The following is a 40,736-nucleotide window of genomic DNA, read 5'->3' as shown; positions in this document are numbered from 1 at the left end:
GATCAACAGCGATTCGTTTCATCACGACTCTCCCGCTCAAAAATCCTCGACACCTTGGTATAGAACTGTGGTGTGGGGAGAGTCCATTACAGCCTCCAGGTCCGTTTATCGAATAACTCCAACGAAGTCATGCCAAACATGTTTGACTCAGCCGACATAAAAGAAGCCCACAAGTATTCCATTCGGCACCGCGGCGAGCTCAAAGATAGCGAGACCTGCGGCTGCTTTTATTGCCTTGATATTTTTGACTACAAAAACATCGAAGACTGGATCGATGATGGAGATACTGCTTTATGCCCCAGTTGCGGAATTGATTCGGTAATTGGTCTGTTTCTGGGTTTCAGATTAACCGCGAATTTCTTTCTGCCATGAAGAAACATTGGTTCTAGCTATGGCGCAAAGCATAACAATTGTATATGGACTCTCCCCACAAGTAGTGAGCAAAGCTTTGCTTTTTGCACCTGTCGTCAGCGCGGTTGCATTCGTATATCCGGCCTGTTTTGGGCTATTGCGCCTTGGCCATTCTGTAGTTCGCGCAGCGGGGGCCAAGCGTTCAATCGATCCCTGGGATCATCATTGTTATCGGCCTTGCTCCGCTGCAGGACTCGCCTGTTCCGACAGTGCTGCTGCTCACCACAACCACTGGAAAAGGGCACAGATTTATGGCGCAGCGCCACTGGTCTAAAAATAAATCTGTCCTTATTTCAATCTTTCCCCTTATTTCGAGATGATCGCTAAATGAAAAACCGCGGCCTACCCGCGGTTTTTCCGTTTCAGATGATGCAAATTTTTTTCAATACGCCCGCATTGGCGCTGCGTAATGTGCCTCACTCGATCAGCAGTGAGGTAGGTGTGATGAAAAGTCTGTATCTGTCCATGGCGGCGTTCGCGCTGGCTGCTTCCATTTCACCCGGGCCGGTCAATCTGGTGTCGCTGAGCACGGGGGCTCGCCATGGCCTGCCGGTGGCCATGCGGCATGTCGCCGGGGCGACGCTGGGCTTTACGTTGCTGCTGGTTCTGATTGGCCTTGGGCTGCATCAGTTGCTGGTGCTGTTGCCCTGGCTGACGACGGCGATCCAGTGGGCTGGCGTGGCCTTTCTGCTGTATCTGGCCTGGCGGTTGGCGGTCGATAACGGCGCGTTGCACAGCGCTGAAGGCGGGCCAGTTGCGTCCTTTGCTGGCGGTGCGCTGATGCAGTGGCTTAACCCCAAGGCGTGGCTGGCAGCGATTGCCGGCACGGGTGCTTTTGCCGCCGATGGCGATGCGGGGCGGGTATGGCTGTTCGCGGCGATCTATTGCGTGGTCTGTTATTTGTCGCTGGCTTGCTGGGCTATTGCCGGGACTTGTTTGCAGCCGTACCTGCAGGCGCCGCAGCGGGTGCGGGTTTTCAATCGGGTGTTGGCGGGGTTGTTGGTGGCCAGTGCGGGGTATCTGGTATTGGCGTAAGCCGTTAGAACCTGGTCACGATCTTTATGCTCATGCAGAGGCAACTACAAGACAGAAGCTGACTTTCAGCGACCTCGTGGGAGCGGCTTTAGCCGCGAGTTCTTGCGATGCGAGAGCTGGGCATGCCAGCGTTTTCGCGTTGTTCATACGTTCGGTTCCGCTCTGTCGAGCGGGTTTCTTTTGGCATCGCCCCAAAAGAAACCAAAAGGTCTAGCCCCGACATACGGCCCCAGTTCGCTGGGGTTCCCTCGCTCCATCATTGTTCCGAGGGTCCGCCGCGAAGGGCCATCCTTGGCCCATCGCGGCTCTCGCGACATCCATGTCGCTCAACCCTCTCCACAACGACTCCGCTCGGCCTCCTGAAGGGGCGATTTGGTGTCACCTGCTAATTGTGTGGCATGAGGAGTACCAAAAAGGCAAAGCGGCCGACCTGCCACTTCCACCACTTATAGCTGTAAAAATCGGCGAGCCTGGGTTGAAAGATTATGAGCAGCTTCTTGGAGCGCCACAGAACCGTAGCCCGTGGTTGAGCGTAGCGATACCCGTGGGCATCTTCGCGGGTGATTCTTGGGTATCGCTGCGCTCAACGCCAGGCTACGGTTGCTTGTCACTAGCCGCGATACTGGCCGGGCGTGGCGGCGAGGAGTTGTTTGAAGGTGCGCTGGAAGTGCGCCTGGTCGGCGAAGCCGGCTTCCTGGGCGACTTCGGCCAGGGCCGCGCCGCTTTTCAGGCGGGCGTGGGCGAACTGGATGCGGCGGTTGAGCAGGTAGGCGTGGGGCGTCAGGCCGTAGCGCTGCTTGAAGCCGCGAATCAATTGAGATGACGACAGCTGCGCCGCTTCGCACAGGGTATCGAGGCGCAACGGCTCGCCGCAGTGCTGCTCGATCAGCTCGGCGGCCAGTTCCAGGCGCGGGTTCAGGCTGTCGTCACGCTCGCCTTCAAGTACCAGCCGCTGCAGCGCCAGGCCGAAGAATGCCTCGGCCTCGGCGCGCTTGTCGGCGATGCTGGCCGATGGATCGAGCAGGCTGCGCCGCAATGCCAGCAGGCCCTGATACAGCTCGGCATCGTCGCTGGCGATGGAGGCGAAGCGCTGGAACGCGGGTACGTCGGTAAAGCCCTGGGCATGCTGCAACTCGCCCAGCCAGTGCGGGTCGACGTAGCACATCAGGTACGACCAGGGCTCGCCGTCAATGGGGTTGCAGGCGTGCACGTCGCTGGGGTTCATCAGCACCACCGTGCCCTGGCTCACCTGGCGATCCACCTCGCGGTTGCTGAAGGTGCTTTGGCCGCTGGTGATCGCGCCGATGGAAAAGAACGCGTGGCTGTGCCGTCCGTAGCAGACCTGGCGGCCATCCTCGATGGAGCGCAGCTCGATAAAGGGCAGGGCGGCGTCGCGCCAGAAGTGGGGGCAAGCGGGGCGAGCGTCCATGCAGTCTCCGTTCAGCGCGGGTAGAGCGGCGGCAGCTGACCACCGTCCTGGCCGTTGTCCTGGTTTTTTTCCGCCGCCGGCAGTTCGCCGATGGCCTGCCACAGCTGCTTGCCTTGCCAATGCTGGCCGGCTTCGCTGTACAGCGCGCCGTTAAGGCCGTCCAGCGCTTCGGACAGCGGCGCGAAGCGAGCGGCCATGTCGGCCAGGGTTTCCGGTTGCTGGCGTGCCCAGGCGTCGAGGGCCTGGCGGGTGGCCTGGCTGTCGTTGGCCAGGCAGGCGCGCTTGAGGTCGTCAAGCAGGGTGCGCGGGCTGGGGCCGACTTGGGCGCTGCGTTGCACGGCCGGCTGGCTGCGCGCGTGCCACCAGAGGCCGAAGCCGAGCAGGGTGGTCAGCGCCAACAGCATGGTGCTCAGCTGCCAGGGCCACAGCAATACGTCGCTGGCGGCGCCCTCGCGCGGGCGGGTTTCCACCGGCTGCTCGACGCTCAGTGCCGGGTCGGCGGCCACTTTCAGGGTGCGCGCCGGCAAACTGCTGTGCTCCAGGCGATCCTCGTGGGTGTTCCACCACACCACGTCCACCGCCGGCAGCTCCAGAGTGCCGGCATTGCTGGCGACCAGCGCCTCGCGCTCTTCACGGCTGCCGATAACGCCGCGCTCGCTGCTCTCGTTGGTCAGCTGCGGCTGATCAGGGTAACGGCGCAGGCCTTCCATCTCGGTTGCCGGCAATGGCGGCAGCTGGGCGCTGGACAGCCCGTCGGCCTTGAGCATCAGGCTGCGCGTCAGCGAATCACCGACCTTGATTTCGCCCGGCTCTGGGCTCCAGGCCTCGGCCAGGCTCAGGGCACGGGCCGGCAGCCAGGGCGCATCGGCCGGGTAGTCGGCCGGCTTGGCCTTCACGGTAAGCGGAATCTCCGGTGAGCGCACCCGGGTGACCTTACCCGGGCGCGGGCCGAACGGCGTGTAGCCGTTGCGGCTGCTGCGGTCGGCAAGGGTAGCGCTGAACACCTGGCTGGGGATGGCCAGCTGGCCGCTTTTCTGCGGGAAGATGGCGTAGCGCAGCTCGATCACGCCGTGGCGCACGCCGCCGATGTCCTGCTCGTAGGTGCGCGGCTCGCCGAGGGATTCGACCCGCGCATCGGGGATTTCCAGCTGTGTGAGGCTGCTGTCGTCGTACAGCGACACCGAGTGGTAGATGCGCAGGGTCAGTACGCTCTGCGCCTGCACGTAGACGCTCTCGTGATCCAGGCTGGCGTCGATGAATATCGGCGCCATCTGCTCGTCGCTGTTCTGGCTGGTGGCCTCTACCACATGCAGGCTGACCGGCTGGCTCTGGGCGTCGCCCAGGCGCAGCGGCGGAATCACCACGAAGCCGCTGTGGCGCGGTTTGAGGGTGACGATCCAGCGGGTGCTGGCGCGCGCCTTGCCTTCCAGGCTGGTCAGGCGGTTGACCTGGCGGGTGCCGAGCACGTCGAACAGCTCGTTGAGCGGGGTCAGGTCGGGTTTGCCGAATTCGGTGGCGTCCGTCGATTCGAGGGTCAGGTCGAGGCTTTCGCCCAGGTTCAGCCGGCTGCGGTCGACGCTGGCGGTAAACTCCTGCGCGCTGGCCTGCCATGCCAGCAAACAGAAGAGCAGGGTGCAGAGCAGGCGGGTCATCGGGCTTGTTCCTGACGCTGTTGCTGTTCGTACCAGAATTTGCGGCGCAGCAATTCGCCCGGGTCATCGGGAATTTGCCGCAGCCATTGTTCCAGAGCCTGGCGCCGCTCGCCATCGAGCGGCGTATCGGCTTCGGGGGCTGCTTTTTCAGACGGCGCGTTCTGCGTCGGCTCGGCCTTGTCTGCAGGTGCACCTTCGCCGGTCGGGTTCGGCTGCGGCTGTTCCTGGGCAGGCGGCCGCTGCTCCTGGGCGGTCGCTGGCTGACCCTGGCCTCTCTGCTCGTCTTCGCTGGCGGCCGAGGATTGGCCGGGCGGTTGCTGCTCATCCGGCTTGTCGTCGGGCTGCGGGTCTTCGCCTTCGTCCGGTTGCTCGGCCTGCTTTTGGCGCTGACGCAGCAGTTCCTCGACCAGGGCCTTGTTCTTCGCGGCCTGCTGCAACTGCGGATCGATTTCCAGGGCGCGGTCGTAGGCGTCGATGGCCGCTTCCAGCTCGTTGCTGCGCGCCAGGGCGTTACCGCGGTTGTAGAGCGACGGTGCGCTGTCGTCCTTGGCGAACTGTTCGGCGGCCGCTGCGTAATCGCCGGCCTGGTAGAGTGCCATGCCGCGCCAGTGCGGGTCCTCGAAGCGCTCGGCAGCTTCCTTGGGGCGGCCGGCGTCGAGCAGACGCTGGCCCTGCTGGTCGGCGCGCAGCCAGAGGTCGTCGAAGCTCATCGCCATGCCGGTTTGCGGAGTGCCGAGCAACAGCAGCGGCAGGCACAGCAGCCAACCGCGGCGGCCGGCGCAGGCGGCCAGCAGCAACAGCGGCAATAGCAGCCAGTAACCCTGGTCGGCCCAGCTGCGCAGTTGGGTCTTGTGGCCGTTGTCGCGCAGCGCCTTGGGACCGTCGAGCAGTCCCAGGCTGCGCAGGTCGCGGTCATCGAGGCTGATGCTGCGGTACTGGGCGCCGGTATCCCTGGCGAACTGCCGCAAACCACTAACATCCAGGCGCGGTATGAGGATGGCGCCTCGCTCGTCCTTCATGAAGGTGCCGTCTTCCTGCATGATCGGCGCGCCCTCGCTGCTGCCCACGCCGAGAATGCGTAGATTTTTGCCGCGGTTGCCGAGCAGTTTGGCGATGGCGCTGAACTCGCCTTCGTCCAGGCCGCTGGTGATCAGCAGCAGGCGGCCCTGGCCCTGTGCGCCGTTCTTGAGCAGCTCTAGCGCCCTTGCCACCGCCAGGTCGGCGCGCTTGCCGGGCTCGGGCATGATCGACGGTTTGAGGGCTTCGAGCAGGTTGCGGCTGGTGCCTAGGTCATCGGACAGCGGCACCAGGGTGTGGGCGCTGCCGGCGTATACCACGATGGCGGTCTGCGCGTCACCGCGCGCCTTCAGCAGGTCGAGCAACTTGCGACGGGCCTGGGCCAGGCGGTTGGGCGAGGCGTCGCCGGCGAGCATCTGCGGGGTCAGCTCGAGCATCACCACCAGCGGGTCGGCCGGCTTGGCATCGTTCTGTTCGATGCGCTGCCAACTCGGGCCGACCAGCGCCAGGGTGGTCAGCAGCCAGGCCAGTACCAGAATGATCAGCGGCAGGCGGCTGCGCCGGCCGCGGCCGCCGCGCAGCAGGGCAGCGTGAAAGGCCGCCGGCAGCAGGGCCTGCCAGCGGCCGCTGCGGGTTTCCCGGTGCGCCAGCAACCACAGCAGCCAGGCCAGCACGGGCAACGCCAGCAGCCACCAGGGGCGCAGCAGGTGGGGCAGATAGTCGCTCATGGTGTCTTGCGCCCCACACGTTGTGCGGCGCTCAAGGCCTGCTGGCGCAGTTGAGGCCACAGGCAGCGGAACACCAGCAGCAGGCTCAGCAGCAACGCGGCGGCCAGCGGCCAGGCGTACAGCGCCTGGGCCGGGCGCGCCAGTGTCGGTTGCTGGGCCACCGGCTCCAGGCGGTCGAGGGTCGCTTCGATGTGCTGCAGCTCGCGCTGATCACGGGCGCGGAAGTATTCACCGCCGGTCAGTTCAGCGATGGCGCGCAGGCTCGGCTCGTCCAGGTCCAGGCTCGGGTTCATGCCGAAGGCAGCGAAGTTGCCACCCTGCTGCGGGTCGGAGCCGATGCCGATTGGGTAGATGGTCACGCCTTCCTCGGCGGCCAGGCGGGCGGCGGTCATCGGTTCGATCTGCCCGCCATTGTTGGCGCCGTCGGTGATCAGCACCAGTACGCGGCTGTCGGCGGGGCGCTGACGCAGGCGTTTGACCGCCAGGCCGATGGCGTCGCCGAGGGCGGTGTTCTGCCCGGCGATGCCGATCACCGCTTCGTCGAGCCAGGTGCGCACGGTCTGCCGGTCGAAGGTCAGCGGCGCCTGCAGGTACGCCTGGCTGCCGAACAGGATCAGCCCGACGCGGTCGCCGGTGCGGCCGTCGATGAACTCGCCGATCAGCTGCTTGACCAGCGTCAGACGGCTGACGTCCTCTTCGCCCAGGCGCATGTCGGCGTAATCCATGGAGCCGGAAACGTCCACGGCGATCAGCAGGTCGCGGCCACTGGCCGGCAGTGGCAGGGGCTCGCCGACCCATTCCGGACGGGCCGCAGCGATCAGCAGGAGCAACCAGAGCAGGGCGAAGTGCACCTGTTTCTTCCAGGGCGGCAGCTGCAGGCGGGCGCGGCGCCCGGAGAGATTTTCCAGTTCGCCGAGAAAACTCACCTTCAGCGCCGCTTCGCCGCTGTCGGCGGCCGGCAGCCACAGGCGCAGCAGCCAGGGCAGCGGCGCGAGCAGAAAGATCCACGGCCAGGCGAACTCAAACATGCTTGCGGATCCAGGTGGCGACCGCCTGGTGCAGGCCCTCGATGGCCTTGTCATCCAGGGTGCAATGCGGCTTGTAGGTGCCCTCGACGAGGATCATCCAGCGCGTCAGGCCGGCGGCCGGGCAGCGGTTATCGAGAAACGCCAGCCAGGCGCGGCTGCTCAGGGTATGGCTGTGGCTGTCCGGGTAACGCTCTCGGCACAGGCGCTTGAGCAGCCCGTTTAGCTGCTGCAGCCAGGGGCCGGCCGGGGCGCCGTCATAGGGTTTGCTCAGGCGTTGCAGCTCCTGCAGGGCTGCCTCACGCATCGGATCCAAAGGCTGTTCGACAGCTTGCTTGCGGCGTGGCCGTGGCAACCGCGGCACCAGGCGCCAGGCGCCCCACAGCAGCACCGGGAGCAGGGCGGCGAGCAGCCACCAGCCGGGCGCCGGTGGCCACCAGTTGATGGCGGCCGGGGCGATTAGCGGTTCGAGCTGGTCCAGCGGGTTCATGCGGACCTGCCGGGGCGCAGGTTGTTGAGGTGCTCGTGCAACTGCTCGACCAACTCCTGGCCGGTGGACAGCGACAGCAGCGGCACGCCGAGCTTGTTGGCCAGGCGCTGCCAGCGGGCGCGGCGCGCCTGGGCCTGGTCGCGGTAGCTTTGTTGCAGGTTGGCGTCTTCGGTATCCACATCCAGCTGGGCGTCGCCTTCGCCGAAGCGCAGCAGGCCGGAGGCGGGCAGGGCGTGGTCGAGCGGGTCGGAAACTGGTAGCAGCAATAGGTCGGTGTGGCGGGCCAAGAGCATCAGCTGCTGTTCGCTGCTGTCGCCCAGGGTGCGTTCGTCGCAGAGGATCACCACCAGGCTCCCGGGGCGCAGCACTTCCCGGGCTCGGCGCAGGGCCTGGCCGAAGCTGTCGCGCACCAGCGGCGTGTCGGCGGACAGCGCCTGGTTGGCGCGTGCCAGGCGGCTGAGCAGTTGCAGCAGGCTTTGCTTGCTGCGCCGCGGTTTGATTTCGTGGTGGTCCTGGCCGCCGAAGACCAGCCCGCCGATGCGGTCGTTGTGGCCCAGAGCGGCCCAGCCGATCAGCCCGGCCGCGCGGGCGGCGAGCACCGACTTGAACATCAGGCCCGAGCCGAAGAACAGCTGGCGGCTCTGCTCGACTAGCAGGTAGATGGGGCGCTCGCGTTCCTCGTGAAACAGCTTGGTGTGCGGCTCCTGGGTGCGTGCCGTGACGCGCCAGTCGATGGTGCGCACGTCGTCGCCCGGCTGGTAGACGCGCACCTGGTCGAAGTCGACACCGCGGCCACGCAGCTTGGAGTGGTGCAGGCCGATCAGCGGGCTGCGACGGCCCGGTGTGGAGAACAGCTGCACCTCGCGCACCCGGTGGCGCATGTCGATCAGTTGCTTGAGATCGGTACGGATGCCCGCCTGCAGCTCAGGGTTATCCGCATGCGAAAGCATCAGGCTACCGCGACCACGTCGAGAATGCGCTGGACCACGCGGTCCTGGTCGATGCCCGAGGCCTCGGCTTCGAACGACAGGATGATGCGGTGGCGCAATACGTCGAACAGCACGGCCTGGATGTCCTCGGGGCTGACGAAGTCGCGGCCGGCCAGCCAGGCGTGGGCCCGCGCACAGCGGTCCAAGGCGATGGAGCCGCGCGGGCTGGAGCCGTGGGCGATCCATTCGGCCAGCTCGGCGTCGAACTTTCCGGGGGTGCGCGAGGCCATCACCAGTTGCACCAGGTATTCCTCCACCGCATCGGCCATATAGAGGCCGAGGATTTCCTTGCGGGCGGAGAAGATCGCCTGCTGGCTGAGGCGGTGATCGGGTTTGGTCTCGCCGTGCAGCGCTTCGCCGCGGGCCTGGGCGAGGATCTTGCGTTCCACGCTGGCGTCGGGGAAGCCGATCTTCACGTGCATCAGGAAGCGGTCGAGCTGGGCTTCGGGCAGCGGGTAGGTGCCTTCCTGTTCGATGGGGTTCTGGGTGGCCATTACCAGGAACAGCGGCGACAGGTCGTAGGTGCTGCGGCCCACCGATACCTGGCGCTCGGCCATGGCTTCGAGCAGTGCCGACTGCACCTTGGCTGGCGCGCGGTTGATCTCGTCGGCGAGTACCAGGTTATGGAAGATCGGCCCTTGCTGGAACACGAAACTGCCGGTTTCCGGGCGATAGATCTCGGTGCCGGTGATGTCGGCGGGCAGCAGGTCGGGGGTGAACTGGATGCGGTGGAATTCGGCTTCGATGCCTTCGGCCAGTTCCTTGATCGCCTTGGTCTTGGCCAGGCCGGGAGCGCCTTCGACCAGCATGTGGCCGTCGGCGAGCAGGGCGATCAGCAGGCGATCGATGAGCTTTTCCTGACCGAGGATCTGGCTGGCGAGAAAGTGGCGAAGAGCGAGCAGCGCGTCTCTGTGTTCCATGGGGCTGTCCAGATGCGAATCGCGAGCGACGAACCCCGCTCGTCAGGGCCGCCCATGATAATCGAAGGCAGGGGCGTAAGCCATGCGGGGCTGCCCGGCCTGTGACCGGGTTGCCAGCCGGCCAGCGCCGCGCGCGGCCGGCACTGCCTCAGACGATACGGAACTGGCCGGCACTGTGGTTGAGCGCCTCGACCTGGCGCGACAGGCCCTGGGTGTGTTCGTCCAGGCTCAGGCGCAGGGTCTTGGTCTTGCCGGTGTGCAGGTTGATGTCCTCGACCTTGGCGGCGATTTCCTCGGTGGTGCAGGAAATCTGCTCGATGGCCACCACCACCTGGCTCATCTCGGCGCTCAGGTGCTCCATGGAGCCGGTGATGCCGTCGATGGCCTGGGCCACTTCGCCGGAGCTGCGCTCGCCCTGGGTGGCGAGGTTCAGGCCGCTGGTCATCAGTTGGTCCATCTGCTGGGTCTGCTCGCGCAACTCGTTGACGATCACCGCGATATCGGTGGTGGCCGCCACCGTCTTCTGGGCCAGGGAACGCACTTCATCGGCGACCACCGAGAAGCCGCGGCCGGCCTCGCCAGCACGGGCTGCTTCGATGGCGGCGTTGAGCGCCAGCAGGTTGGTCTGGTCGGCCAGGCCGTTGATCACGTCGATGATGCTGGTGACCTTGGTGCTCGACTGGGTAAGGGCGCTGACCTGGGCGTGGGTGTCCTGGATCAGCTGCGAGAGGCGGCGCATGTTGTCGGCGCTGGCATTGATCACCGAAGCGCCGTCGCGCGCCGACTGGTAGGCGGCCTGGGTGGCGTTGCCGACATCGGTGGTGCGCTGGGCCATTTCATTGACCGTGGCGGAGATCTGCTGAGAGGCCGAGGCGGCCTGTTCGGTCTGCATCTCCACCTGGGTGCTGTTTTCCTCGAGGCGACGCATGGCGTCGTTGAGGTAGTGGTGTAACTGGTTGAGTTCCTTGTTGCCGTCCAGCACCTGGCGAATCACCCCGGCGATGCCCTGGGTCATCTGGTTCGAGGCGCTGCCGAGCTGGTTGAATTCGTCGCGGTGGTTTGCGCCGACGTCGATCCGCGCAGTCAGGTTGCCCGCCGCGACCTGGGCGAGCAGGCGGTTGACCCGGTCCAGCTGCGCCATCAGCAGGCGCGAGGCGCGGCCCAGGGTCAGTAGCATGAAGGCCGAGACCAGCACGAAGGTCAGGCCCATCATCCAGCGTGCGGTGCTGCGCGCCTGCTCGGCCTGTCGGGTGGCGCCCGTCAGCACGGTGTCCTGCAGGTGCTTGTTCTGCGCCTCAATGCTGGCCTCGATCTGCTGGCCCTGCTGCTGCAGCTGTTTCTCGCTGGCCACGATCTGCTGGATCAGCGTATCGGCTGCGGTGAAGTTGTCGGTGAAGGCGCTGGATGCTTTGCCCACCCGGCTTTCTTGCCATTCCAGATCGACGATCTGCGCCTGCAATTTGCCCAGTGCCGCACGCACGCCGTCGGCGTATTTGGCATCGAAGGTGGACAGGTAATCACGCTGGTTGCTCAGCGCCTCGGCAATCGATGCCTGGATCAGGCTGATGCTGACCCGCTCCAGCTCCTTGCCGCTTTCCGCCAGCTTGGCGCGCAGGCCGATAAAGGGCGTCAGGCCCAGTGCGTGGGACTGCTTGAGCCAGTTCTGCTGCACGGCGATGTCCTGTTGCAAAAGCTCATCCAGGCGCCGGGAGCTGTCGAGCAGGGTGGCATCGTCGAGCAATTCTGCGCGCTGTACGTATTGGCGGGATAGATCGCCGAGCGCGGTCAGTGCGGTCTGGAACTCGGCTTCGCCATCGGGGGTGAGCTGGCGGCGTTCGGCGTTCAGCTTCAGCCACTGATTCATCAGCGTGGCTGAATCGCCTGCGTAGGCGGTGGCGCGTTCGCGGGCCTGCAGGGCGTTGTCGAGGGTCTGGCTGGCCCAGAACGAAGCCGCCGTCATCAGCGCCAGGCTGGACAGGGTGATAAGGATAAGAAGGCGAAACTTCTGTTTCCAGGAAAGGAACAGTGACATGGCGGGTGTCCAGGTTGGCTTTATTTTTATTGACGCCAGACTTTAGGCGTTGTGCCAGCACAGCGCAAGAGGGTTGTACGATGTCTGCTATGGGGCGGGCAGCGTGAACGAAAATGTCGCTGCACCGCAAGCGTGCACTGCCACCGCCTCGTTAAGCTCGTGCGGCGCCTGTGACCGGCGCGTCATTTGTACAACGGGTAGCGTTTGCAGGTAGCCGGTCTAAGGTTGAACTACGTACGGAAACAACAATCGCACCTACCAAGCCTACAGACGGAGTACAAGCATGGCGTTCTTCACCGCGGCCAGCAAAGCCGACTTCCAGCATCAACTGCAAGCGGCCCTGGCGCAGCACGTCAGCGAGCAGGACCTGCCACAAGTGGCCCTGTTCGCTGAACAGTTCTTTGGCATCATCGCACTCGAAGAACTGACGCAGCGGCGACTGTCCGACCTCGTTGGTTGCACCCTCTCGGCCTGGCGCCTGCTGGCCCAGTTCGACCCGAGCCAGCCGCAGGTCCGCGTCTTCAACCCCGATTATGAAAAGCACGGCTGGCAGAGCACTCACACCGGCATCGAGGTGCTGCATCCGGACATTCCGTTCCTGGTCGATTCCGTACGTATCGAACTCAAGCGCCGCGGCTACAGCATTCATACCCTGCAGAACAGCGTGCTCAGCGTGCGCCGCGATGCCCAGGGCGCGCTGCTCGAACTGCTGCCCAAAGGCAGCACGGGCGAGGGCGTCAGCCTCGAATCGCTGATGTTCCTGGAGATCAACCGCTGCGCCAGCAACGCCGAGATCAAGTCGCTGCAGAAGACCCTGCTCGAAGTGCTCGAGGAAGTGCGCCTGAGCGTCGCCGACTTCCAGCCGATGAAGGCTAAGGCCCAGGAACTGCTGGGCAAGCTCGGTGACGGCAGCTTCGGCCACGGCGCCATCGACCCGGCCGAAGTGGAAGAGATCAAAGTGTTTCTTTCCTGGTTGCAGGACAACCACTTCACCTTCCTTGGCTACGAAGAATTCACCGTTCACGACGCGGCCGACGGCGGCCACCTGCAGTACGACGAAAGCTCCCTATTGGGGCTGTCCAAACGCCTGCGCAGCGGCCTGAGCCAGGACGAGCTGCACATCGAACCCTACGCGCTGGCCTACCTGCGCGAGCCGACCCTGCTGTCGTTCGCCAAGGCCGCGCAGCCGAGCCGCGTGCATCGCCCGGCTTACCCTGATTTCGTCTCCATCCGCGAAATCGATGCCTCCGGCAAGGTGGTCAAGGAGTGCCGCTTCCTCGGCATCTACACTTCGACCGCCTACAGCGAGAGCGTGCGCGAGATTCCCTACATCCGCCGCAAGGTCGCCGAGGTCGAGAAACGCTCCGGCTTCATCTCCCAGGGCCACCTGAGCAAGGAGCTGGTCAAGGTTCTCGAAGTGCTGCCGCGCGACGACCTGTTCCAGACGCCGGTCGACGAGCTGGCCAGCACGGCGCTGTCGATCGTGCAGATTCAGGAGCGCAACAAGGTCCGCCTGTTCCTGCGCTTCGACCCCTACGGGCGTTTCGTCTATGCGCTGGCGTATGTGCCGCGCGACATCTATTCCACCGAAACCCGCCTGCGCATCCAGCAGGTGCTGGTCGATCGCCTGCAGGCCAGCGATTGCGAGTTCTGGACCTACTTCTCCGAATCCGTGCTGGCCCGCGTGCAGTTCATCCTGCGCGTGGATCCTAAGAACAAGCTGGACATCGACCCGCAGCAGCTCGAGCGCGAAGTCGTTCAGGCCTGCCGTTCCTGGACCGATGACTACGCCGCCCTGGCCGTGGAGAACTTCGGCGAAGCCAAGGGCACCCGCGTGCTCACCGACTTCCCGAAAAGCTTCCCGGCCGGCTACCGCGAGCGCTTCGCGCCGCACTCGGCGGTGGTCGACATGCAGCACCTGCGCAGCCTCTCCGAGGATCGCCCGCTGGTCATGAGCTTCTACCAGCCGCTGGTGCCCGGTGAGCGTCAGCTGCACTGCAAGCTGTACCACGCCGACACGCCGCTGGCGCTGTCCGACGTGCTGCCGGTGCTGGAGAACCTCGGCCTGCGCGTGCTGGGCGAGTTCCCGTATCGCCTGCAGCACCAGAGCGGCCGCGAGTTCTGGATTCACGATTTCGCCTTCACCTACGCCGAAGGTGTCAATCTCGATATCCAGCAGCTCAACGACACCCTGCAGGACGCCTTCGTGCATATCGTGCGCGGCGACGCCGAGAACGACTCCTTCAACCGTCTTGTGCTGACCGCCGGTCTGGCTTGGCGTGACGTGGCGCTGCTACGTGCCTATGCCCGCTACCTCAAGCAGATTCGTCTGGGCTTCGACCTGGGTTACATCGCCAACACGCTGCTCAACCATGCCGACATCGCCCGCGAGCTGGTGCGCCTGTTCCGCACACGCTTCTATCTGGCCCGCAAGCTCAGCGCCAATGACCTTAACGATAAGCAGCAGAAGCTCGAGCAGGCCATTCTCGGCGCTCTGGACAACGTCGCGGTGCTCAACGAAGACCGCATCCTGCGTCGCTATCTGGACCTGATCAAAGCCACCCTGCGCACCAACTTCTACCAGCCGGACGCCCTGGGCGAGGTGAAGAGTTACTTCAGCTTCAAGTTCAACCCCAGCGCGATTCCCGAGCTGCCACGGCCAGTGCCGAAGTTCGAGATATTCGTCTACTCGCCGCGCGTCGAGGGCGTGCACCTGCGCTTCGGCAACGTGGCCCGTGGTGGCCTGCGCTGGTCGGACCGTGAAGAGGACTTCCGTACCGAAGTGCTCGGCCTGGTCAAGGCCCAGCAGGTCAAGAACGCGGTGATCGTGCCGGTCGGCGCCAAGGGCGGTTTCGTGCCGCGTCGCCTGCCGCTGGGTGGCAGCCGTGACGAGATTCAGGCCGAGGCCATCGCCTGCTATCGCATCTTCATCAGCGGCCTGCTGGACATCACCGACAACCTGAAAGAAGGCGAAGTCGCGCCTCCTGCCAACGTGGTACGCCATGACGGCGATGATCCTTATCTGGTCGTCGCCGCCGACAAGGGCACCGCGACCTTCTCCGACATCGCCAACGGCATCGCCAACGAATACGGTTTCTGGCTGGGCGACGCCTTCGCTTCTGGCGGTTCGGCCGGCTATGACCACAAGGGCATGGGCATCACCGCCAAGGGCGGCTGGGTCTCGGTGCAGCGTCACTTCCGTGAACGCGGCATCGATGTACAGAAGGACCTGACCACCGTGATCGGCATCGGCGATATGGCCGGTGACGTGTTCGGCAACGGCCTGCTGCTGTCCGAATCGCTGCAACTGGTGGCGGCTTTCAACCACCTGCACATCTTCATCGACCCCAACCCGGATGCGGCGCGCAGCTTCGCCGAGCGCAAGCGTCTGTTCGACCTGCCGCGTTCGAGCTGGTCCGACTACGATGCCTCTCTGATTTCTCAGGGCGGCGGCATCTTCCTGCGCAGCGCCAAGAGCATCGCCATCAGCCCGGAGATGAAGGCACGCTTCGATATCCAGGCTGACAAGCTGGCGCCGACCGAGCTGCTCAACGCACTGCTCAAGGCACCGGTGGATCTGATCTGGAACGGCGGTATCGGCACCTACGTCAAGTCCAGCCGCGAAACCCATGCCGACGTCGGCGACAAGGCCAACGACCTGTTGCGCGTCGACGGCCGCGAACTGCGCGCCAAGGTGGTGGGCGAGGGCGGCAACCTGGGCATGACCCAGCTCGGTCGCGTCGAGTACGGCCTGGGTGGCGGTGCCAGCAACACCGACTTCATCGACAACGCCGGTGGTGTGGACTGTTCCGACCACGAGGTGAACATCAAGATCCTGCTCAACGAGATCGTCACCGCCGGCGACATGACCGGTAAGCAGCGCAACACGCTGCTGGCCGAAATGACCGAGGACGTGGGCAATCTGGTGCTCGGCAACAACTACAAGCAGACCCAGGCACTGTCGCTGGCCGAGCGCCGCGCCCGCGAACGTCAGGGTGAATACAAGCGCCTGATGGCCGCGCTGGAAGCCTCCGGCAAGCTGGATCGCGCTCTGGAATTCCTGCCTAGCGAGGAGGAACTCAACGAACGCGCGACCAAGGGCCAGGGTCTGACCCGTCCCGAGCTGTCGGTGCTGATTTCCTACAGCAAGATCGAGCTGCAGGAAGCGCTGATCAAATCCGATATCGTCGATGACGAGTACCTGTCGCGGGAGATGGAAACCGCCTTTCCGGCGCGCCTGGCGCAGGAATACGGCGAGGCCATGCGCCGTCACCGCCTCAAGCGCGAGATCGTCAGCACGCAGATCGCCAACGATCTGGTCAACCACATGGGCATCACCTTCGTGCAGCGCCTGAAGGAGTCCACCGGGGTCGGTTCGGCGCAGGTTGCCGCGGCGTATGTGGTGGTGCGTGACGTCTTCCACCTGCCGTTCTGGTGGCGCCAGATCGAGGCTCTGGACAACCAGGTGCCGGCCGATCTGCAGTTGACCATGATGGACGAGTTGATGCGCCTGGGCCGCCGCGCCACGCGCTGGTACCTGCGCAGCCGCCGCAACGACCTGGATGCCGCCCGTGACGTGGCGCACCTCGGTCCGCGGGTCAAGGCACTGGCCATGCGTCTGGATGAGCTGCTGGAAGGCCCGGCCCGCGACGAGTGGATGGCGCGCTACCAGACCTACGTCGAGGCTGGCGTACCGGAGCTGCTGTCCCGCGTTGTGGCAGGCACCGGCCATCTGTACACGCTGCTGCCGATCATCGAGTCGGCGGACCTCACCGGCCACGAGCCGACCGAGGTGGCCTCGGCCTACTTTGCCGTGTCCGATGCCCTGGACCTGTCGTGGTACCTGCAGCAGATCAGCAGTCTGAGCGTGGAAAGCAATTGGCAGGCCCTGGCCCGCGAAGCCTTCCGCGACGACCTGGACGCACAGCAACGCGCCATTACCGTCTCGGTGTTGCAACTGGCCAACGGGCCGGAGTCGATCGAGGCGCGGGTCGAGCTGTGGATCGAGCAGAACCGCCGATTGGTCGACCGCTGGAAGGCCATGCTCGCCGAGCTTCACGCGGCAACTGGCAGCGATTACGCCATGTACGCGGTGGCCAACCGCGAGCTGGGTGACCTGGCGCAAAGCCAGCCGCCGGTGCTGCCAAGCTGAGCTGAGTTAGCGCTGAAATGAAAACGCCCCGACTGGTTTGGGGCGTTTTTCATTGTGCGGCGTTTATCGCTGTTCGGTACGAATCGCCATGGGCGCAGAGCGCTGCTGCTGCGCCCAGATGGCAAAGCAGACAAGCACAGCCAGGGTTGCGAATAGCACAGCCGAGGAGCCTACGGTGCCGAGGTCCAGCCCACCCTTTTCGGTGCTCTTGGTCAGTACGTCACCCAAAGTGGCGCCAAACGGCCGCGTCAGCACAAAGGCGATCCAGAACAGGGCCACTCGCGACAGTTGCGTGCGGTAGTAGGCCACTGCTACCACAGCCAGCAGGCTGCCGATCAGCAGGGCGCCGCCGGCGAAACCCAGGCCCGAATCATCGGCCAGGTAGTCGCCCAGCGCCGTGCCCAGGGTGTTGGAAACCAGAATCGCCGCCCAGTAGAACAGCTCGGCACGCCGCGAAACGATATGTTCGACTGACAGGGATTTCTCGCTAAGGCGCCAGACCAGCAAGACGCTGACCAGCATGGCGACGAGAATCAGCGAGCCGCTGGCGTAGCCGAGGCCGAGGGTGCGGTCCATGAAGTCCGACATGGTGGTGCCGGCCGTGCTGGTCATCAGGATGACGGTCCAGTAGAGCGCTGGTGTGTAACGGCGGCTGCTCAGCTGGCCGAGCAGGGAGAGGATGAACAGGCTGATGAGCAGCAGGGAGCTCAGCGCATAGCCAATGTTGAGCGTTATGGACAGCAGGTCGCCTGCCGTCTCGCCAAGGGTCGTGGCGCAAATCTTCATGACCCAGAATGCCAGGGTGATCTGTGGGAGCTTGTTCATAGCGGCCTCGCTCGGTCCGAGGGATTCGGACATGGGGCCACTGTGCTGGGGGCTAAGTCATGCGCGTGTCAAAAAACAATAAAAATTGCGTGAAGTGCTAGGTCGCCGGATATTCCCGGCGACCATCCTGATCTGTAGTGGCCGTACTGACAGCGTGGGGCTGATCTCAATTGCCTTTTGAGGAGCTCGGCTTGCTGGAGATGGACAAGCCTTTGATCAGCGCCTGGTGAAAACGCTCTGGCTCTTGAATTTGCGGTGAGTGGCCAAGATCCGGGAAGGTCACCAGGGTCGCATCTGGAATGCGCTTGGCGGTGGCCGGACCCAGAGCCTTGTAATCTCCCAGTTTGCTGCGCATCGCTTCGGGTGCGGCGTCCTTGCCGATGGCAGTATTGTCCTGCTCACCGATCAGCAGCAGTGTGGGCATTTTTAGCTCGGAAAATTCGTAGACCACGGGCTGGGTGTAGACCATGTTGTAGGTCAGCGCCGAGTTCCAGGCGACGATTTCCTTGCCGTCGCCATTGAACATGCCTGCCTGCATGTCGACCCAGCGATCGAACTCGGGCCGCCACTGGCCGGCGTAGTAGGTGCTCTTCTGGTAGTTGCGGCTGGCCTCGGCAGTGGTTTTCAGCTCGCGCTGGTACCACTGATCGACGCTCAGGTAGGGCACGCCGAGGGTTTTCCAATCTTCCAGGCCGATCGGATTGACCATCACCAGTTGCTCGACCTGATCGGGGTAGAGCAGGGCGTAGCGGGTGGCCAGCATGCCGCCCATGGAGTGGCCCATGACGGTCACCTTGTCGACGCCAATCTGTTCGAGCAGCGCGTGGGTATTACTGGCCAGTTGCTGGAAGCTGTACTGGTAATGCGCTGGCTTGCTGGATTTACAGAAACCGACCTGATCCGCCGCTACCACGCGGTAACCGGCATCGCTCAGCGCCTTGATGCTGCCTTCCCAGGTTGCGGCGCAGAAGTTCTTGCCGTGCATCAGCAGCACCGTGCGGCCATTGGCCTTCTCGGGCTGCACGTCCATGTAGGCCATCTGCAACGAGACGCCTTGCGACCCGAACTTGAAGCGTTTGACTTCATGGGGGTAGTCGAAACCCTGCAGCTCGGCGCCATAGCGCAGTGTTTCAGCAGCAAGGGCAGGCAGGCTTCCGGCGATGAGCAAAGACGCGAGGGCAATGCGCATGGTGATGCTCCAAACAGAGAGGGAGCAAAGACTGACCTGCCATTGCCGTACACATCCCGCGCGAGAAGTTACAAAACCTGTCGATCAGCTCAGCTCGCGCACGTACTGCAGCATGTCCGGTGCGCCGGCCTGCAGCAGGCCTTCGCCCAGTGCGCAGGCTTGCGGTGAGTGCTTGGGCAGCAGCAGGAACTCGGGCGCGCCCGGCGTGCGCAACAGGCTCAGGCGTGCGTAGGGCACTTCGTGCTCCATCAGCAACTGCATGAAGCTGGCGTCGCTCCAGGCCGCGCAGGGCATTGCCAGAGCGTGATAACACTGCTCCAGATCGCGCAGGCCGTCGGGGCTTATGCGGTAGTAGGTGATGTGCGCCGGCAGGGTGATTTCCAGGCCGCGCAAGCGCGCATAGGCCACGGCACTGGCAAAGGCCTCCGGGTGCGATTCGCCGGCCCAGAACAACCGCTCACCGCGCCACTGGGCGTGAAACAGCTCGAGGCTCTGGTGAGGGTACTCGGGCAGCGCCTTGCTCAGGTGCTTGAGAAAGTCGCGGTAGCTGATGATGCGGATCTGTCGGCAGGCTTCGCTGGCCGCGTAATCTTCGAGGCTGCCGTAACTGCCGTCGCAGTGCACCAGACTGTCGACCAGGCGCAGGTCGAACTGCTCCAGATGGCGGTGTTCGACCTCGATCAGCTGGACCAGCGCGGCGTGGGCTTCGGCCTTGTCTTCCTGCACCGGACCGGACAGTGCGCTGCGCGGTAGATCCTTGAGGCGCTGCAGGGGCGGGCCACCCAGCCAGCAGATGTTGTCGCCAAAGGTGGGGATTTCGGAGAAGGGCAGTTGCAGCTGACTGGCGCGCTCGAAGATGGGCTTGCAGCCGCGGCCAAGCAGGCCGACGCGCTGAGCCAGGGCGGCCAGGCGTGAGGCTAGAGGGCTGGGCTGTTCAGGCAGGCTCATGGCAGCTCGCGTACGTCATTGTGCCAGGCGCAGTGTGGCAGAGCCTGCCAGGAGTTGCACGACCCTCGCAGCACAATGTCCAGGTCATGGCCGAAATGCCCGGACCTGATCGATGCGACAGGTTCGAATATGGCACAATCCGTTCATTCATTTGCAAGGAGCCTCCATGGCAAGCCTAGTTCTGGATATCGCATTACCCGCAGACCGCGTGCAGGCGATTTATCAGGGGCGGGCCAACCGCATTCAGGCGCTGAGCCGCGACGGGCGGCGAGTCAGTATTCCCGCCTATCATTTCCGGACGTTTCTGACCCATGCCGGTATCCATGGTTCCTTCGAGCTAGAGTTCAATGATGTTGGTGAGCTGCTCAGCCTGCGGCGCCTAGCCTAAGAGCCTGTTCACGATCTGCTGCGCGTCGGCGCTACAGCGTTAAAAACAAGCTGGATTGCCAGCCCAGTAGAAAGCCGCTTGCGGCTAACGCGCTTTAGCGCGGCCCGAAGGGCGAGCGAAGCGAGTAATGCTCATTTCAGCTCGTAGACTCGCGTGCGAGCCCAGTCCGCTTAATTCGCTGCGCTCACCCTGCGGGCCAGCCGTTGGCTGTTACTCCGCTGCGCTGCGTTTCTCGCCTGTTTTTGCGGGGGCGCCTAGCTCTTGTATCGCTCTAGCTCGCTAGATCATGAGCAGGCTCTAATCCTCGCTACCGGGTGGCTTGGCCGGCTATAATTCGCGCCTTTCGATTTCGCCACTGCCGAGCTAAGTCTGCCCATGTACAACCTGGCCCGCGAGCTGCTGTTCAAACTATCCCCGGAAACTTCTCACGAGCTGTCCATCGATCTAATCGGTGCCGCTGGCCGCCTTGGCCTGGCCGGTCGCCTGACCAAGGCGCCAAGCCGTCTGCCAGTGACGGTCATGGGCCTGCAGTTCGCCAATCCGGTGGGGCTGGCAGCCGGCCTGGACAAGAACGGTGACGCCATCGATGGCTTCGCGCAGCTGGGGTTCGGCTTCGTCGAGATCGGCACTGTCACGCCTCGGCCGCAGCCGGGTAACCCCAAGCCGCGTTTGTTCCGCTTGCCAGAAGCCGAGGCGATCATCAATCGCATGGGTTTCAACAATCATGGCGTCGACCACCTGCTGGCCCGCGTGCAGGCGGCCAAGTACCGTGGCGTGCTGGGCATCAATATCGGCAAGAATTTCGACACGCCGGTCGAGCGCGCGGTGGACGACTACCTGATCTGCCTGGACAAGGTCTATGCCCACGCCAGCTACGTGACGGTCAACGTCAGCTCGCCGAATACCCCGGGCCTGCGCAGCCTGCAGTTCGGCGACTCGCTCAAGCAGTTGCTCGATGCCCTGCACAAGCGCCAGAACGAACTGGCCCTCAGCCATGGTCGCCGCGTGCCGCTGGCGATCAAGATCGCCCCGGACATGAGCGATGAAGAAACCGTGCAGGTCGCTGCGGCGCTGCTGGAAAGCGGTATGGATGCGGTGATCGCCACCAACACCACGCTGAGCCGTGAGGGCGTCGAGAACCTGGCATTCGCCAACGAAGCCGGTGGTCTGTCTGGTGCACCGGTGCGCGACAAAAGCACCCACACGGTTAGCGTGCTGGCAGGAGAGCTGGGCGGTCGGTTGCCGATCATCGCCGCTGGTGGCATCACGGAGGGCCGGCATGCGGCGGAGAAGATCGCCGCAGGCGCGAGCCTGGTGCAGATCTATTCGGGCTTCATCTATAAAGGACCTGCGCTGATTCGCGAGGCGGTGGACGCCATCGCCGCGGCGCGGCGTTGAATCGCAGATAATAAAAAGGGCTCCCTTGGGGAGCCCCTGGGCTTGCGCCCGCCGCTCGGATGGAGCGTGCTTGGTGAAGTCGGTAGGTCCCTGGCGTTAGCCGACTGCGCGAAGTTCGTTGAGTCGATGAATACCGGCAGCGCCGGTCAAACCGTCCCAGTTGTCACCGCGGCCTTCACGCCAGCCATTGAGCCAGGCTTGACGCACGGACGGAAGAGTGAAAGGACACAGCTCGCGGGATTTACCACTGATACCGTACTGATAGCCGCGCAAAAATGCTTTTTCTAACGGATCACGCTTAAGTCTTCTCATAGGGTGTTGCCCTCACTTGTTGACTGTTTTATGTCCCGTTGACCTCCAGGAGGTCAGGCAGAAGGTCTGCCGTTGGAGTCCGCTGCCGGCGTCGCGAGCCTCCATGTGCCATCGTCGTTGCGACGACGGCCTGGGTAGATTTCTATCGAATGCACGGGGCGCTGTGAATGATCGATTTGTCATAAGGACGTAACGCTTTTGAGGGTGAGGCCATAAGGTGATTTGGCGACAGCCAAAGTGACCGTGCAAACCCGCGCAGTTACTGGGCCTCGCGAAATCTGCTGGTGATTTGCCATCGTGAATGGCTATCGATTGCAGCTGCAATTTATTCGGACGAAGGGTCGCATTGCGACTTCTTGTCACTTATTTTTGGTTGCGCCCACCGTTGGGCCAACCCATTACCGCCTTCGGGCACTGGATCTATGATGTCGGACCAACACGAACTCTTCCTCACGTGCCCCAAGGGGCTCGAAGGCCTGCTGCTCGAGGAAGCCAAGGCGCTGGGCCTGGATGAGGCTCGCGAGCACACTTCGGCCATTCGTGGCACGGCCAGTATGGAAACCGCTTATCGGCTGTGTCTGTGGTCGCGTCTGGCCAACCGCGTGCTGCTGGTGCTGGCACGTTTCCCGGTGCGCGATGCCGAGACCCTTTATGAAGGTGTGCTCAATGTCGACTGGTTCGAGCACCTGGAACCCAGTGGCAGCCTCGCGGTGGAGTTCAGTGGCCACGGCTCAGGCATCGACAACACCCATTTCGGCGCCCTTAAGGTCAAGGATGCCATCGTCGACAAGCTGCGCCAGGCCGATGGCACGCGTCCGTCGGTGGACAAGCTCAACCCGGACTTACGCGTGCACCTGCGCCTGGATCGCGGCGAAGCGATCCTGTCACTGGATCTCTCCGGTCACAGCCTGCATCAGCGTGGTTATCGCCTGCAGCAAGGTGCGGCGCCATTGAAAGAAAACCTGGCCGCGGCCGTGCTGATCCGCGCCGGCTGGCCGCGTATCGCCGCCGAGGGCGGTGCCCTGGCGGACCCGATGTGCGGTGTGGGCACCTTTCTGGTCGAGGCGGCGATGATCGCCGCCGATATCGCCCCGAACCTGACGCGCGAGCAGTGGGGCTTCAGCAACTGGCTGGGTCACGTACCGGCCACCTGGAACCGCCTGCGTGCCGAAGCCGAGGAGCGCGCGGCAGCCGGTATGGCCAAGCCGCCATTGTGGATCCGCGGCTACGAAGCTGACCCGCGGCTGATCCAGCCGGCGCGCAACAATATCGACCGCGCTGGGCTAAGCGATTGGATCAAGGTCTATCAGGGCGAAGTGGCAACCTTCGAGCCGCGCCCGGACCAGAATCAGAAAGGCCTGGTGATCAGCAACCCGCCCTATGGCGAGCGCCTGGGCGACGAAGCGAGCCTGTTGTATCTCTATCAGAACCTCGGCGAGCGCCTGCGCCAGGCGTGCATGGGCTGGGAAGCGGCGGTATTCACCGGCGCGCCGGATCTCGGCAAGCGCATGGGTATCCGCAGCCACAAGCAGTATTCGTTCTGGAACGGCGCGTTGCCGTGCAAATTGCTATTGATCAAGGTTCAGCCCGAGCAGTTCGTCACCGGCGAGCGCCGCACGCCCGAGCAGCGTGAGCGCGAACGCGAGCAGAACGAGCTGCAGGCCGAGGCGCTGAAGCTCAACCGCAACGGCAATCCGATCAAGCCCGCGCCGGCACCGGTCGAGCAGGCACGCCTGAGCGAGGGCGGGCAGATGTTCGCCAATCGCCTGCAGAAGAACCTCAAGCAGCTCGGCAAGTGGGCGCGTCGCGAAGGCGTCGACTGCTACCGCCTGTACGATGCCGACATGCCCGAATACGCGCTGGCCGTCGACCTGTACCACGATTGGGTGCATGTGCAGGAATATGCCGCACCGCGCTCGATCGACCCGGAGAAAGCCCAGGCGCGCCTGTTCGATGCCCTGGCGGCGATTCCCCAGGCGCTCGGTATCGACAAGAGCAAGGTGGTGATCAAACGTCGCGAGCGCCAGAGCGGCACCAAGCAGTACGAGCGCCAGGCGGCCCAGGGCCAGTTCATGGAGGTGAAGGAGGGCGGCATCAAGCTGCTGGTCAACCTCACCGACTACCTGGACACCGGCCTGTTCCTCGACCACCGCCCGCTGCGCCTGCGCATCCAGAAAGAGGCGGCCGGCAAGCGCTTCCTCAATCTGTTCTGCTACACCGCCACGGCCAGTGTGCATGCGGCCAAGGGTGGCGCGCGCAGCACCACCAGCGTCGACCTGTCGAAGACTTACCTGGACTGGGCACGGCGCAACCTGTCGCTCAACGGATTCTCGGACAAGAACCGTCTGGAGCAGGGCGATGTGATGAGCTGGCTGGGCGATGATAGTGGCGAGTACGACCTGATCTTCATCGATCCGCCGACCTTCTCCAACTCCAAGCGCATGGAAGGGGTGTTCGACGTGCAGCGCGACCAAGTCCAGTTGCTGGACATGGCTATGGCGCGCCTGGCGCCGGGTGGCGTGCTGTACTTCTCCAACAACTTCCGCAAGTTCCTGCTCGACGAGCAGTTGCCGGCCCGTTATCGGGTCGAGGAAATCAGCGCCGAGACCATCGACCCGGACTTCGCTCGCAACGCCAAGATCCACCGTGCCTGGAAGATCATGGCGAAGTAAGTCTGTTACAGCCTTAGCCTGGGTTGAGCGTAGCGATACCCAGGAGGCTTTCCCAGGCTTCGCCTAGCTCGACCCGGGCTGCCTCAGGCGCTTATCGGGCAGCGCTTTTCGGCTGCTTGTAGAGGTCGAGCAGCACCTGGTCGAGAATCACCGACGCGCCCCAGGGTTTGGGGTCGTTGAGGATCGCTACCACGGCCCAGGCATTGCCGTTGTTGTCGCGGCTGAAGCCGGCGATGGCGCGCACGTTGTTCAGGGTGCCGGTCTTGATGTGCGCCTGGCCGGCCAGCGGCGTGTTGCGCAGGCGTTTGCGCATGGTGCCGTCCAGCGCGACGATCGGCATCGAGCTGATGAACTCGGGCGCGTAAGGGCTCTTCCAGGCCGCTTCCAGAATCCGTCCCATTTCCCGGGCGCTGATGCGCTCGGCTCGGGACAGCCCGGAACCATTTTCCATGACCAGCTGCGGCGCGGTGATGCCCTTGCGTGCCAGCCAGGCGCGAATCACCCGCTGCGCGGCGTGGGCATCGTCGATGTCCGCCTCGTTGCGGTTTTGGGCGCCGATGCTGAGGAACAGCTGGCGGGCCATGGTGTTGTTGCTGTACTTGTTGATGTCGCGAATGATTTCCACTAGGTCCGGCGAGAAGGCTCGGGCTAGCAGGGTGGCGCTCTTCGGCACTTCGGCCTGACGGTCCTTGCCGAGGATGCTGCCGCCCAGCTCGCTGAAGATCGCCCGTACCGCGCCGGCGGCGTAGGACGGATGGTCGAGCAACGACAGGTAAGTCTGGGCGCTGCAGCCATCGGTCAGCTGGCCGGTAACGATCACCCGGGTGCCGTCGAATTCTTTCACCGGGTTGTAGCGCACGTCCGGCCAGGCCGGGCATTTGCCGGCCTTGAGTACCTTGACCTGGTTGTCCAGCTTCAGGCCGGCCAGGGGCGGCTCGGCGGCCACGCTGACCTTGCCGTCCTCGGCGCGGGCGATGAAGCGCAGGGCCTTGAGGTTGACCAGCAGCGAATCCGGGGTGACCAGGTAGGGCTTGTTGGCATCGCCGCCGTCATCGTTGAAAGCCGGCAGGTCCGGTTGTACGAAGTAGCCACGGTCCAGCACCAGATCGCCGGTCACCTGGCGCACGCCATTGGCGCGCAGGTCACGCAGCATCAGCCAGAGCTTTTCCATGTTCAGCTTGGGATCGCCGCCGCCCTTGAGATACAGGTTGCCGTTGAGCACGCCGTTCTTGAGCTGACCATCGGTGTAGAACTCGGTCTTCCACTGGTAGGTCGGGCCGAGCAGTTCCAGAGCGGCGAAGGTGGTGACCAGTTTCATGGTCGAGGCCGGGTTCACCGACACATCGGCATTGAAAATGGTGCCGTTGCCCGGGCCGTTGAGTGGCAGCGTCACCACCGATAACGACTGCTGGCTGATCTTGTTGGCCTTCAGGCTTTTGGCCACGCCCTCGGGGAGTGTGGCGTTGGTCGCCGCGTAGGCGGGCAGGGCGGTGGGCAGAACGAGACAGGCGAGGGCCAGAGGGCGGAGGATGCGCAGCCTCCGAACGGCAGGTACAACGGAAAATCGCATTACGAGCTCCCACAGCGGTTTGGGACAATGCCGCGCATTATGCCCCATCACCAGGCCGCCAAGGGCCGTGATTGCGGGATTTTATGGTCAATGATCAGCTGCAGCTGGCCGTGGGCTACTTCGGCGACGGCAGCGGCCGATTTTTCGCCAGTTGGCGGGCATCGCCGTCACGAAACTGGTAGAGTGCCGCGCGTTATCACTCTGCAAGGATTTATACCCATGGCTACCAATCGTTCCCGTCGTCTGCGCAAGAAACTCTGTGTGGACGAGTTTCAGGAGCTGGGTTTCGAACTGAACCTGAATTTCAAGGAAGACCTGAGCGATGAAGCGGTCGACGCCTTCCTCGATGCCTTCCTGAGCGACGCGATGAACGCCAATGGCCTGGGCTATGTTGGCGGCGACGACTACGGCCTGGTGTGCCTGGCCAAGCGTGGTTCGGTCAGCGAAGAGCAACGCGCCGCTGTGGAAGCCTGGCTGAAAGGCCGCTCCGAGCTGGTCGATTTCAGCGTCAGCCCGCTGCTGGACGTGTGGTACCCGGAAAAAGAGATCAACTCGGCTTCCTGATCCACGACAAAGGGCCTCGTTCGAGGCCCTTTTCTTTTGTGCCCGCCCTGGGTCACTCGTCGTTCATTGCCTTTGTTTCCGATTGCTGCGCCGGTGCTCGCTCGCCTGCTGCCGCGGTGCGTAATCTGGCGGCGTTGCGGTTATCCAGCCATTGGCGCAGGCCGTGCATCAGCAGGGCGATGAACAGGGTCAGCACGATACCCAGGGTGACGTTGAGCAGGCGCACCTGCGGCAGGTGCCAGTCCTTGGCCAGGCTTTCGGCGAGCAGCACGAAGCAGACCGTCGTCTGCAGCACGAACAGACCATAGTGGTTGGCCTGCAGGGCGCGGCTGAGCATGATCAGCGGCAGCATGATGGCGACCATCAGCGGTGGGCTCTGCAGGCTATGGCCGAACAGGATCAGCAGGCCGGCGGCCGTCAGGCTGGCCATGCTCGCCTGCAACGCGCGCACCAGGCTGCCCCTGAATTCCAGTTGCAGGGTGGTGACCACCGCCAGGGTCAGCCAGTAACCGCGCTGCAGATGGGCCAGATTGACGATCAAGCCGGCCATGGAAACCGCCACCGTACAGCCCAGGGCGTACAGGCCCCATTGTTGGCGAGACTGCCGCTGCGCATGCCGGCGCAGCACCTTGAGCAGGCTGATCAGGCGCGGCATGTGCGGCCACATGCGCAGGCCATGCAGGCCGCGCAGGCCGAAGGCCAAGAGCATCACCCACAGCCCGCCGAGCATGAATAGCATGGCGATGGCATTAGGGTTGTTGAGCATGCTGCTGCCGTACTGGCCTTGCCCCAGGCACAGGCAGACGGTCAGGCCGATGCCCAGCTTGCCGGCCTCGGTGCCGTAACGCTGCAGCCAGGCCAGCAACAGGCCGAAGGCGGCGAACAGTGACAGGCTGATCAGCGGGTGGGTCGCCGACCAGAAGCCCAGGCCGGCGCTGCAGGCGCCCAGGCCGGTGAGCAGCAGCATGCGTAGCATGCCGAAGCGGTGCAGCGGGTTGGCCTGGGCCGCCTGGAAAGCACCCACCGACGCCCACAGAAAGCCCGGATGGGCGCTGAACAGACCGAGCAGCAGCGGCAGTGCACAGCCCAGGCCGGCGACCATCGCCGGCCCCCAGGCGGGTGGCCCGGCGTGCCAACTGAACAACTGCCTGAACACCTGGCGCATGCTCAGACCGGACTCGAGCGACCGGTCATTTCCCGCGCCATCTCGGTGGCGTAGCTGTCGGTCATGCCGGCGATGAAATCGATCATGCGCAGGAACGAGCGGTACAGCGGCCAGTGCGGATCGGGTGCGTTATGGCCCAGCAGGTCGAGAATGCGCCGGTTCTTGAACGACGGCGTGCGCCCGCCGTGCTGTTCCAGCGCCGCGCCGCAGAAGGCATTGAGGAGAATTTCCAGCGTGGTGTAGGCGCCGATCTCGTGCAGCGTCTTGCGTTTGTCCTGAAAGATCTTTTCGCGGGCCATGGCCTTCGCAGCTTGCACGCAGTGCTTGGCAGGGCCGTGCATGTGCTCGACCAGATCGCCCTCCAAGCGGCCGGCCAGCAGGCTAGGCTGCTGCTCGACGAAGGCCTGGGCGGCCGAGTTGGTCAGGTGCTCGATGGCCTTGCCGCGCAGGATCGCCAGCTTGCGCCGCCGCGAATCCTGGGGGCCGAGCTGACGGTAGGTTTCCGGCAGATCGTCGCCGACTAGGTCGAGCAGCAGCGATTCCACCTCGGCGTAGTCGAGCAGCTCCATTTCCAGGCCGTCTTCCAGGTCGATCAGGCCGTAGCAGATGTCGTCCGCGGCCTCCATCAGGTAGACCAGTGGGTGCCGCGCCCAGCGCTGCTCTTCGAGCTGCGGCAGGCCGAGTTTGCCGGCGATCTGCTCGAGCAGCGGCAACTCGCTCTGGTAGCAGCCGAACTTGTGCTTCTTGTAACCCAGCGCCTCGGCGTGCCGTGACGTCCAGGGGTATTTGAGGTAGGCGCCGAGGGTGGCGTAGGTCAGTCGTGTGCCACCATCGAACTGGTGATACTCCAGCTGGGTGAGAACGCGAAAGCCCTGGGCATTGCCTTCGAAGCTGAGAAAGTCGCCGCGCTCGGCATCGCTCATGGCATCCAGCCAGCCGCGCCCCGCGGCCTGCTGGAACCAGTGGCGGATGGCGTCCTCGCCGGAGTGGCCGAACGGCGGATTGCCGATGTCGTGGGCCAGGCAGGAGGACTGCACCACCATGCCGAGATCGCTGGGCTCGCACCAGGCCGGTAGTTCACCGCGCAGCATCTCGCCGACACGCATGCCCAGGGAGCGGCCCACGCAGCTGACTTCCAGCGAATGGGTCAGGCGGGTATGGATGTGGTCGTTGCTGGACACCGGATGCACCTGGGTCTTGCGGCCCAGCCGGCGAAAGGCGCCGGAGAAGATGATCCGGTCGTGATCCTTGTGGAAGGGGCTGCGGCCCAGTTCATCGGCGCTGGGCGCCGGTTTGCCAAGACGTTCACGGGTGAGCAGGGTTTGCCAGTCCAAGCGTGCTTCCTTTACCGGATACGACGAGTCGGGCGCGTGTGGCCTTGCAAAGGCGGCGCATGCGCGAATGTCCGTTAGCTTCCCTGTTCGGTCCCGCAACTGCAAGGCCGCATCCACTAAAGTCCACTGGCGTCGATGTCGACCAGCAGCAGGCGGCTGCCGTTGTCGATGAACTGCCCGGCAGTCAGGCAGTACTGGTTGGTGGTGGCGTCGCGGTAGGTGTTGGAGAGGATCAAGCGGCGCTCTTCCCAGCCTTCGGCAAGCAATTGATAGAAGTAGGGGCGCCATGACCAGTTGTGGCCCAGGTAGCGATCGTCGGCCTGCCAGGCGCCGTCGCGCCATTCCAGGTTGGGGCTGATCTGCGTGCCGTGGCGGTCGCACTGATACAGGCGAATCAGCCAGGGGTAGGCGCCCGGCGTCACCGTCGGTGCAAGCCCATCGGGGCTGTGCTTGAGCTGGGTGAACAGCTCGGCGAGCTGGCGGCGCAGGGTCATCAGCTGCATGCGGTCGGCGAGTTTCTTGTGCACATAGGCGTCACGCAGGCGGGCGAAGCACTCGACGAATGCGCCACTGTCGAAGAATTCCAGCTCCGGCCTGGCGAACAGATAGCCCTGCACGTAGCGAGCGCCGCACTCCAAGGCGAAATGCAGTTCGGCTTCGGTTTCCACGCCTTCGGCGATGATCCAGCAGCCGGTCTTTTCCGCCATCATCGCCAGCGCCTTGACCACTTCGCCGCTGGGCCCGCCCCGCGCCGCTTCCTGGAAAAGGCGCATGTCCAGTTTGAGGATGTCGGGGCGCAGTGCCAGCACACGGTCGAGTTGCGAGTAGCCGGCACCGAAATCGTCGATGGCGATACGCACGCCGGCCTCGCGGTAGCGCGCGGCCACTGCGGCCAGGCGCTGGCTGGCGCCGCCCAGTTCGGTGATCTCGAACACCACGCGAGTGGGATCGACGCCACTGCTCGCCAGCTGTTTGAGGCTCGGCAGCGCCTGCTGTGGGCGCAGGCGACCAATCCAGCGTGGCGAAATGTTCACGCTCAGGAACCAGTCGGGCGGCGCATGACGAAAGCGCATGAACGCCTGCTCACGGATCGCTCGGTCCAGCCTGCGCAAGGCCGCGGCGGGCGTTTTCGGATCAGCGAACAGCGGCCCTGCAGAATGCAGGCGGCCAGCGGCGTCGCGCAATCGAGCCAGGGCCTCTATGCCGGCGATCTGTCCGGTAGCGGTATCGATGAAGGGTTGGAAGACGGCGATGGGTTGACCGTCGAGCACCGGGCACATCCTTAGTGAAAGGGCAGGTTAGCCAGGCGTTACCCAGGCTTTTTGTGCTCTTTCCTAGCAAGAAAGTGGCCAGTTTCAGGCTTGATCGGATTTCTCTGCTGGCTTTTCGCTTTCATGGCCAGGCGAGCGTTTGCGCAGGTCAGGGAACGCGGCGAGCGCCATGCGTAGCCAGCGTCGCCATTGGCCACCGCGCATACCCAAGACGGTCAGAGCGAACACGCCTCCGGTGATCCAGATTGGTGCGTGGCTGCCCTTGAGTTCCCTGTGCCAGTGAGTACCCAAGTCCTTGGCCTTGCGCAGCGGCTCCAGCATGACCTGGGTTTCATAGCGGATTTCCTGGCGATGCATTTCCAGGCGCAGCCGCAACATGGTCTTGCGCAGTTCCTGCGTATTCTTGTCGCTCATGGCAGCAGTTGCTCGCGGTCGCGGGCCAGTTCTTCGAGGCTGGCGCTGAACGGCGCCGGGGCATTACGCATGCGTTGTACCAGGCTCCAGCCGCAAACCAGCAGGCCGGCTGCATAGAACAGGCAGAGCAGGGTGATGACCAGAATGCGGTGGGTGTCCCAGAAGCCAATTAGCAGGGCAGCCGACAGGCCGATGATCAGCAGCAGGCCGAACAGGACGCAGAGGCCGGTCAGGATCAGCAGAGTGACGGTGCGCGCCTGCTGCTCCCGAAACTCTTCGCTGAACAGCGCGACATGGTCATGAACCAGCCCGAGCAGCGCACCGGCCAGGCGCCGTGGCGAGGGGCCGCGGCTGGGAGGTGCTGCTGTCTGGCTGTCATCCATGTGCTGTCCTGATCAACGTCGGCTAATGAGCATGCCGATCAGTATACCAATGCCAGCGGCAATGCCGATGGTCTGCCACGGATGGGTCTGCACATAGTCTTCGGTTGCACCCACGGCTGCGCGGCCACGCTGAACCACGGTTTCTTCGGTGTTCTTCAGTGTGGTGCGTGCACGGCCCAGGCTGTCGCGGATCTGCGCGCGCAGCTCTTCGGCTTGATCGCCGACCAGGCTGGCCGAATGTTGCAGCAGGGTTTCGGTGTCACGTACCAGTGCCTGGAACTCTTCGAGTAGCTCTTCCTTGTTGGCTGGAGCTACGGGGCGCGAGGGGAGTGGGCGGGCCATTGATCAATCTCCTGTAGGAATGGGGCGGTGTAAGGGGTTCGAGTGGCTCACCCCTGGCAGGTTCACTCTATCTGCCGGGATGGACGCGGAGGCCGCCTCAGAGGGCACAGGCATTGCATTGGCGAACGGCGAGGCGGGCCGATATGCATGGTTATGGTGCTCGGCGTCTTTCTTGGCATCTCTCTGGTGCCTTGTTAACTACTTGATAAACCAAGAATAAGTCTTGAAAAGGCGAGGCGACGGAGTGCCATGATGCCGATGCGCTCCCAATGGGTGCGCAATGACGTGAGATGGCGTGCTTGTAAATGGTGCTTCTCGCTGGGCTGGTGTTCCTTTTTGGTGCTTTTCGCTGCGGAGTCTGTGTTTCGATGGAAAACCTCGACAGTGCTGTGCAAACCCTGATTCACGGCTCGAATACCTTATTCATCCTGATCGGCGCCATCATGGTCCTGGCCATGCATGCCGGCTTCGCCTTTCTGGAAGTCGGAACCGTGCGGCAGAAGAATCAGGTCAATGCGCTATCCAAGATTCTTTCGGATTTCGCGATCTCGGCCGTCGTCTATTTCTTCGTGGGCTACTGGATAGCCTATGGGGTCAGCTTCCTGCATCCGGCCAGCGTACTGGTCGAGGGTAACGGCTACGCGTTGGTGAAATTCTTCTTCCTGCTGACCTTTGCGGCAGCGATCCCCGCGATCATTTCCGGCGGCATCGCCGAGCGTGCGCGTTTCGGCCCGCAGTTGTGCGCCACCGCCCTGATCGTTGCGTTTGTTTACCCGTTCTTCGAAGGCATGATCTGGAACGGCAACTTCGGTTTCCAGGCCTGGCTGCAGACGACCTTCGGTGCACCGTTCCACGACTTCGCCGGCTCGATGGTCGTTCACGGCGTCGGCGGCTGGCTGGCCTTCGCCGCGGTGGTGCTGCTGGGGCGCCGCGATGGCCGTTACCGCGACGGCCGCCTGGTGGCCATGGCGCCGTCGAGCATTCCCTTCCTGGCGCTGGGTTCCTGGGTGCTGATCATCGGCTGGTTCGGCTTCAACGTGATGAGCGCACAGACCCTGGGCAGCATCAGCGGCCTGGTGGCCGTCAACACCTTGATGGCGATGGTAGGCGGCACCCTGGCCGCGCTGATCGTCGGCCGCAATGATCCGGGCTTCCTACACAACGGCCCGCTGGCCGGGCTGGTCGCCATCTGCGCCGGCTCCGACCTGATGCATCCGGTGGGCGCCCTGGCCACCGGCGCCATCGCCGGTGCGCTGTTTGTCTGGGCCTTCACCGCGACACAGGTTAAATGGAAGGTAGATGATGTACTCGGCGTCTGGCCGCTGCACGGCCTGTGTGGCGTCTGGGGTGGTATCGCCTGCGGCATCTTCGGCCAGCCGCTGTGGGGCGGTCTGGGTGGCGTCAGCATCGCCAGCCAATTGGTGGGTAGCCTGGCTGGCGTCGCCGTGGCGCTGATTGGCGGCTTTGCGGTGTATGGATTGCTCAAGCAGGTGGTAGGCATTCGCCTGAGCCAGGAGCAGGAGTATTACGGCGCCGACCTGTCGATTCACAAGATTGGCTCGGTAAGCCAGGATTGATGCGCGAGCCACCCGGTCGATTGGTTGACTGCTAGCCCTAAACTTTTGCCGAGGCCTGTCGTCAACCTTGGACATGCTCCCGTTTCGGTGACTTGCCATGGCTATCTCAATCCCGTTGTCGACCAACACGACAGGCCGCTCGCCACAACTCGGCGGTCAGCCCACCACCATTCGCAATGCGGCCGACGCCCAGGCAGCGCTGTCGAACCGTCTGGCCGAACGCCTCGGCCTGCCGCCGGGCTCGCTGACGGCAAAACAGGACGATTTCTCGCCGGAGAAGGTCGCCGATCGCGTGATGGGCTTCGTCGAGCAACGGCTCAAGAGCGAGGCGGCGTCTGGCGCCAGCCCCGAGAAATTGCAGCAGCTGCTCGACCAGGCGCGTTCCGGTGTGCAGAAAGGCTTCGACGAGGCGCGCAAGATCCTCGACGGCATGGGTGTGCTCAAGGACAAGATCGCCAGCGATATCGACGACACGTTCAAGCGCATTCAGCAAGGCTTCGCCGGCCTCGACAAGCTTTACGGCTCGGTGCCGAGTGCAGGCGAGGGCAACGGCGTGACGCCCACCTCCAGCGATCGCTTCGCCGCGGTAGCTGAAAGTTTCGAACTCAACATCACCACCCGCGATGGCGACCGCTTACGCGTATCGGTGGCTCAAGCATCTGCGGCCTGGTCACGTACCGAGGGCGCGAACAGCCAGTCCGGCAGCTTGCAGATCGGCGGTTGGCAGGTGGAGGTTGAGGGTGAGCTGGATGATGAGGAAAAAGCCGCGCTCGGCAAACTCTTCAGCCAGGTGCAGGATCTGTCCAATTCTTTCTATTCGGGCGACATGGCTGGAGCCTTCGACCGCGCTATGGCGCTGGATATGGACAGCTCGCAGCTGGCCTCCATGTCGCTGCGGCTGACCCAGACCAGCGTGCGCCAAGCCACCGATACTTACGGCGCCGTATCGAATCAGGGTGGGCAGCCAGCCAGCGCAACCAACGGTGCGCTGACCGATTATGCCCAGGGCCTGCTCGATGCATTGCGTACGGCCGATGCCTGGGTCAGTGATGGCAAGGGATTATTGCAGGACCTGCTCAAGGGCGGCTTCTCGCTGGACGATCGCTTCGATGCCGGCCGGCTCGAGAAGGCCGAGCAGGTCAATGGTCGTCTGCTTGATGGCCTGCAGGGCTTGTTGAGTTCGACGCTGACACCGCAATCGGGCGAGGGTATCGAGAAAGCCTGATCAGGCATGGCAAAGTGCTAAACTGCGACTCTAGTTACCTTCGCAGGTTGCCTCAATCATGCTTCCCGAATGCCGGCTGCTCGGCACTCTCGGCTGTCACCTGTGTGATTACGCAGAGGCGGTCTTGATGCCGTTCGTGGAAAACGGCCTGTTGGTCGAATTGCTGGATATCGCCGACGAGCCTGGGTTAATGGAGCGCTATGCGCTGATCATCCCTGTTCTGCGCCGCATGGATACGGGCGCCGAGCTCCATTGGCCGTTCGAGGCGTCGCAGGTCGCCGCGTTTCTGCAGTGACAACTGCCATCTAGAGCAACGAGCCCGGCGCTTTACAGTCAGGCCACTTTTTAAAGTTTTTGCATGGGGAATCACGGGTATGAACATGGTGCTCGGCGACGCGCTGTCGCTGCTGCTGTTTCGTCTGCACAATGGCCGCCTGTTGGGCATCAACCTGCTCAAGGTCAACGAGATCATTCCCTGTCCAGCATTGACTAAGATGCCCAGCCGTCATCCCCATGTACGCGGCGTCGCTACACTGCGTGGCTCGGCGCTTACGGTTATCGACCTGGCTCGTGCGATTGGCGAGCGCGGTGGCAGCGATGATGGTGATGGTTGCCTGATCGTCACCGAGTTGAGCCGCTCGCGGCAGGGCCTGCACGTGCACAGCGTCGAACGCATCGTGCAGTGTTCGACGCGCGATGTGCGTCCGCCCCCCTCGGGGGCCGGTTCTCGCGCCTTTATTACTGGGGTGACGCAGATTGACGGCTCAATCGTGCAGATTCTCGACATTGAGAAGGTGCTACATGAAATCGCCCCGGCGCCGCTGGAAGAGGTTAGTGAGGAATTGCTCACCCCTGCCGAGCGACAGCTTTTGCAGGGGCGCCGCGTGCTGGTCGTCGATGACTCTCAGGTGGCCATTCAGCAGACCCTGATGACCCTGCGCAAGCTGGATCTCGATTGCGAGGCCGTACGCAGCGCGGCCAGTGCCCTCGACGTGCTCAGGAGCGCCCGCGAGGAGGGGCGACCCGTCGAGGTACTGGTCTCGGATATCGAAATGCCGGAAATGGATGGCTATGCCCTGGTTCAGCAAATCCGTAAGGACAGCCAGCTGGCAGATACCTACGTGTTGCTGCATACCTCACTGGATAGCACCATGAACACCGAGAAGGCCCGCTCGGTAGGCGCCAACGACGTACTGACCAAATTCTCCAGTGTCGACCTCAGCCAGGCGCTGCTGCGCGCCTTTCAGCGCCTGAATGGCTGACGTTATTCGACGCGCTGCTCACCGGTGAACTGCAGGGTGATCTTGCAGCGCCGGCAGAAGTAGCGGCGCCCCTTGGACACCAGCGCGTGGCGCTGGGCGGAGAACGGAAACTCGCCTTGCGGGCACTGGCAACGGTAGATGAAGCGGCTGACCTGACGGCGCTTCACTTCATAGGTGTGGCAGCGGTGCGGCGGCAGTTCATAAACGCCGCGCATGATCAGCTGCCACTCCTCGCCGTGGGGCTGGATGCTCAGGCCGAACAATTGGTGGGCGATCAAGTGGGCCACTTCATGGGCGACGGTCTGGCGCAGGAAGTCTTCCTGATTCTCGCGATACAGCTGCGGGTTGAAGCGCAGCTTGTTTTCGGTGAGATGCGCCACGCCAGCTTTTTGCCCGCGTAGCTTGAAGCTCACCTGCGGGCGGGCGAAGCGCCGCTTGAAGAAGGTTTCCGCCTGCTGGTAGCAGGCTTCGACGCGGGTGTGGATCTGATCGGGCATGGCGGCTTCAGGGGCGGGTAACTGGCGTCGATTATGCCGCAGATCGCCGCCCGCTGCAGTGCCATGAGCCGAGCGGTAAGGCTCAGCGGTAGTAGCGCTGCAGCGTTTCCATGGCGCTGTTGATGCGCTGCAGGCGCTGCGTGCAACCGCCTCGGTCCGGGTGATGAAGGCTCACCAACTGCCGGTAGCGCTGGCGGATGACGCTCAGGTCGAGCTCGCCAGCCTGCTCGTCGAACTCCAGCGCCGCCAGCGCCTGTTGCCGATCTTCGGCGCCGTGCAGGCGCACCCAGAAGGCCCCGAGCATCTGCTCGACATCCTCGGCGCCGGTGTCGCGCAAATGGGTGAGGTCGAGGTAGTACTCGCGCAGCGGTTCAGGCTCGCTCAAGGCACTCTCCGCAGCCTGATAAGGCAGCAGGCGGATGCATAACGGGCTTATCTCCAATGACGCGCGGCCCGCGGCGTGTAGTTCGTCGCGCAGACGGTACAGCGTGTGGAAGAGCAGGAAGTGGCTGCGAAACAGCTCCAAGGTGTCACTGGGCAGGCGCTCGTCACGACCCTGCCAGCGGCTCAGGCGTAGCATCAGTTCGTACTCGGAGAGCCCCTCGGGCGCAGCCTCCAGCAAATCGAGCAGCCGGCTGCCGGGTAAGGTTTCCTGGTTCATCGGCTCTCCTTGGTCGATGAGAAGGTGCGTTGCTGGCCGGTTTCGCCGGCAGGCCGACGGTTAGCCGTTTTGTAGCTGGGGTGCGCGTCGTTTTCTGGGTAAAATGTGCGGCTTCAGTACTTATAGCGGATTCTTGCGCGCCATGGGCACCCTCTCGGTCAATCAGAACAAGCTGCAAAAACGCCTGCGTCGTCAGGCCGGCGAGGCCATCGCCGACTTCAACATGATCGAGGAGGGCGACAAGGTCATGGTCTGTCTGTCCGGTGGCAAGGACAGCTATACCATGCTCGACATCCTGCTTTACCTGCAGAAGGTCGCTCCGATCAACTTCGAGATCGTCGCCGTGAACATGGACCAGAAGCAGCCGGGCTTCCCCGAGCACGTGCTGCCGGCGTATCTGGAGTCCATCGGCGTGGCGTACCACATCGTCGAGAAGGACACGTACTCGGTGGTCAAGGAAAAGATTCCGGAAGGCAAGACCACCTGCTCGCTGTGCTCGCGCCTGCGCCGCGGCACGCTGTACACCTTTGCCGACGAGATCGGCGCGACCAAGATGGCCCTCGGTCACCACCGTGACGACATCCTCGAGACCTTCTTTCTGAACATGTTCTACGGCGGCACGCTCAAGGCCATGCCGCCCAAGCTGCGTGCCGACGATGGCCGCAACGTGGTGATTCGCCCGCTGGCCTACTGCAGCGAGGCCGATATCGAGGCCTACAGCACGCTCAAGGAGTTTCCGATCATCCCGTGCAACCTGTGCGGCTCCCAGGAAAACCTGCAGCGCCAGGTAGTCAAGGACATGCTGCAGGAGTGGGAGCGCAAGTCGCCGGGGCGTACCGAGATCATGTTCCGCGCCCTGCAGAACGTGGTGCCGTCGCAGCTGGCTGACCGCAACCTGTTTGATTTCACCAGCCTGAAGATCGACGAGCAGGCCACGCCGCGCTTTCTGAACGTGATGAACCTGTAATTTCGAGGGCTGACCCCAAGCGATGCACGATTATCGATGGCTGCATGAATACTGCGTGAACCGTTTCGGCTCGCTCGAGGCACTCGAGGCGCGCCTGCCGCAGCCCGTCTCCGACAAGAAGCTACGGGCGCTGGGTAATGATCGCTACCTGTCGATCATGAGCCTGCGCATATTCCGGGCTGGCCTCAAGCACAGCCTGGTCGATGCCAAGTGGCCGGCCTTCGAGGAAGTGTTCTTCGGCTTCGATCCGGAAAAGGTCGTGCTGATGGGCGGCGAGCGCCTGGAGCGGCTGATGCAGGATGCGCGGCTGATTCGCCACCTGGGCAAGCTCAAGAGCGTGCCGCGCAATGCGCAGTTCATCCTCGACATCGAACGTGGTGCGCTAAGCGGGCCTGCTGCTGCCGTGAAGGCCAGCACGCCGAAGCCAGGTTTCGCCTTTGGCGGGTTGATCGCCGATTGGCCGGTGACCGATATCGTCGGTCTCTGGCACTGGCTGGCCAAGCAGGGCAGCCAGTTGGGCGGGCTTTCCGCACCGCGTTTCCTGCGCATGGTCGGCAAGGATACTTTCATCCCCAGCGATGACATGGTCGCCGCCCTCAAGGCCCAGAAGATCATCGACAAGTCGCCCAATAGCCAGCGCGACCGGGCGGCGGTGCAGGCCGCCTTCAATCAGTGGCATGCAGAAAGCGGCAGGCCGATGTGTCAGCTGTCGGTGATGCTGGCGCACACGGTCAATCATTGATGGCGGCGCAATTGCAGCGCCTGGTGACGGCGTTCATCGACGCGCAGCGCATCCTGATCATCACCGGGGCGGGAATATCGGCCGATTCCGGCTTGCCGACCTACCGCGGCATCGGCGGCCTTTACAACGAACATACCGATGACGGTGTGCCGATCGAGGTGGCGATGTCCGGCGACATGCTGCGCCGCGATCCGGCGCTGTGCTGGAAGTACCTGGCGCAGCTTGGCAGTGCCTGCCTGGGCGCCCAGCCCAATGCCGCCCACCGGGCGATTGCCGAGCTGCAGACGCTCAAGCCGGGTTGCTGGGTGCTGACCCAGAACATCGACGGCTATCATCGCCTGGCCGGGAGCCCTGGGGATCGGCTGATCGAGATTCACGGTGAATTGGCGCCCCTGTATTGCCAGGTTTGCCGGGAAGCCGACGAGCGGTTGGGCGAGCATCTGCAGCAGCCCCTGCCGCCACGGTGCGTGGCTTGCGGCGGGGTGTTGCGGCCCCCCGTGGTGTTGTTTGGCGAGCGACTGCCGCCGCTGGCCGTGGAGCGTCTATATGGGCAATTGCGGGAGGGTTTCGACCTGGTGATCAGTGTCGGAACCAGCGCCAGCTTTCCTTATATAGCCGAGCCGTTGCGGCAGGCGCGCCGTTCGGGCAAGGTCACGGTCGAGGTTAATTTGTCGCACACGGAAGTCAGTGCACTGGTTGACTTCAGGCTGGAAGAACGGGCCTTAGATGTTTTTCCGGAACTACTGGGTCACATTGCTGATCATAAAATTTGCAAATGATCCCGTTCGCGGGCATAGTCGCGGCTGATCAATTTCCATGCCACGGTCGTGCCCATGCGCAAACGCTTCGCACCCCTCGTGCCTCTCGCACTCACAATGGTTCTCGCCGCCTGCGCTAACCATGCAACGCAATCTCAAATCGACACGCCTCAGGCCCAGGCTTCATTGCCTGCCAGACCAGTGGTAGTTGCGCCGGCCGTCGAACAAAATGACTCCGGCGAAGACGATGTCGTTGCCGATTTCTCCAATGGTGCGCCTTACGAGTTGCCGCAACTGGCGGACAGTGTTCTGGAAAAGGGCATATCCCTGATCGGCACACGTTACCGTTTCGGCGGCACGTCGGTGAAAACTGGTTTCGATTGCAGCGGTTTCATCGGCTACCTGTTCCGCGAGGAGCTGGGTATGGAGCTGCCGCGCTCGACTCGCGAGATGATCAAAATCGATGCGCCACTGGTCGACCGCAAGGCGCTCAAGCCGGGTGATCTGGTGTTCTTCAGTACCGCCGGGCGTGGCCGCGTCAGCCATGCTGGCATCTACCTGGGTGATGATCAGTTCATCCATTCCTCCAGCCGCCGTAGCGGTGGCGTGCGCATCGACAGCCTGGATGACGGCTACTGGAAGCGTACGTTCATCGAAGCCAAGCGCGTTCTGGCGCTGGCGCCGACCGAGAATCTGGCCTCCCAGCATTGATCGATCGTCGCCCGATCAGGTCGGTCGAGCAACAATTTGAATGTTTTCAAGCGAATGCAGTGCAAAGCTAAAGCTTGCACTGCAGTTGCGAACGCGGCAGAGTAGGGCGCATTCAGGCTCCAGGATCGTCCGTCCATGACTGCCACCATCCGCATCGCCTTCCTCCTGCTTGCAGCACTGCTCAGTGCCTGTTCCAGTCGAGCACCCGCACCCACCCCGCAACCCGTTGTCGTCATGCCTGCGCCTGGTGCCTACCAGGGGGGCGCGGACGATGTGCTGTTTCGCGCTCTGGGGCTTGTGGGCACTCCATACCGCTACGGCGGCAACACGCCTGATGGCGGTTTCGATTGCAGCGGCCTGATCGGCTATGTGTACCGCGATGCAGCAGGCATCAAGCTGCCACGCTCAACCCGCGAGCTGATCAGCATGCGTGCTCCGACCATCGGCCGCGATTCCCTGCGTAGTGGTGACCTGGTGTTCTTCGCTACCAACGGTGGCCGGCAGGTCAGCCATGCCGGTATCTACGTCGGTGAGGGCCGCTTCGTGCATGCGCCGTCCTCGGGCGGCACCGTACGCCTGGACAGTCTAGGCAACAGTTATTGGCAGCGTACCTATATCGAGGCCAAGCGCGTTTTTCCGGTGGAGCTCGCCAGTCATCCCTGAGGCGTCGTCGCCCAGAGC

At 63.6% G+C, this 40,736-nt stretch carries 36 protein-coding genes; 15 read left to right on the top strand and 21 right to left on the bottom strand.

What is annotated here, in order from left to right; genetic code table 11:
* Window positions 1-855: 855 nt before the first annotated feature.
* Entirely contained in the window at window positions 856-1,446 is a 591-nt protein-coding gene (locus FB481_RS21880) for a LysE family translocator (RefSeq protein ID WP_147177812.1), read from the top strand.
* Between the two features lie 610 nt (window positions 1,447-2,056).
* Here the strand turns inward: FB481_RS21880 and FB481_RS21875 are convergent.
* The 8 genes from FB481_RS21875 to FB481_RS21840 all read right to left on the bottom strand — a co-directional run bounded on the left by FB481_RS21875 (window position 2,057) and on the right by FB481_RS21840 (window position 11,728).
* Window positions 2,057-2,875, bottom strand: coding sequence for an AraC family transcriptional regulator (locus FB481_RS21875; protein ID WP_147177802.1), 819 nt, complete (start codon window positions 2,873-2,875; stop codon window positions 2,057-2,059).
* A gap of 11 nt (window positions 2,876-2,886) precedes the next feature.
* Window positions 2,887-4,527, bottom strand: coding sequence for a BatD family protein (locus tag FB481_RS21870; protein WP_147177800.1), 1,641 nt, complete (start codon window positions 4,525-4,527; stop codon window positions 2,887-2,889).
* The gene (locus FB481_RS21865; RefSeq protein WP_147177798.1) at window positions 4,524-6,272 is read right to left on the bottom strand and encodes a VWA domain-containing protein; all 1,749 of its coding nucleotides are present in this window, start codon (window positions 6,270-6,272) and stop codon (window positions 4,524-4,526) included. The genes FB481_RS21870 and FB481_RS21865 overlap by 4 nt, the downstream gene beginning before the upstream one ends.
* Entirely contained in the window at window positions 6,269-7,300 is a 1,032-nt protein-coding gene (locus FB481_RS21860) for a VWA domain-containing protein (protein WP_147177796.1), read from the bottom strand. Before FB481_RS21860 ends, FB481_RS21865 begins: the two co-directional genes overlap by 4 nt.
* The gene (locus FB481_RS21855) at window positions 7,293-7,787 is read right to left on the bottom strand and encodes a DUF4381 domain-containing protein (RefSeq protein WP_147177794.1); all 495 of its coding nucleotides are present in this window, start codon (window positions 7,785-7,787) and stop codon (window positions 7,293-7,295) included. The genes FB481_RS21860 and FB481_RS21855 overlap by 8 nt, the downstream gene beginning before the upstream one ends.
* On the bottom strand, window positions 7,784-8,737 hold the full coding sequence (locus FB481_RS21850; protein ID WP_147177792.1) for a DUF58 domain-containing protein: 954 nt from the start codon (window positions 8,735-8,737) through the stop codon (window positions 7,784-7,786). The genes FB481_RS21855 and FB481_RS21850 overlap by 4 nt, the downstream gene beginning before the upstream one ends.
* Complete coding sequence (locus FB481_RS21845; RefSeq protein WP_013790950.1) at window positions 8,737-9,696, bottom strand: MoxR family ATPase; 960 nt, start codon at window positions 9,694-9,696, stop codon at window positions 8,737-8,739. Before FB481_RS21845 ends, FB481_RS21850 begins: the two co-directional genes overlap by 1 nt.
* A 148-nt stretch (window positions 9,697-9,844) precedes the next feature.
* Window positions 9,845-11,728 carry a methyl-accepting chemotaxis protein gene (locus FB481_RS21840; protein WP_147177790.1) on the bottom strand — a complete coding sequence of 628 codons (1,884 nt, stop codon included), beginning with the start codon at window positions 11,726-11,728 and terminating at the stop codon, window positions 9,845-9,847.
* Between the two features lie 283 nt (window positions 11,729-12,011).
* On the opposite strand from FB481_RS21840, the gene FB481_RS21835 reads away from it, so the two are divergent.
* Window positions 12,012-16,880, top strand: a complete 4,869-nt coding sequence (locus FB481_RS21835) for an NAD-glutamate dehydrogenase (RefSeq protein WP_147177788.1) — start codon at window positions 12,012-12,014, stop codon at window positions 16,878-16,880.
* 63 nt (window positions 16,881-16,943) lie between these two features.
* Here FB481_RS21835 and FB481_RS21830 read toward each other — a convergent pair whose 3' ends face one another.
* The 3 genes from FB481_RS21830 to FB481_RS21820 all read right to left on the bottom strand — a co-directional run bounded on the left by FB481_RS21830 (window position 16,944) and on the right by FB481_RS21820 (window position 19,842).
* Window positions 16,944-17,705, bottom strand: a complete 762-nt coding sequence (locus FB481_RS21830) for a hypothetical protein (RefSeq protein ID WP_147177786.1) — start codon at window positions 17,703-17,705, stop codon at window positions 16,944-16,946.
* 166 nt (window positions 17,706-17,871) lie between these two features.
* On the bottom strand, window positions 17,872-18,894 hold the full coding sequence (locus FB481_RS21825) for an alpha/beta fold hydrolase (RefSeq protein ID WP_147177784.1): 1,023 nt from the start codon (window positions 18,892-18,894) through the stop codon (window positions 17,872-17,874).
* A gap of 84 nt (window positions 18,895-18,978) precedes the next feature.
* The gene (locus FB481_RS21820) at window positions 18,979-19,842 is read right to left on the bottom strand and encodes a DUF6685 family protein (protein WP_147177782.1); all 864 of its coding nucleotides are present in this window, start codon (window positions 19,840-19,842) and stop codon (window positions 18,979-18,981) included.
* Between the two features lie 166 nt (window positions 19,843-20,008).
* On the opposite strand from FB481_RS21820, the gene FB481_RS21815 reads away from it, so the two are divergent.
* Window positions 20,009-20,230, top strand: a complete 222-nt coding sequence (locus tag FB481_RS21815) for a DUF2835 domain-containing protein (RefSeq protein WP_147177780.1) — start codon at window positions 20,009-20,011, stop codon at window positions 20,228-20,230.
* Window positions 20,231-20,605: 375 nt separating this feature from the next.
* Complete coding sequence (locus FB481_RS21810; protein ID WP_147177778.1) at window positions 20,606-21,628, top strand: quinone-dependent dihydroorotate dehydrogenase; 1,023 nt, start codon at window positions 20,606-20,608, stop codon at window positions 21,626-21,628.
* Window positions 21,629-21,724: 96 nt separating this feature from the next.
* On the opposite strand, the gene rmf is transcribed toward FB481_RS21810, so the two are convergent.
* Window positions 21,725-21,940 (bottom strand): ribosome modulation factor, encoded by a 216-nt coding sequence (rmf, locus tag FB481_RS21805; protein ID WP_013790957.1) that lies wholly within the window; start codon window positions 21,938-21,940, stop codon window positions 21,725-21,727.
* Between the two features lie 425 nt (window positions 21,941-22,365).
* On the opposite strand from rmf, the gene rlmKL reads away from it, so the two are divergent.
* Window positions 22,366-24,612, top strand: coding sequence for a bifunctional 23S rRNA (guanine(2069)-N(7))-methyltransferase RlmK/23S rRNA (guanine(2445)-N(2))-methyltransferase RlmL (gene rlmKL / locus FB481_RS21800; protein ID WP_147177776.1), 2,247 nt, complete (start codon window positions 22,366-22,368; stop codon window positions 24,610-24,612).
* Window positions 24,613-24,703: 91 nt separating this feature from the next.
* Here the strand turns inward: rlmKL and dacB are convergent, their stop codons facing one another.
* Window positions 24,704-26,182 (bottom strand): D-alanyl-D-alanine carboxypeptidase/D-alanyl-D-alanine-endopeptidase, encoded by a 1,479-nt coding sequence (gene dacB, locus FB481_RS21795; RefSeq protein WP_147177774.1) that lies wholly within the window; start codon window positions 26,180-26,182, stop codon window positions 24,704-24,706.
* A gap of 219 nt (window positions 26,183-26,401) precedes the next feature.
* On the opposite strand from dacB, the gene FB481_RS21790 reads away from it, so the two are divergent.
* A complete protein-coding gene (locus tag FB481_RS21790; protein WP_013790960.1) occupies window positions 26,402-26,746 on the top strand; it encodes a YggL family protein in 345 nt (114 codons plus the stop codon).
* Between the two features lie 52 nt (window positions 26,747-26,798).
* Here FB481_RS21790 and FB481_RS21785 read toward each other — a convergent pair whose 3' ends face one another.
* From FB481_RS21785 to FB481_RS21760, 6 genes are all read right to left on the bottom strand, one after another.
* Complete coding sequence (locus FB481_RS21785; protein ID WP_147177772.1) at window positions 26,799-27,911, bottom strand: FUSC family protein; 1,113 nt, start codon at window positions 27,909-27,911, stop codon at window positions 26,799-26,801.
* 2 nt (window positions 27,912-27,913) lie between these two features.
* Entirely contained in the window at window positions 27,914-29,245 is a 1,332-nt protein-coding gene (locus FB481_RS21780; protein WP_075930728.1) for a deoxyguanosinetriphosphate triphosphohydrolase, read from the bottom strand.
* A gap of 116 nt (window positions 29,246-29,361) precedes the next feature.
* Complete coding sequence (locus FB481_RS21775) at window positions 29,362-30,516, bottom strand: EAL domain-containing protein (protein WP_147177770.1); 1,155 nt, start codon at window positions 30,514-30,516, stop codon at window positions 29,362-29,364.
* Window positions 30,517-30,600: 84 nt separating this feature from the next.
* Window positions 30,601-30,930, bottom strand: a complete 330-nt coding sequence (locus FB481_RS21770) for a hypothetical protein (protein WP_147177768.1) — start codon at window positions 30,928-30,930, stop codon at window positions 30,601-30,603.
* Complete coding sequence (locus FB481_RS21765; protein ID WP_147177766.1) at window positions 30,927-31,313, bottom strand: phage holin family protein; 387 nt, start codon at window positions 31,311-31,313, stop codon at window positions 30,927-30,929. Before FB481_RS21765 ends, FB481_RS21770 begins: the two co-directional genes overlap by 4 nt.
* Before the next feature lie 12 nt (window positions 31,314-31,325).
* Window positions 31,326-31,655, bottom strand: coding sequence for a YqjD family protein (locus FB481_RS21760; protein WP_075930724.1), 330 nt, complete (start codon window positions 31,653-31,655; stop codon window positions 31,326-31,328).
* Window positions 31,656-32,023: 368 nt separating this feature from the next.
* Between FB481_RS21760 and FB481_RS21755 the strand changes: the two genes are divergently transcribed.
* The 4 genes from FB481_RS21755 to FB481_RS21740 all read left to right on the top strand — a co-directional run bounded on the left by FB481_RS21755 (window position 32,024) and on the right by FB481_RS21740 (window position 35,719).
* Window positions 32,024-33,232 carry an ammonium transporter gene (locus FB481_RS21755; protein WP_147177764.1) on the top strand — a complete coding sequence of 403 codons (1,209 nt, stop codon included), beginning with the start codon at window positions 32,024-32,026 and terminating at the stop codon, window positions 33,230-33,232.
* Window positions 33,233-33,329: 97 nt separating this feature from the next.
* A complete protein-coding gene (locus tag FB481_RS21750; RefSeq protein ID WP_147177763.1) occupies window positions 33,330-34,457 on the top strand; it encodes a DUF5610 domain-containing protein in 1,128 nt (375 codons plus the stop codon).
* A 58-nt stretch (window positions 34,458-34,515) separates the two neighbouring features.
* Entirely contained in the window at window positions 34,516-34,752 is a 237-nt protein-coding gene (locus FB481_RS21745) for a glutaredoxin family protein (RefSeq protein WP_093503326.1), read from the top strand.
* Window positions 34,753-34,831: 79 nt separating this feature from the next.
* On the top strand, window positions 34,832-35,719 hold the full coding sequence (locus tag FB481_RS21740; RefSeq protein ID WP_093503328.1) for a chemotaxis protein CheV: 888 nt from the start codon (window positions 34,832-34,834) through the stop codon (window positions 35,717-35,719).
* A 2-nt stretch (window positions 35,720-35,721) separates the two neighbouring features.
* Here the strand turns inward: FB481_RS21740 and FB481_RS21735 are convergent, their stop codons facing one another.
* Together FB481_RS21735 and FB481_RS21730 are read right to left on the bottom strand one after the other, a co-directional pair.
* Window positions 35,722-36,216: a SprT family zinc-dependent metalloprotease gene (locus FB481_RS21735; protein ID WP_093503330.1), complete on the bottom strand. Its 495-nt coding sequence runs from the start codon at window positions 36,214-36,216 to the stop codon at window positions 35,722-35,724.
* An 82-nt stretch (window positions 36,217-36,298) separates the two neighbouring features.
* Window positions 36,299-36,877 carry a DNA-J related domain-containing protein gene (locus tag FB481_RS21730; RefSeq protein WP_147177761.1) on the bottom strand — a complete coding sequence of 193 codons (579 nt, stop codon included), beginning with the start codon at window positions 36,875-36,877 and terminating at the stop codon, window positions 36,299-36,301.
* A 142-nt stretch (window positions 36,878-37,019) separates the two neighbouring features.
* Between FB481_RS21730 and ttcA the strand changes: the two genes are divergently transcribed.
* From ttcA to FB481_RS21705, 5 genes are all read left to right on the top strand, one after another.
* Window positions 37,020-37,844 carry a tRNA 2-thiocytidine(32) synthetase TtcA gene (gene ttcA / locus FB481_RS21725; protein ID WP_070886409.1) on the top strand — a complete coding sequence of 275 codons (825 nt, stop codon included), beginning with the start codon at window positions 37,020-37,022 and terminating at the stop codon, window positions 37,842-37,844.
* Window positions 37,845-37,866: 22 nt separating this feature from the next.
* Window positions 37,867-38,586, top strand: a complete 720-nt coding sequence (locus FB481_RS21720) for a DNA-3-methyladenine glycosylase I (RefSeq protein WP_147177759.1) — start codon at window positions 37,867-37,869, stop codon at window positions 38,584-38,586.
* Window positions 38,586-39,365, top strand: a complete 780-nt coding sequence (locus FB481_RS21715; RefSeq protein WP_147177757.1) for an NAD-dependent deacylase — start codon at window positions 38,586-38,588, stop codon at window positions 39,363-39,365. Before FB481_RS21720 ends, FB481_RS21715 begins: the two co-directional genes overlap by 1 nt.
* A gap of 54 nt (window positions 39,366-39,419) precedes the next feature.
* On the top strand, window positions 39,420-40,055 hold the full coding sequence (locus tag FB481_RS21710; protein ID WP_093503340.1) for a C40 family peptidase: 636 nt from the start codon (window positions 39,420-39,422) through the stop codon (window positions 40,053-40,055).
* A 135-nt stretch (window positions 40,056-40,190) separates the two neighbouring features.
* Window positions 40,191-40,718, top strand: coding sequence for a C40 family peptidase (locus tag FB481_RS21705; RefSeq protein ID WP_093503342.1), 528 nt, complete (start codon window positions 40,191-40,193; stop codon window positions 40,716-40,718).
* Window positions 40,719-40,736: the final 18 nt, after the last annotated feature.

It is taken from the genome of Pseudomonas sp. AG1028 (assembly GCF_007993955.1).
In the GTDB taxonomy this organism is placed as follows: Bacteria; Pseudomonadota; Gammaproteobacteria; order Pseudomonadales; family Pseudomonadaceae; genus Aquipseudomonas; species Aquipseudomonas straminea.
Note: the sequence above shows the minus strand (reverse complement) of the source record. Positions and strands in the feature narration are given on the sequence as shown.

Excerpts from the sequence above, each read along its gene's own strand:
- FB481_RS21880 (WP_147177812.1), top strand. The coding sequence starts at position 856 with ATGAAAAGTCTGTATCTGTCCATGGCGGCGTTCGCGCTGGCTGCTTCC.
- FB481_RS21875 (WP_147177802.1), bottom strand. The coding sequence starts at position 2,875 with ATGGACGCTCGCCCCGCTTGCCCCCACTTCTGGCGCGACGCCGCCCTG.
- FB481_RS21870 (WP_147177800.1), bottom strand. The coding sequence starts at position 4,527 with ATGACCCGCCTGCTCTGCACCCTGCTCTTCTGTTTGCTGGCATGGCAG.
- FB481_RS21865 (WP_147177798.1), bottom strand. The coding sequence starts at position 6,272 with ATGAGCGACTATCTGCCCCACCTGCTGCGCCCCTGGTGGCTGCTGGCG.
- FB481_RS21860 (WP_147177796.1), bottom strand. The coding sequence starts at position 7,300 with ATGTTTGAGTTCGCCTGGCCGTGGATCTTTCTGCTCGCGCCGCTGCCC.
- FB481_RS21855 (WP_147177794.1), bottom strand. The coding sequence starts at position 7,787 with ATGAACCCGCTGGACCAGCTCGAACCGCTAATCGCCCCGGCCGCCATC.
- FB481_RS21850 (WP_147177792.1), bottom strand. The coding sequence starts at position 8,737 with ATGCTTTCGCATGCGGATAACCCTGAGCTGCAGGCGGGCATCCGTACC.
- FB481_RS21845 (WP_013790950.1), bottom strand. The coding sequence starts at position 9,696 with ATGGAACACAGAGACGCGCTGCTCGCTCTTCGCCACTTTCTCGCCAGC.
- FB481_RS21840 (WP_147177790.1), bottom strand. The coding sequence starts at position 11,728 with ATGTCACTGTTCCTTTCCTGGAAACAGAAGTTTCGCCTTCTTATCCTT.
- FB481_RS21835 (WP_147177788.1), top strand. The coding sequence starts at position 12,012 with ATGGCGTTCTTCACCGCGGCCAGCAAAGCCGACTTCCAGCATCAACTG.
- FB481_RS21830 (WP_147177786.1), bottom strand. The coding sequence starts at position 17,705 with ATGAACAAGCTCCCACAGATCACCCTGGCATTCTGGGTCATGAAGATT.
- FB481_RS21825 (WP_147177784.1), bottom strand. The coding sequence starts at position 18,894 with ATGCGCATTGCCCTCGCGTCTTTGCTCATCGCCGGAAGCCTGCCTGCC.
- FB481_RS21820 (WP_147177782.1), bottom strand. The coding sequence starts at position 19,842 with ATGAGCCTGCCTGAACAGCCCAGCCCTCTAGCCTCACGCCTGGCCGCC.
- FB481_RS21815 (WP_147177780.1), top strand. The coding sequence starts at position 20,009 with ATGGCAAGCCTAGTTCTGGATATCGCATTACCCGCAGACCGCGTGCAG.
- FB481_RS21810 (WP_147177778.1), top strand. The coding sequence starts at position 20,606 with ATGTACAACCTGGCCCGCGAGCTGCTGTTCAAACTATCCCCGGAAACT.
- rmf (WP_013790957.1), bottom strand. The coding sequence starts at position 21,940 with ATGAGAAGACTTAAGCGTGATCCGTTAGAAAAAGCATTTTTGCGCGGC.
- rlmKL (WP_147177776.1), top strand. The coding sequence starts at position 22,366 with ATGTCGGACCAACACGAACTCTTCCTCACGTGCCCCAAGGGGCTCGAA.
- dacB (WP_147177774.1), bottom strand. The coding sequence starts at position 26,182 with ATGCGATTTTCCGTTGTACCTGCCGTTCGGAGGCTGCGCATCCTCCGC.
- FB481_RS21790 (WP_013790960.1), top strand. The coding sequence starts at position 26,402 with ATGGCTACCAATCGTTCCCGTCGTCTGCGCAAGAAACTCTGTGTGGAC.
- FB481_RS21785 (WP_147177772.1), bottom strand. The coding sequence starts at position 27,911 with ATGCGCCAGGTGTTCAGGCAGTTGTTCAGTTGGCACGCCGGGCCACCC.
- FB481_RS21770 (WP_147177768.1), bottom strand. The coding sequence starts at position 30,930 with ATGAGCGACAAGAATACGCAGGAACTGCGCAAGACCATGTTGCGGCTG.
- FB481_RS21765 (WP_147177766.1), bottom strand. The coding sequence starts at position 31,313 with ATGGATGACAGCCAGACAGCAGCACCTCCCAGCCGCGGCCCCTCGCCA.
- FB481_RS21760 (WP_075930724.1), bottom strand. The coding sequence starts at position 31,655 with ATGGCCCGCCCACTCCCCTCGCGCCCCGTAGCTCCAGCCAACAAGGAA.
- FB481_RS21755 (WP_147177764.1), top strand. The coding sequence starts at position 32,024 with ATGGAAAACCTCGACAGTGCTGTGCAAACCCTGATTCACGGCTCGAAT.
- FB481_RS21750 (WP_147177763.1), top strand. The coding sequence starts at position 33,330 with ATGGCTATCTCAATCCCGTTGTCGACCAACACGACAGGCCGCTCGCCA.
- FB481_RS21745 (WP_093503326.1), top strand. The coding sequence starts at position 34,516 with ATGCTTCCCGAATGCCGGCTGCTCGGCACTCTCGGCTGTCACCTGTGT.
- FB481_RS21740 (WP_093503328.1), top strand. The coding sequence starts at position 34,832 with ATGAACATGGTGCTCGGCGACGCGCTGTCGCTGCTGCTGTTTCGTCTG.
- FB481_RS21735 (WP_093503330.1), bottom strand. The coding sequence starts at position 36,216 with ATGCCCGATCAGATCCACACCCGCGTCGAAGCCTGCTACCAGCAGGCG.
- FB481_RS21730 (WP_147177761.1), bottom strand. The coding sequence starts at position 36,877 with ATGAACCAGGAAACCTTACCCGGCAGCCGGCTGCTCGATTTGCTGGAG.
- ttcA (WP_070886409.1), top strand. The coding sequence starts at position 37,020 with ATGGGCACCCTCTCGGTCAATCAGAACAAGCTGCAAAAACGCCTGCGT.
- FB481_RS21720 (WP_147177759.1), top strand. The coding sequence starts at position 37,867 with ATGCACGATTATCGATGGCTGCATGAATACTGCGTGAACCGTTTCGGC.
- FB481_RS21715 (WP_147177757.1), top strand. The coding sequence starts at position 38,586 with ATGGCGGCGCAATTGCAGCGCCTGGTGACGGCGTTCATCGACGCGCAG.
- FB481_RS21710 (WP_093503340.1), top strand. The coding sequence starts at position 39,420 with ATGCGCAAACGCTTCGCACCCCTCGTGCCTCTCGCACTCACAATGGTT.
- FB481_RS21705 (WP_093503342.1), top strand. The coding sequence starts at position 40,191 with ATGACTGCCACCATCCGCATCGCCTTCCTCCTGCTTGCAGCACTGCTC.